General features: G+C 51.5%; 50 protein-coding genes and 1 pseudogene (1 of these 51 cut by a window edge). 18 read left to right on the top strand and 33 right to left on the bottom strand.

Translation table 11 applies throughout. From position 1 onward, the window contains the following. Positions 1 to 156: 156 nt before the first annotated feature. From brnQ to phoB, 3 genes are all read right to left on the bottom strand, one after another. Entirely contained in the window at positions 157 to 1,476 is a 1,320-nt protein-coding gene (gene brnQ, locus ACJHYD_RS15930) for a branched-chain amino acid transporter carrier protein BrnQ (RefSeq protein WP_000149639.1), read from the bottom strand. A gap of 406 nt (positions 1,477 to 1,882) precedes the next feature. Further along, positions 1,883 to 3,178 carry a phosphate regulon sensor histidine kinase PhoR gene (gene phoR, locus ACJHYD_RS15925; protein WP_000893603.1) on the bottom strand — a complete coding sequence of 432 codons (1,296 nt, stop codon included), beginning with the start codon at positions 3,176 to 3,178 and terminating at the stop codon, positions 1,883 to 1,885. 57 nt (positions 3,179 to 3,235) lie between these two features. Next, positions 3,236 to 3,925, bottom strand: a complete 690-nt coding sequence (gene phoB, locus ACJHYD_RS15920; protein WP_000113933.1) for a phosphate response regulator transcription factor PhoB — start codon at positions 3,923 to 3,925, stop codon at positions 3,236 to 3,238. A gap of 189 nt (positions 3,926 to 4,114) precedes the next feature. Here phoB and sbcD point away from each other — a divergent pair, with 189 nt between their 5' ends. The 3 genes from sbcD to araJ all read left to right on the top strand — a co-directional run bounded on the left by sbcD (position 4,115) and on the right by araJ (position 9,767). After that, positions 4,115 to 5,317 carry an exonuclease subunit SbcD gene (sbcD, locus tag ACJHYD_RS15915; protein ID WP_109553735.1) on the top strand — a complete coding sequence of 401 codons (1,203 nt, stop codon included), beginning with the start codon at positions 4,115 to 4,117 and terminating at the stop codon, positions 5,315 to 5,317. Continuing rightward, the gene (gene sbcC, locus ACJHYD_RS15910) at positions 5,314 to 8,457 is read left to right on the top strand and encodes an exonuclease subunit SbcC (RefSeq protein ID WP_001550718.1); all 3,144 of its coding nucleotides are present in this window, start codon (positions 5,314 to 5,316) and stop codon (positions 8,455 to 8,457) included. Before sbcD ends, sbcC begins: the two co-directional genes overlap by 4 nt. 125 nt (positions 8,458 to 8,582) lie before the next feature. Continuing rightward, complete coding sequence (araJ, locus tag ACJHYD_RS15905; RefSeq protein WP_001304835.1) at positions 8,583 to 9,767, top strand: MFS transporter AraJ; 1,185 nt, start codon at positions 8,583 to 8,585, stop codon at positions 9,765 to 9,767. Between the two features lie 142 nt (positions 9,768 to 9,909). Here araJ and mak read toward each other — a convergent pair whose 3' ends face one another. After that, entirely contained in the window at positions 9,910 to 10,818 is a 909-nt protein-coding gene (mak, locus tag ACJHYD_RS15900; RefSeq protein ID WP_001550716.1) for a fructokinase, read from the bottom strand. Between the two features lie 124 nt (positions 10,819 to 10,942). On the opposite strand from mak, the gene rdgC reads away from it, so the two are divergent. After that, positions 10,943 to 11,854 carry a recombination-associated protein RdgC gene (rdgC, locus tag ACJHYD_RS15895; RefSeq protein WP_001366457.1) on the top strand — a complete coding sequence of 304 codons (912 nt, stop codon included), beginning with the start codon at positions 10,943 to 10,945 and terminating at the stop codon, positions 11,852 to 11,854. 77 nt (positions 11,855 to 11,931) lie between these two features. On the opposite strand, the gene ACJHYD_RS15890 is transcribed toward rdgC, so the two are convergent. The 7 genes and pseudogenes from ACJHYD_RS15890 to ACJHYD_RS15860 form a co-directional block, all read right to left on the bottom strand. Beyond that, positions 11,932 to 12,015: a protein YkiD gene (locus tag ACJHYD_RS15890; protein ID WP_120795376.1), complete on the bottom strand. Its 84-nt coding sequence runs from the start codon at positions 12,013 to 12,015 to the stop codon at positions 11,932 to 11,934. Then, positions 12,012 to 12,350: pseudogene (locus tag ACJHYD_RS15885) on the bottom strand (DUF2773 domain-containing protein); the annotation flags it as partial. The gene ACJHYD_RS15890 and the pseudogene ACJHYD_RS15885, both read right to left, overlap by 4 nt. 147 nt (positions 12,351 to 12,497) lie before the next feature. Then, a complete protein-coding gene (gene ppnP, locus ACJHYD_RS15880) occupies positions 12,498 to 12,782 on the bottom strand; it encodes a pyrimidine/purine nucleoside phosphorylase (RefSeq protein ID WP_000941942.1) in 285 nt (94 codons plus the stop codon). A 71-nt stretch (positions 12,783 to 12,853) separates the two neighbouring features. Further along, positions 12,854 to 13,531: an AroM family protein gene (locus ACJHYD_RS15875; protein WP_001276418.1), complete on the bottom strand. Its 678-nt coding sequence runs from the start codon at positions 13,529 to 13,531 to the stop codon at positions 12,854 to 12,856. A 257-nt stretch (positions 13,532 to 13,788) separates the two neighbouring features. Continuing rightward, the gene (gene yaiA, locus ACJHYD_RS15870) at positions 13,789 to 13,980 is read right to left on the bottom strand and encodes a protein YaiA (RefSeq protein ID WP_001142439.1); all 192 of its coding nucleotides are present in this window, start codon (positions 13,978 to 13,980) and stop codon (positions 13,789 to 13,791) included. Positions 13,981 to 14,029: 49 nt separating this feature from the next. Beyond that, entirely contained in the window at positions 14,030 to 14,554 is a 525-nt protein-coding gene (gene aroL / locus ACJHYD_RS15865; protein ID WP_000193393.1) for a shikimate kinase AroL, read from the bottom strand. 182 nt (positions 14,555 to 14,736) lie between these two features. Next, a complete protein-coding gene (locus ACJHYD_RS15860) occupies positions 14,737 to 15,195 on the bottom strand; it encodes a YaiI/YqxD family protein (RefSeq protein WP_000158159.1) in 459 nt (152 codons plus the stop codon). A 119-nt stretch (positions 15,196 to 15,314) separates the two neighbouring features. Between ACJHYD_RS15860 and proC the strand changes: the two genes are divergently transcribed. Then, positions 15,315 to 16,124, top strand: coding sequence for a pyrroline-5-carboxylate reductase (gene proC / locus ACJHYD_RS15855; protein WP_001550713.1), 810 nt, complete (start codon positions 15,315 to 15,317; stop codon positions 16,122 to 16,124). A 16-nt stretch (positions 16,125 to 16,140) separates the two neighbouring features. Here the strand turns inward: proC and adrA are convergent, their stop codons facing one another. The 5 genes from adrA to ACJHYD_RS15830 form a co-directional block, all read right to left on the bottom strand. After that, on the bottom strand, positions 16,141 to 17,256 hold the full coding sequence (gene adrA / locus ACJHYD_RS15850; RefSeq protein WP_000484041.1) for a diguanylate cyclase AdrA: 1,116 nt from the start codon (positions 17,254 to 17,256) through the stop codon (positions 16,141 to 16,143). A 101-nt stretch (positions 17,257 to 17,357) separates the two neighbouring features. Beyond that, the gene (psiF, locus tag ACJHYD_RS15845; RefSeq protein ID WP_001295332.1) at positions 17,358 to 17,678 is read right to left on the bottom strand and encodes a phosphate starvation-inducible protein PsiF; all 321 of its coding nucleotides are present in this window, start codon (positions 17,676 to 17,678) and stop codon (positions 17,358 to 17,360) included. Between the two features lie 118 nt (positions 17,679 to 17,796). Beyond that, complete coding sequence (gene phoA, locus ACJHYD_RS15840; RefSeq protein ID WP_001445682.1) at positions 17,797 to 19,212, bottom strand: alkaline phosphatase; 1,416 nt, start codon at positions 19,210 to 19,212, stop codon at positions 17,797 to 17,799. 100 nt (positions 19,213 to 19,312) lie between these two features. Next, positions 19,313 to 19,573 (bottom strand): anti-adapter protein IraP, encoded by a 261-nt coding sequence (gene iraP / locus ACJHYD_RS15835; RefSeq protein ID WP_000792975.1) that lies wholly within the window; start codon positions 19,571 to 19,573, stop codon positions 19,313 to 19,315. Positions 19,574 to 19,754: 181 nt separating this feature from the next. Next, positions 19,755 to 19,958, bottom strand: coding sequence for a hypothetical protein (locus ACJHYD_RS15830; RefSeq protein ID WP_000942026.1), 204 nt, complete (start codon positions 19,956 to 19,958; stop codon positions 19,755 to 19,757). 77 nt (positions 19,959 to 20,035) lie between these two features. Between ACJHYD_RS15830 and ddlA the strand changes: the two genes are divergently transcribed. Beyond that, positions 20,036 to 21,130 carry a D-alanine--D-alanine ligase gene (gene ddlA / locus ACJHYD_RS15825; RefSeq protein ID WP_000413677.1) on the top strand — a complete coding sequence of 365 codons (1,095 nt, stop codon included), beginning with the start codon at positions 20,036 to 20,038 and terminating at the stop codon, positions 21,128 to 21,130. Positions 21,131 to 21,153: 23 nt separating this feature from the next. Here the strand turns inward: ddlA and ACJHYD_RS15820 are convergent, their stop codons facing one another. Continuing rightward, positions 21,154 to 21,366 carry a DUF2754 domain-containing protein gene (locus ACJHYD_RS15820; RefSeq protein WP_001295334.1) on the bottom strand — a complete coding sequence of 71 codons (213 nt, stop codon included), beginning with the start codon at positions 21,364 to 21,366 and terminating at the stop codon, positions 21,154 to 21,156. A gap of 259 nt (positions 21,367 to 21,625) precedes the next feature. On the opposite strand from ACJHYD_RS15820, the gene ACJHYD_RS15815 reads away from it, so the two are divergent. Further along, on the top strand, positions 21,626 to 21,934 hold the full coding sequence (locus tag ACJHYD_RS15815; protein WP_001550712.1) for a DUF2755 family protein: 309 nt from the start codon (positions 21,626 to 21,628) through the stop codon (positions 21,932 to 21,934). Between the two features lie 57 nt (positions 21,935 to 21,991). Here the strand turns inward: ACJHYD_RS15815 and yaiW are convergent, their stop codons facing one another. Then, a complete protein-coding gene (gene yaiW / locus ACJHYD_RS15810; protein ID WP_000092060.1) occupies positions 21,992 to 23,086 on the bottom strand; it encodes a surface-exposed outer membrane lipoprotein YaiW in 1,095 nt (364 codons plus the stop codon). Between the two features lie 12 nt (positions 23,087 to 23,098). Then, a complete protein-coding gene (sbmA, locus tag ACJHYD_RS15805; protein ID WP_001304845.1) occupies positions 23,099 to 24,319 on the bottom strand; it encodes a peptide antibiotic transporter SbmA in 1,221 nt (406 codons plus the stop codon). Positions 24,320 to 24,670: 351 nt separating this feature from the next. On the opposite strand from sbmA, the gene ampH reads away from it, so the two are divergent. Next, positions 24,671 to 25,828, top strand: coding sequence for a D-alanyl-D-alanine-carboxypeptidase/endopeptidase AmpH (ampH, locus tag ACJHYD_RS15800; protein WP_001550711.1), 1,158 nt, complete (start codon positions 24,671 to 24,673; stop codon positions 25,826 to 25,828). Here ampH and iprA read toward each other — a convergent pair whose 3' ends face one another. Together iprA and ehaB are read right to left on the bottom strand one after the other, a co-directional pair. Then, a complete protein-coding gene (gene iprA / locus ACJHYD_RS15795) occupies positions 25,829 to 26,452 on the bottom strand; it encodes a hydrogen peroxide resistance inhibitor IprA (RefSeq protein ID WP_001295817.1) in 624 nt (207 codons plus the stop codon). An 85-nt stretch (positions 26,453 to 26,537) separates the two neighbouring features. Continuing rightward, positions 26,538 to 29,486, bottom strand: a complete 2,949-nt coding sequence (gene ehaB / locus ACJHYD_RS15790; protein ID WP_001550710.1) for an autotransporter adhesin EhaB — start codon at positions 29,484 to 29,486, stop codon at positions 26,538 to 26,540. A gap of 525 nt (positions 29,487 to 30,011) precedes the next feature. Between ehaB and hemB the strand changes: the two genes are divergently transcribed. Then, complete coding sequence (gene hemB / locus ACJHYD_RS15785) at positions 30,012 to 30,986, top strand: porphobilinogen synthase (protein ID WP_001295337.1); 975 nt, start codon at positions 30,012 to 30,014, stop codon at positions 30,984 to 30,986. 39 nt (positions 30,987 to 31,025) lie between these two features. On the opposite strand, the gene tauD is transcribed toward hemB, so the two are convergent. Genes tauD through tauA form a run of 4 tightly spaced genes read right to left on the bottom strand, consistent with a single transcriptional unit; the run spans position 31,026 to position 34,440 of the window. Beyond that, positions 31,026 to 31,877: a taurine dioxygenase gene (gene tauD / locus ACJHYD_RS15780; protein ID WP_001550709.1), complete on the bottom strand. Its 852-nt coding sequence runs from the start codon at positions 31,875 to 31,877 to the stop codon at positions 31,026 to 31,028. Next, entirely contained in the window at positions 31,874 to 32,701 is an 828-nt protein-coding gene (tauC, locus tag ACJHYD_RS15775) for a taurine ABC transporter permease TauC (RefSeq protein WP_001550708.1), read from the bottom strand. Before tauC ends, tauD begins: the two co-directional genes overlap by 4 nt. After that, positions 32,698 to 33,465, bottom strand: coding sequence for a taurine ABC transporter ATP-binding subunit (gene tauB / locus ACJHYD_RS15770; protein WP_001550706.1), 768 nt, complete (start codon positions 33,463 to 33,465; stop codon positions 32,698 to 32,700). The genes tauC and tauB overlap by 4 nt, the downstream gene beginning before the upstream one ends. 12 nt (positions 33,466 to 33,477) lie before the next feature. Then, complete coding sequence (tauA, locus tag ACJHYD_RS15765) at positions 33,478 to 34,440, bottom strand: taurine ABC transporter substrate-binding protein (RefSeq protein WP_001018416.1); 963 nt, start codon at positions 34,438 to 34,440, stop codon at positions 33,478 to 33,480. A 608-nt stretch (positions 34,441 to 35,048) separates the two neighbouring features. Here tauA and ACJHYD_RS15760 point away from each other — a divergent pair. The 7 genes from ACJHYD_RS15760 to fghA all read left to right on the top strand — a co-directional run bounded on the left by ACJHYD_RS15760 (position 35,049) and on the right by fghA (position 40,793). Next, a complete protein-coding gene (locus ACJHYD_RS15760; protein ID WP_000362012.1) occupies positions 35,049 to 35,720 on the top strand; it encodes a PIG-L deacetylase family protein in 672 nt (223 codons plus the stop codon). A 9-nt stretch (positions 35,721 to 35,729) separates the two neighbouring features. After that, entirely contained in the window at positions 35,730 to 36,926 is a 1,197-nt protein-coding gene (locus ACJHYD_RS15755; RefSeq protein ID WP_001550704.1) for a glycosyltransferase, read from the top strand. Further along, positions 36,904 to 37,485, top strand: coding sequence for an acetyltransferase (locus ACJHYD_RS15750; RefSeq protein ID WP_072134741.1), 582 nt, complete (start codon positions 36,904 to 36,906; stop codon positions 37,483 to 37,485). Before ACJHYD_RS15755 ends, ACJHYD_RS15750 begins: the two co-directional genes overlap by 23 nt. A 1-nt stretch (position 37,486) precedes the next feature. Beyond that, positions 37,487 to 38,260, top strand: a complete 774-nt coding sequence (locus ACJHYD_RS15745) for a YaiO family outer membrane beta-barrel protein (protein WP_000596109.1) — start codon at positions 37,487 to 37,489, stop codon at positions 38,258 to 38,260. 187 nt (positions 38,261 to 38,447) lie between these two features. Continuing rightward, positions 38,448 to 38,723, top strand: coding sequence for a formaldehyde-responsive transcriptional repressor FrmR (gene frmR / locus ACJHYD_RS15740; protein WP_001141271.1), 276 nt, complete (start codon positions 38,448 to 38,450; stop codon positions 38,721 to 38,723). Positions 38,724 to 38,757: 34 nt separating this feature from the next. Continuing rightward, positions 38,758 to 39,867, top strand: coding sequence for an S-(hydroxymethyl)glutathione dehydrogenase (gene frmA, locus ACJHYD_RS15735; protein ID WP_000842102.1), 1,110 nt, complete (start codon positions 38,758 to 38,760; stop codon positions 39,865 to 39,867). A gap of 92 nt (positions 39,868 to 39,959) precedes the next feature. Then, positions 39,960 to 40,793 carry an S-formylglutathione hydrolase gene (gene fghA / locus ACJHYD_RS15730; RefSeq protein WP_001550703.1) on the top strand — a complete coding sequence of 278 codons (834 nt, stop codon included), beginning with the start codon at positions 39,960 to 39,962 and terminating at the stop codon, positions 40,791 to 40,793. Between the two features lie 125 nt (positions 40,794 to 40,918). Here fghA and ACJHYD_RS15725 read toward each other — a convergent pair whose 3' ends face one another. The 8 genes from ACJHYD_RS15725 to ACJHYD_RS15690 all read right to left on the bottom strand — a co-directional run bounded on the left by ACJHYD_RS15725 (position 40,919) and on the right by ACJHYD_RS15690 (position 49,217). Continuing rightward, the gene (locus ACJHYD_RS15725; protein WP_001096705.1) at positions 40,919 to 41,458 is read right to left on the bottom strand and encodes a DUF2058 domain-containing protein; all 540 of its coding nucleotides are present in this window, start codon (positions 41,456 to 41,458) and stop codon (positions 40,919 to 40,921) included. 101 nt (positions 41,459 to 41,559) lie between these two features. Continuing rightward, on the bottom strand, positions 41,560 to 42,771 hold the full coding sequence (gene mhpT, locus ACJHYD_RS15720) for a 3-(3-hydroxy-phenyl)propionate transporter MhpT (RefSeq protein WP_001550702.1): 1,212 nt from the start codon (positions 42,769 to 42,771) through the stop codon (positions 41,560 to 41,562). 175 nt (positions 42,772 to 42,946) lie between these two features. Then, on the bottom strand, positions 42,947 to 43,960 hold the full coding sequence (gene mhpE / locus ACJHYD_RS15715; RefSeq protein ID WP_001550701.1) for a 4-hydroxy-2-oxovalerate aldolase: 1,014 nt from the start codon (positions 43,958 to 43,960) through the stop codon (positions 42,947 to 42,949). After that, complete coding sequence (gene mhpF, locus ACJHYD_RS15710) at positions 43,957 to 44,907, bottom strand: acetaldehyde dehydrogenase (RefSeq protein ID WP_001550700.1); 951 nt, start codon at positions 44,905 to 44,907, stop codon at positions 43,957 to 43,959. Before mhpF ends, mhpE begins: the two co-directional genes overlap by 4 nt. Next, positions 44,904 to 45,713, bottom strand: a complete 810-nt coding sequence (gene mhpD / locus ACJHYD_RS15705) for a 2-keto-4-pentenoate hydratase (RefSeq protein ID WP_000160712.1) — start codon at positions 45,711 to 45,713, stop codon at positions 44,904 to 44,906. Before mhpD ends, mhpF begins: the two co-directional genes overlap by 4 nt. A gap of 9 nt (positions 45,714 to 45,722) precedes the next feature. Beyond that, positions 45,723 to 46,589: a 2-hydroxy-6-oxonona-2,4-dienedioate hydrolase gene (gene mhpC, locus ACJHYD_RS15700; protein ID WP_000121898.1), complete on the bottom strand. Its 867-nt coding sequence runs from the start codon at positions 46,587 to 46,589 to the stop codon at positions 45,723 to 45,725. A 17-nt stretch (positions 46,590 to 46,606) separates the two neighbouring features. Further along, positions 46,607 to 47,551: a 2,3-dihydroxyphenylpropionate/2,3-dihydroxicinnamic acid 1,2-dioxygenase gene (gene mhpB / locus ACJHYD_RS15695; protein ID WP_001550699.1), complete on the bottom strand. Its 945-nt coding sequence runs from the start codon at positions 47,549 to 47,551 to the stop codon at positions 46,607 to 46,609. Between the two features lies 1 nt (position 47,552). After that, entirely contained in the window at positions 47,553 to 49,217 is a 1,665-nt protein-coding gene (locus tag ACJHYD_RS15690; protein WP_001007419.1) for a bifunctional 3-(3-hydroxy-phenyl)propionate/3-hydroxycinnamic acid hydroxylase, read from the bottom strand. Positions 49,218 to 49,407: 190 nt separating this feature from the next. Here ACJHYD_RS15690 and ACJHYD_RS15685 point away from each other — a divergent pair, with 190 nt between their 5' ends. After that, positions 49,408 to 50,241: a DNA-binding transcriptional regulator gene (locus ACJHYD_RS15685; RefSeq protein WP_001550698.1), complete on the top strand. Its 834-nt coding sequence runs from the start codon at positions 49,408 to 49,410 to the stop codon at positions 50,239 to 50,241. Between the two features lie 76 nt (positions 50,242 to 50,317). Further along, positions 50,318 to 50,631, top strand: partial view of a DNA-binding transcriptional repressor LacI gene (lacI, locus tag ACJHYD_RS15680; RefSeq protein WP_019842507.1) — the 5' portion only. It continues 769 nt past the right edge of the window; only the first 314 of its 1,083 coding nucleotides appear in the window; the start codon lies at positions 50,318 to 50,320; its stop codon lies off the right edge, out of view.

Here is a 50,631-nt window from a genome sequence, read left to right as displayed (position 1 = left end):
TGCCAGACCGCAAGGTGTTTTAACAAATCAAAAGGGGTTTTAATAACTGGCTCAAAGCTGAAAGCTTTCCGGAACCCCCAGCCTAGCTGGGGGTTTTCTGTGCACAAAAAACCACGGGGCATCGCAGCCCCGTGGTTAAAACAAATGTTCAGTGATTTAGTGAGCGCTGGAGGTCACCTGACGACCTGCCGCGCGATCCCAGATAATGGCCAGAACCACCATCACCACTGTTGGCATTAACCACGCCAGACCTTGTTCGGCCAGCGGTAAACGCTGCGCCCAGGACGGTAAGATATCGCTGAATGCAGATGCTTTGATCCCGTCGAGAATACCAAAAAGCAGGCTGATAAACATCGGCGGAGCAATCACGCGGGACGAATTATGCCACCATGAGCGTGTAAAACTTAATACAACCAGTGCGATACACGGCGGATAAATGGCGGTCAGCACCGGTACAGAGATCTGAATCAGCTGACTCAAGCCGAGGTTAGACACCACCATCGAGAAGCCGCCGAGGATAAACACCAGCGTACGATAAGAGAGCGGTACGTACTGGGCGAAGAATTCTGCACAAGCACAGGTCAGGCCAACCGCCGTGACCAGGCAGGCGATGAAGATTAACGCCGCCAGCAGGAAGCTACCGCCGCCGCCAAAGGTATGCTGAACGTAAGCATGCAGGATCGCCGCACCGTTTGCAGACTGATCGACCAGCGACGCGCTGTCTGAACCCAGACGGAACAGCGCCAGGTACAGCAGAGTCAGACCAACACCCGCCATCAGGCCAGCCCAGACGGTATAACGGGTCAGCAGACGCGCTTCGGTAACGCCACGAGAACGCGCCGCGTTAACAATAACGATACCAAACACCATTGCGCCCAGCGTATCCATGGTCAGATAGCCGTTAACGAAGCCGTTAGAAAACGCAGCGTTTTGATAAGCCTCAGTCGCCGTGCTGATAGAACCCGCCGGCCAGACAATCGCGGCAACAGACAGGATGACCAGCGCGATAATTTTCAGCGGCGCAAGGAAGTTGCCCACGGTATCCAGCAGTTTGCCCGGATAGAGCGAAACCAGAATAACGATAGCGAAATAAACCAGGCTGTAGATAAACAGCGGCAGTGCGGAATCACCCGTCAGCGGCGCAATGCCCACTTCAAAAGAAACGGTAGCTGTACGCGGCGTAGCGAAAAGCGGCCCCACCGCCAGGTAACACACCGTTGCCAGCAGTACGCCAGCGACTTTACCGATTGGCGTGCTGAGGCTGTCAACACCGCCGCCAACTTTTGCCAGCGCCACTACCGTTAATACCGGCAGGCCAACGGCAGTAATGAGGAAGCCGAATGCCGCAGTCCAGACGTGTTCGCCTGCCTGTAAGCCGACCATTGGAGGGAAAATAATGTTACCTGCGCCGACGAACAACGCAAATGTCATAAAGCCCAGAGCGATGATATCGCGCGATCTTAATTGATGGGTCATAAATCATACTGCCTGTGGATGTGGTGTTGTAACGTTAAATTTTTGTGCCAATCCCTGGGGATGATACAGCGGTATATTTAAACAATTTTAGCGGGAAATACTCCCAACCAGGCGCGGCGAAGAATAGTTTTTCGATTTACCGCGTGAATGCAGTCAGTATGACAGCACCTGAAGCGCAATTTAAACGCTTATAACGTTTTAAAGCAAGAAGGGATCTAAAAACCAGAGGTATATAGCGATAAGAAATCACCAAACAGTATAAAACACTATTTCCGTGAAAAAGACATGGCTAATCATGCGAACAAAAAATCACCAACCGTTGTAAAATCTAACGCCCGTATTTTGACTGCAAAGAAAATAAGCCAGCATCGGCTGGCTTATGGCAATAAAAGATGACAAAGGCGGATTAATCGCTGTTTTTGGCAATTAAACGTTCCGGGATAACAAAACTGAAACGTGTTCCTTTTCCTACTGTACTCTCAATATTCAGGCGACTTTCGTGATGATTCACCGCATGTTTCACGATCGCTAACCCTAATCCGCTACCGCCGGTTTGCCGGGAACGCGCTTTATCAACGCGATAAAAACGCTCGGTCAGGCGCGGAATATGCTCCGGTGCAATGCCCGGTCCGTTATCTTCAACGCTAAATTCGGCACCGTGCGGCACTCGCTGCCAGCGTACGGTGATATGCGTGCCTTCCGGCGTATGATTTACGGCGTTATAGACCAGGTTCGAAATCGCACTGCGTAGCTGATCTTCGTTGCCAGACACCTTGAGGCCGTTATCTATCTCAAAGGTAAATGTCTGTTTTTTCTGACTCAGAGTCTGAGCCTCGCGCTCAACAACGCGCAGCATCATTGGCACATCAACCTTTTCATTGAGCAAATGCGTCGGTGCGGCTTCTATTTTCGACAGCGTCAGCAATTGCTTCACCAGCCCTTCCATCCGCTGGGTCTGCTCGCGCATGGTGTGCAACGCTTTTTCACGTACCGCGCCTTCCAGCGGTTGCTCATCCATCATCTCCAGGTAACCCTGTAACACAGTCAATGGCGTACGTAACTCATGGCTCACGTTGGCAAAAAAGTTACGCCGCGCCCCTTCCAGTTGATGCATTTGCGTGACATCACGCGCCACCATCAGCAACTGTTTGTGGGTATAAGGCATGACGCGAATTTCCAGATGCCGCCCGGTGTTGAGCACCAGATTAAGCGGGCGAGAAAAATCACGCGTTTTCAGATATTGCGTAAACTCCGGGTAACGCAGCAAGTTAAGGATGTTCTGCCCGTTATCTTCCGGCCAGCGCAAGCCAAGAATCTGTTGCGCCAGACCGTTGCACCAGAAAATACCGCCCTCTTCCGTGGTCAGCACCACCGCGTCGGGCAGCGACTCCGCGCCGCTACGAAAGCGTTTAATCAGATTGCCCAGTTCGCGGCGGCGTTTTTTATTTCGCAACTGCATCTGGTGTAATCCGTATAGCAGCGGTTCCCAGCTACCACGTCCCGGTGGCGGGGTCATACTACGATCCACCCACAGCCACCATGAAAGGCGCAATAAATTCCAGAAATGCCAGATAAGCAGTCCTGTTACCGATGCCAGCAAAAACCAGGGCAGGTAACCAAAAAATGCACCCAGGATGAAAGCCGGGAGGCAGCAAAGTAGCAGCTCCAGCACCAGCCTTTTCCACGACAGCCGTTCCAGCACGTAAGATACTCCAGTTAAGAAATCATAAGCCCTGCTCTGCGTCCGATGAGCAAGGCGTTAAAAGCGGGTTGAAAAACGATATCCTGTACCGCGCACGGTCTGCACCATGCGGTCATGCCCGCCGGGCTCCAGTGCTTTACGCAGGCGACGAATGTGGACATCGACCGTACGATCTTCCACATACACGTTGGTTCCCCAGACGTGGTTTAACAGCTGCTCGCGGCTGTACACGCGCTCAGGATGCGTCATAAAAAAGTGCAGCAGTTTAAATTCTGTCGGCCCCATCTCCAGTGGCTCTTCGCCCGCCATCACCCGGTGAGATGTCGGGTCGAGGCTTAGCCCCTGCATCTCGATCACCTCTTCCACCGCCATTGGCGAAATACGGCGCATTACCGCTTTGATTCGCGCCACCAGCTCCTTCGGCGAAAACGGCTTGGTGATATAGTCATCCGCGCCGGTTTCAAGGCCGCGCACGCGATCTTCTTCTTCCCCTCTGGCGGTCAACATCACCACTGGAATATCCCGGGTCATCGACTCGCGCTTGAGGTGTTTGATGAACTGGATACCGGAGCCGCCAGGTAACATCCAGTCAAGGAGAATTAAATCCGGCCAGGGTTCATTCAGTTGATTCACAGCACTGTCATAATCTTCCGCTTCGACCGGCTGAAAGCCATTTTGTTCGAGCACGAAGCAGACCATTTCGCGAATTGGTGCTTCATCTTCTACGACCAGAATACGTCTCGCCATGATTTGCCCTGTTGTAATAAATAGGTTGCGATCATTAATGCGACGTCATTATGCGTCAGATTTATGACAGATTTATGAAAAGCTCGTCGCACATATCTTCAGGTTATTGATTTCCGTGGCGCAGAAAAAAGCAAATGGCACATCTGTTTGGGTATAATCGCGCCCATGCTTTTTCGCCAGGGAACCGTTATGCGCATCCTTCACACCTCAGACTGGCATCTCGGCCAGAACTTCTACAGTAAAAGCCGCGAAGCTGAACATCAGGCTTTTCTTGACTGGCTGCTGGAGACAGCACAAACCCATCAGGTGGATGCGATTATTGTTGCCGGTGATGTTTTCGATACCGGCTCGCCCCCCAGTTACGCCCGCACGTTATACAACCGTTTTGTTGTCAATTTACAGCAAACTGGCTGTCATCTGGTGGTACTGGCAGGAAACCATGACTCGGTCGCCACGCTGAATGAATCGCGCGATATCATGGCGTTCCTCAATACGATCGTGGTCGCCAGCGCCGGACATGCGCCGCAAATCTTGCCTCGTCGCGACGGGACGCCAGGGGCAGTGCTGTGCCCCATTCCGTTTTTACGCCCACGTGACATTATTACCAGCCAGGCGGGGCTTAACGGTATTGAAAAACAGCAGCATTTGCTGGCGGCTATTACTGATTATTATCAACAACACTATGCCGATGCCTGCAAACTGCGCGGCGCTCAGCCTCTGCCCATCATCGCCACGGGACATTTAACAACTGTGGGTGCCAGTAAAAGTGATGCCGTGCGTGACATCTATATTGGCACGCTGGACGCGTTTCCGGCACAAAACTTTCCGCCAGCCGACTACATCGCGCTTGGGCATATTCACCGCGCGCAGATTATTGGCGGCATGGAACATGTTCGCTATTGCGGCTCCCCCATTCCACTGAGTTTTGATGAATGCGGTAAGAGTAAATATGTCCATCTGGTGACATTTTCAAACGGCAAATTAGAGAGCGTGGAAAACCTGAACGTACCGGTAACGCAACCCATGGCGGTGCTGAAAGGCGATCTGGCGTCGATTACTGAACAGCTGGAACAGTGGCGCGATGTATCACAGGAGCCACCGGTCTGGCTGGATATCGAAATCACTACTGATGAGTATCTGCATGATATTCAGCGCAAAATCCAGGCATTAACCGAATCATTGCCTGTCGAAGTATTGCTGGTACGCCGGAGTCGTGAACAGCGCGAGCGAGTGTTAGCCAGCCAACAGCGTGAAACCCTCAGCGAACTCAGCGTCGAAGAGGTGTTCAATCGCCGTCTGGCACTGGAAGAACTGGATGAATCGCAGCAGCAACGTCTGCAGCATCTTTTCACCACGACGTTGCATACCCTCGCCGGAGAACACGAAGCATGAAAATTCTCAGCCTGCGCCTGAAAAACCTGAACTCATTAAAAGGCGAATGGAAGATTGATTTCACCCGCGAGCCGTTCGCCAGCAACGGGCTGTTTGCCATTACCGGCCCAACCGGTGCGGGGAAAACCACCCTGCTGGACGCCATTTGTCTGGCGCTGTATCACGAAACTCCGCGCCTTTCTAACGTTTCACAATCGCAAAATGATCTCATGACCCGCGATACCGCCGAATGTCTGGCGGAGGTGGAGTTTGAAGTGAAAGGTGAAGCGTATCGCGCGTTCTGGAGCCAGAATCGGGCGCGTAACCAGCCGGACGGTAATTTGCAGGTGCCACGCGTAGAGCTGGCGCGCTGCGCCGATGGCAAAATTCTCGCCGACAAAGTGAAAGATAAGCTGGAACTGACGGCGACGTTAACCGGACTGGATTACGGGCGCTTCACCCGTTCGATGCTGCTTTCGCAGGGGCAATTTGCTGCCTTCCTGAATGCCAAACCCAAAGAACGCGCGGAATTGCTCGAGGAGTTAACTGGCACTGAAATCTACGGGCAAATCTCGGCGATGGTTTTTGAGCAGCACAAATCAGCCCGCACAGAGCTGGAGAAGCTGCAAGCGCAGGCCAGCGGCGTCGCGTTGCTCACGCCAGAACAAGTGCAATCGCTGACAGCGAGTTTGCAGGTACTTACTGACGAAGAAAAACAGTTACTTACCGCGCAGCAGCAAGAACAACAATCACTAAACTGGTTAACGCGTCTGGACGAATTGCAGCAAGAAGCCAGCCGCCGTCAACAGGCCTTGCAACAGGCGTTAGCCGTAGAAGAAAAAGCGCAACCTCAACTGGCGGCGCTCAGTCTGGCACAACCGGCACGAAATCTTCGTCCGCACTGGGAACGCATCGCAGAACACAGCGCGGCGCTGGCGCATACTCGCCAGCAGATTGAAGAAGTAAATACTCGCTTACAGAGCACAATGGCGCTTCGCGCGAGCATTCGCCACCACGCGGCGAAGCAGTCAGCAGAATTACAGCAGCAGCAACAAAGTCTGAATGCCTGGTTACAGGAACACGACCGCTTCCGTCAGTGGAACAACGAACTGGCGGGTTGGCGTGCGCAGTTCTCCCAACAAACCAGCGATCGCGAGCATCTGCGGCAATGGCAGCAACAGTTAACCCATGCAGAGCAAAAACTTAATGCGCTTGCGGCGATCACGTTGACGTTAACCGCCGATGAAGTTGCTAGCGCCCTGGCGCAACATGCTGAGCAACGCCCACTGCGTCAGCGCCTGGTCGCGCTGCATGGACAGATTGTTCCCCAACAAAAACGCCTGGCGCAATTACAGGTCGCTATCCAGAATGTCACGCAAGAACAGACGCAACGTAACGCCGCACTTAACGAAATGCGCCAGCGTTATAAAGAAAAGACGCAGCAACTTGCCGATGTGAAAACCATTTGCGAGCAGGAAGCGCGCATCAAAACGCTGGAAGCTCAACGTGCACAGTTACAGGCGGGTCAGCCTTGTCCACTTTGTGGTTCCACCAGCCACCCGGCGGTCGAGGCGTATCAGGCGCTGGAGCCTGGCGTTAATCAGTCTCGATTACTGGCGCTGGAAAACGAAGTTAAAAAGCTCGGTGAAGAAGGTGCGACGCTACGTGGGCAACTGGACGCCTTAACAAAGCAACTTCAGCGTGATGAAAACGAAGCGCAAAGCCTCCGACAAGATGAGCAAGCACTTACTCAACAATGGCAAGCCGTCACGGCCAGCCTCAATATCACCTTGCAGCCACAGGACGATATTCAACCGTGGCTGGATGCACAAGATGAGCACGAACGCCAGCTGCGGTTACTCAGCCAACGGCATGAATTACAAGGGCAGATTGCCGCGCATAATCAGCAAATTATCCATTATCAACAGCAAATTGAACAACGCCAGCAGCAGCTCTTAACGGCATTGGCGGGTTATGCACTGACATTGCCACAGGAAGATGAAGAAGAGAGCTGGTTGGCGACGCGTCAGCAAGAAGCGCAGAGCTGGCAGCAACGCCAGAACGAATTAACCGCGCTGCAAAACCGTATGCAGCAACTGACGCCGATTCTGGAAACGTTGCCGCAAAGTGATGAACTCCCGCACAGCGAAGAAACTGTAGCGCTGGAAAACTGGCGGCAAGTTCACGAACAATGCCTCGCGTTGCAAAGCCAGCAGCAAACGTTGCAGCAACAGGAGGCTCTGGCAGCGCAAAGTCTGCAAAAAGCCCAGGCGCAGTTTGACACCGCGCTACAGGACAGCATTTTTGACGATCAGCAGGCATTTCTTGCGGCGTTAATGGATGAGCAGACGCTAACGCAGCTGGAACAGCTGAAACAGAATCTGGAAAACCAGCGCCGTCAGGCGCAAACGCTGGTCACTCAGACAGCTGAAACGCTGGCACAGCATCAGCAACACCGACCTGACGGGTTGGCTCTCACTGTGACGGTGGAGCAGATTCAGCAAGAGTTAGCGCAAACTCAGCAAAAGTTGCGTGAAAACACCACCAGTCAGGGCGAGATTCGCCAGCAGCTGAAGCAGGATGCAGACAACCGTCAGCAACAACAAACCTTAATGCAGCAAATTGCTCAAATGACGCAGCAGGTTGAGGACTGGGGATATCTGAATTCGCTAATAGGTTCCAAAGAGGGCGATAAATTCCGCAAGTTTGCCCAGGGGCTGACGCTGGATAATTTAGTCCATCTCGCTAATCAGCAACTTACCCGGCTGCACGGGCGCTATCTGTTACAGCGCAAAGCCAGCGAGGCGCTGGAAGTCGAGGTTGTTGATACCTGGCAGGCAGATGCGGTACGCGACACCCGTACCCTTTCTGGCGGCGAAAGTTTCCTCGTCAGTCTGGCGCTGGCACTGGCGCTTTCAGATCTGGTCAGCCATAAAACGCGTATTGACTCGCTGTTCCTTGATGAAGGTTTTGGCACGCTGGATAGCGAAACGCTGGATACCGCCCTTGATGCGCTGGATGCCCTGAACGCCAGCGGCAAAACCATCGGTGTGATTAGCCACGTAGAAGCGATGAAAGAGCGTATTCCGGTGCAGATCAAAGTGAAAAAGATCAACGGCCTGGGCTACAGCAAACTGGAAAGTATGTTTGCAGTGAAATAACTATTCAGCAGGATAATGAATACAGAGGGGCGAATTATCTCTTGGCCTTGCTGGTCGTTATCCTGCAAGCTATCACTTTATTGGCTACGGTGATTGGTAGCCGTTCTGGTGGTTGTGATGGTGGTATGAAAAAAGTCATTTTATCTTTGGCTCTGGGCACGTTTGGTTTGGGGATGGCCGAATTTGGCATTATGGGCGTGCTCACGGAGCTGGCGCATAACGTAGGAATTTCGATTCCTGCTGCCGGGCATATGATCTCGTATTATGCGCTGGGGGTGGTGGTCGGTGCGCCAATCATCGCACTCTTTTCCAGCCGCTACTCACTCAAACATATCTTATTGTTTCTGGTGGCGTTGTGCGTCATTGGCAACGCCATGTTCACGCTCTCTTCGTCTTACCTGATGCTCGCCATTGGTCGACTGGTATCCGGCTTTCCGCATGGCGCATTTTTTGGCGTCGGCGCGATCGTGTTATCAAAAATTATCAAACCCGGCAAAGTCACCGCCGCCGTGGCGGGGATGGTTTCCGGGATGACAGTCGCCAATTTGCTGGGCATTCCGCTGGGAACGTATTTAAGTCAGGAATTTAGCTGGCGTTACACCTTTTTATTGATCGCTGTTTTTAATATTGCGGTGATGGCATCGGTCTATTTTTGGGTGCCGGATATTCGCGACGAGGCGAAAGGGAAGCTACGCGAACAATTTCACTTTTTGCGCAGCCCGGCCCCGTGGTTAATTTTCGCCGCCACCATGTTTGGCAACGCAGGTGTATTTGCCTGGTTCAGCTACGTAAAGCCATACATGATGTTTATTTCCGGTTTTTCGGAAACGGCGATGACTTTTATTATGATGTTAGTTGGGCTAGGGATGGTGCTGGGGAATGTGCTAAGTGGCCGGATTTCAGGACGTTATTCACCACTGCGCATTGCGGCAGTAACTGACTTTATTATTGTGCTGGCACTGCTGATGCTCTTTTTCTTCGGCGGCATGAAAACAACGTCGCTTATTTTTGCATTTATTTGTTGCGCGGGATTATTTGCCCTTTCAGCACCACTGCAAATATTGTTACTGCAAAATGCCAAAGGCGGAGAGTTATTAGGTGCCGCAGGTGGGCAAATAGCGTTTAACCTCGGTAGCGCCGTCGGCGCATATTGCGGTGGTATGATGCTGACGCTGGGGCTGGCATATAATTACGTGGCGCTACCTGCCGCCCTGCTTTCGTTTGCTGCGATGTCGTCGTTGCTGCTGTATGGTCGCTATAAGCGCCAGCAAGCGGCGGATAGTCCGGTGCTGGCGAAACCAGTGGGGTAGATTGCAGTCACGGAGCACGTTGCTTATTGCCGGATGCGGCGTGAACGCCTTATCCGCCCTACGCGGTTCTGGCACATTTTGCAGGCCTGATAAGACGCGGCAAGCGTCGCATCAGGCATGATGAGCCAATTGCCTGGTTTTTTTACTCTTGTGGCCATAACCATGCAGCGCCGCGTACGCCGCTGGAATCACCGTGCTTCGCCTTACGCACCGGCGTTTCACATTCGCCGCCGAAGACAAATTGTTTAATCAACTGCGGAACCGTTTGATATAAACGGTCTACATTGCTCATCCCGCCCCCCAGGACAATCACATCCGGATCGAGAATATTCACGACATGTGCCAGCGATTTTGCCAGCCGCAGCTCGTAGCGACGCAATGCCAGTTCCGCTACCGGATCGCTTTCTTCAACCAGGCGGATAATTTCACTGCCTTTCAGCGCATGTCCGCTCAAACGATGATAATCCGTCGCGAATCCCGTGCCCGAAATAAAGGTTTCAATACAACCTTGTTTACCGCAATAACAAGGGACTTCCTCGCGATAACGCAGTTCGTCTTCGTCCATCCACGGTAGCGGATTGTGTCCCCACTCACCTGCCGTGCCATTGCCGCCGATATGCGCCCGCCCATTGAATGCCACGCCCGCGCCGCATCCCGTGCCGATAATCACGGCAAATACCGTCTGCGCTCCCGCTGCCGCGCCATCTACTGCTTCTGAAACCGCCAGACAGTTGGCGTCATTTGCCAGCCGCACTTCCCGCTGCAACCGCGCGCTTAAGTCTTTATCGAATGGCTGACCGTTGAGCCAGGTTGAATTGGCATTCTTCACCACGCCGGTGTAAGGCGAAATTGAGCCAGGAATGCCCATACCTACCGTTCCGCGCAGCCCTGTCGCCTGCTCCGCCATATCAACCAACGTGGCGATCGTTTCAATAGTCTGCCGGTAATCATCACGCGGCGTGGGCAGACGATGGCGGTACAACTGCTCCCCTGCATCGCCCAGTGCAATCACTTCAGTTTTGGTGCCGCCTAAATCGATACCTATACGCACGGTACTCTCCTTATTTTTTTCAATATCAATAGCGTAGAGACGGACAACCGGATTGGCAATGCAAGCCCGCCGACAATTCGTTATCATGCCCGCTAAATTTAACGACAAGGCCGTGGAAATTATCATGCTGTGGTTCAAAAATTTAATGGTTTACCGTCTTAGCCGCGAGATTTCGCTGCGTGCAGAAGAGATGGAAAAACAGCTAGCCTCGATGGCATTTACCCCATGCGGCAGCCAGGACATGGCAAAGATGGGCTGGGTTCCTCCGATGGGATCGCACAGCGATGCGTTAACGCACGTTGCCAATGGTCAAATTGTTATCTGCGCGCGCAAAGAAGAAAAAATCCTCCCGTCTCCGGTGATTAAACAGGCGCTGGAAGCGAAAATCGCCAAACTGGAAGCGGAACAGGCGCGTAAGCTGAAGAAAACCGAAAAAGATTCGCTGAAAGACGAAGTGCTGCATTCTCTGCTGCCGCGTGCTTTCAGCCGTTTTAGCCAGACAATGATGTGGATCGACACGGTTAACGGTTTGATTATGGTGGACTGCGCCAGTGCCAAAAAAGCGGAAGATACGCTGGCATTACTGCGTAAAAGCCTGGGGTCGTTACCGGTTGTACCATTGAGCATGGAAAATCCGATTGAACTGACGCTGACCGAATGGGTACGCTCCGGCAGCACAGCACAGGGCTTCCAGCTGCTTGATGAAGCCGAGCTGAAATCACTGCTGGAAGATGGCGGCGTGATCCGCGCGAAGAAACAAGATCTGACCAGCGAAGAGATCACCAACCACATTGAAGCCGGAAAAGTGGTGACTAAACTGGCGCTCGACTGGCAGCAGCGCATTCAGTTTGTGATGTGCGACGATGGTTCGCTCAAGCGTCTGAAGTTCTGCGACGAGCTGCGCGATCAAAACGAAGATATCGACCGTGAAGATTTCGCCCAGCGTTTTGATGCCGATTTCATCCTGATGACTGGTGAACTGGCAGCGTTAATTCAAAACCTGATTGAAGGATTAGGTGGCGAAGCACAACGTTAATTGCTGATTTACCTTTAATGCCGGATGCGACGCCTGCCGCGTCTTATCCGGCGTACGAAGCTACACCAGGCATATAATTATTCGCTACGGCGGGCAATAATTTTTAGCGCAGCAATATTATGCGTTTTACGCTGTAACTTGCTCCAGGGGCGTTGTGTCATTGTTTTTCCTCAAGCCGGTGACGCGCTTCACTACGAATTTTCCGCGTTGCCCCGGTTTTCACTAAATCCCGTAACTGCGAAAGAGCGGGTTGATCGACAAATAAAAGTAATGATGGCTCCTCTTTTAGCCACACCGTTTTCACATCGGCAGCCAGCTGTGGATTATTAATAGCCAGCGACCGATCCTGAGACTCCGTCAATGTCGTTAACAACATCGGGGTATGTGCGTTGCGCAATGCCGTTTGGCGCAAATGATCATTGCGACTTTGCAGCAATGCACGCCACCATTCATCATCTGATTTATCTTTTATCGTCGCCAGTTCCGCAACAATATCTGGAGATCTTCGCTGATATTTATATCAACCTTGATGAATTATGAATATATCGGAAATCGAAAAAATCCCAGCAAAGGAAATATTATTATGGGTTAAAGAGAGGACATTTCAGATAAATGCCCTCCCGTTCAAGGGGAAGGCGAGGAATTACAGATAGCGGCACAGATAAGAGGTGGGTTCGGCAACTTGCAGATGAAACTCGCTGTGACCGGGAACATTAAACACCGAACCGGCTTCATACACTTGCCAGTCGGTCGCGTCAGGCAGTAACACATTCAGCGCGCCACTGATTACCGTCATCTCTTCAGGCTCAGCGGTGCTGAAGGTGTATTCACCTTCAACCATAACACCCACGCTGGCGCGACCAGTGCTGCTGCTGGAAAAGCCGATCGATTTCACTTTGCCGGAAAAGTACTCATTACTTTGAAGCATAAACTGGCCCTGTCTGGTAGTTGAACATCTACTTCACTATAGGGGCCAGAGGCGCTGGCTGTCACGCAAAATTACATCAGTAATTCCGCAGCCAGCCGTGCAATCAATACGTTAGAGAGCAAAACAGGAACATCGAGCTGTTTTTGCAGTAAATCGCGATGACGCTGGTTAAATCCCAAACAATCCAGCATGATGACATCTGCACCTTTTTCCAGTAATTCTTTTCCGGCATCAATGATTTTTTGTTCCGAATCATGAATGGGGTTACCCAATGAAAATACTGGCGGTTTCTGCAAAATTTGCCATTTTTGCGCCTGAACGGTCAGCAACTCCTCAACCGGAACGATAACCCCCACCTGATGATCTTCAACAATAGAAGAAACCAGCGGAGGCAATATTCGCGACGGCTCAAGAAAGATCGTATTACGCGCAGTCATACTACTAATGTTTGCTGTACTCATTAATAAAATGACGTCATAACCCTGATTATCGAGCACTTCAACCACACCTTGCAGGTCACGCTCCACTTTGCGACGCGAAACATGGGCCAGCTGGTTGTCATTTAATAATGTGAGAATTGTGTCTTCGCCTGCTTCTGGCGCGTACTCCGCCATCACTTCTTCGCGGCTTAACTTCCCCAGCAGGCTATGATGGGAAATATTATCTTCGTCAATGTATTCTGTCAGGAGCGGCAAAACTTCCTGCATAGGTACAATGCCGATGGTCAGGATCGCCAACGACGCACTCATTGTTCTTCCACCTTACTTTTATTTCGTCGTTAATTACCGGGCAAGCGCTAAGCACCACTGCTGACACTTACCTGTGCTACAAATGACAAAAAGCGTAGCAGCAGACCTGCACGGCATAATGTAAAGATTCCAAATGATTCCAGTAATGGATTGTTATTGTTTAATATTCTAATTATTTGAAAAACATGAATTGTGAAAAATGTGACGCAGATCCCTTGTGGCGGCACTCAGAATCCCTTCCGAGCAGTCTGATGCGGTCACTCTTTGTCAGGGTCCTCATAGCGTTTTTTCGCATCCATCGCTTCCTGAGCGGTCGGATGTTCACTGATCAACGAGTCTGGTTTAGGATGATCGGCTCTGAGTTGGTACCAGGTTACCGTCTGTCCTGGTTTTCCTTTTTCAATCGTCACTATATATGCTTCACGAGGATAAGGCGGTTTCGTTGGCATCGTTCTTCCTTATTTCACGGGATGAACGTTAAGTATAGGCGCTCGAAAATCAACAATTGATCGTCTGTGCCAGGGCACTGCGAATTTCAGAAATCACCTGGCTGGGTTCGTTTGTTGCGTCGATGATAATATGCGCAACTTCGCGATAAAGCGCATCGCGTTCTTCCAGCACTTCCTGAACTTCTTCGCTCAGCGGTTTCCCCGTTAAGGTTGGCCGTAAATCTTCTTCCGGTGCAGCTTGCAGTCGGTTAACCAGGACTGATACTGGCGCACACAAATAAACCACGATCCCGTTATTTTGCATAAAGTGACGATTAAATTCCGTCAGGATAATGCCGCCGCCCGTGGCGATAACGGTGGATGGCGCAGTTACCGCTTCCAGCGCCGCCGTTTCTCTGGCGCGGAATCCCGCCCACTCTTCCCTTTCGACGATCTCCGCGACCGTCATATTGAGCTGTGATTGCAACCACTGGTCGGTATCGACAAATCGACGGTTAAGCGAATCGGCAAGGGCCATTCCGACCGTTGTTTTACCACAGCCCCGAGGCCCGATCAGAAAAAGAGGTTGTGTCATCGTGGGTTTTCCCCAATAGGTCGCAATGCGGCGAAAGCCGGTGTCATGAGAATAGCGATCATACCATCAAACTAGTACAATTTCGATTGTAAAGAAAAAATTCCACTTAAAGTGAAAATTTTAATACATCCCTTACTATACCAATAAATTTTCAAGAATGAAGTGTAAATAATATATTACATTCAGCCACGACTACGTTGCACTTCCAGCCACCACTTCTCCAGCTCCGCGGCAAAGGCCTGGCGGTCACGTTGTGAAAGGCTATCTGGTCCGCCGGTCTGGATCCCACTGGCACGTAAGGTATCCATAAAATCGCGCATCGTCAGGCGCTCACGAATGGTCGCTGGCGTGTAACGTTCGCCGCGCGGATTAAGCGCCGCAGCGCCTTTCTCGATGGCTTCAGCAGCCAAAGGTATATCTGCGGTGATCACCAAATCGCCCGCTTCACACTGCCGGACAATTTCGTTATCGGCAACGTCGAAACCTGCCGCGACGCGCAGCGTACGAATAAATCGCGATGGCGGCACGCGTAAACTCTGATTTGCTACCAGTACCAGCGGCATCTGCATACGTTCCGCCGCGCGATACAAAATCTCTTTAATTACATTGGGACACGCGTCGGCATCCACCCAAATTGTCATAAAGTCATCCTTTGTTGGGTAATCCTCTATTGTGTCGCGCTTTTGCCTTCCGGCATAGTTCTGTTTATGCTTCTGCCAGCGATTATCAAAACAATGAATTTCACGGCAGGAGTGAGGCAATGGAAAAGAAAATCGGTTTTATTGGCTGCGGCAATATGGGAAAAGCCATTCTCGGCGGTCTGATTGCCAGCGGTCAGGTGCTTCCAGGGCAAATCTGGGTATATACCCCCTCCCCGGATAAAGTCGCCGCCCTGCATGACCAGTTCGGCATCAACGCCGCAGAATCGGCGCAAGAAGTGGCGCAAATCGCCGACATCATTTTTGCCGCCGTTAAACCAGGCGTCATGATTAAAGTGCTTAGCGAAATCACCTCCAGCCTGAATAAAGACTCTCTGGTCGTTTCTATTGCAGCAGGTGTCACGCTCGACCAGCTTGCCCGTGCGCTGGGCCATGACCGGAAAATTATCCGCGCCATGCCGAACACTCCCGCGCTGGTTAATGCCGGGATGACCTCCGTAACGCCAAACGCGCTGGTAACCCCAGAAGATACCGCTGATGTGCTGAATATTTTCCGCTGCTTTGGCGAAGCGGAAGTAATTGCTGAGCCGATGATCCACCCGGTGGTCGGTGTGAGCGGTTCTTCGCCAGCCTACGTCTTTATGTTTATCGAAGCGATGGCCGACGCCGCCGTGCTGGGCGGGATGCCTCGCGCCCAGGCGTATAAATTTGCCGCTCAGGCGGTAATGGGTTCCGCAAAAATGGTGCTGGAAACGGGAGAACATCCGGGGGCACTGAAAGATATGGTCTGCTCACCGGGAGGCACCACCATTGAGGCGGTACGCGTACTGGAAGAGAAAGGCTTCCGTGCCGCAGTGATCGAAGCGATGACGAAGTGTATGGAAAAATCAGAAAAACTCAGTAAATCCTGATGACTTTTGCCGGACGTCAGGCCGCCACTTCGGTGCGGTTACGTCCGGCTTTCTTTGCTTTGTAGAGCGCCAAATCTGCCGATTTCAACCACTCGCGATAGTGACTCATTTGTGGGTTCAGCGGCGCAACCCCCACACTAATCCGTAACATCACCTGCGGCGTATTCGGCAGGCGTAACGTATTTAATCCTTCATGCACTCGTAACATGGCGGTAATGGCGCTCTCAGCTGGCGTACCGGACATGATTACCGCAAACTCATCGCCGCCAAACCGACCAATCACATCGCTACCGCGCAGGGTTATTTGTAATTGTCGGGTAAGCGCCACAATCGCTTCATCGCCCACATCATGGCCCCAGGTATCGTTGATGCTCTTGAAATGGTCGATATCGATAATCAGTAATGTCGCATCGCGGTTATGCCGCCGACAGTTATCAAATTCATTGCGTAACATAGTTTCCCAATGACGTCGGTTATACACGCCCGTCATACCGTCGCGGGTACTCATGACCTGCAACCTGCGTTTATGTTCCGCCAGTTTAGTCGCCGTCTGGTAGCTGACCCAGCCAAACAGCAGAGGATAAATGACGATAATGGGAAGGGAGAGCCACCATTCCAGCGGCGCACTATTGAACGACACGGTGATGCCCGTCAGTTCAAGGGTGACAAGACAGGAAACCACCATCAATACCAGACCCGCGACAAACAGACGGGGGCCGCCTGCCCCCATCAAATTCAGACACATAATCATCAACATCGCGGTGGAAGGCAGCACGTTTACGCCCATTACGCCTACCCACATTCCCGCTAATACTGCATCGGTTTTTAAGTTGTAAATTTCCCGGCTAAGCGGATCGACGGCCCTGCTCGCTATCTGCCAGGCTAAATGCGGCCAGACGAACGCCCAGCCGACCAACACCAGCCACCACCAGCCCGGCGGCGGGTGCGAAACCAGCGTTGAAGCAATCGGTAAGAACATGCCAGCCAGGCCAACCGCGCGGGGTAGTCTGACGCGACGGGCGAAGCGCAGCCCGGATCGCTGATGTTCGTTTTGAGGAGTTAAAGGAGGTTCCTCCCCATGCGCCGCCGCTTTTTTGAAAAAGTTTTCATCATTCATTATTTTTGGGAACATTCAGAAACAATTTTCCCAAATTATAGAGACGGGGCTAAAGGCAGAAGTATGAAATTTCGGGTGAGCCATTTTCGTAGCTCACCCGTTAGCACTATCAGGTATCAGGCGGCTTTCTTGAGGCAGGCGCTCATAAACTTATTACGATCATCACCTTTCAGAGATTGTTGCGTTGCTTGATTATTACATTCGCGCATCTTTTGCTGCTGTGGCGTCAAACTTTTTTCACCAGGCGCAGACTTGCTGTTCTTCAGGCAATCACTCATGTAGGTCTTACGAGCATCCCCTTTCAACGCCTGCGCCGTCGCCTGCTGATTACAGGAGGTCATACGCTGTTGTTGCGGGGTTAAGGTTCTCTCGGCAGCGCCGACGGTGGTTAAAAAAACCAGACCGAAAAGCAAGGTAACCAGTAATGTTATTTTCATAGCACCATCCCTCTTCATGTTTTAACCATGAGCGTATGCGCCCGTGATCTGCCATTAAGTCTGGTTGCTAACAGCAAAAAAACCACCCGGCAGCGAAAATTCACTGCCGGGCGCGGTTTTATTTCAGCCCCAGGGCGGCTTTCATGGTGTAGAAGAGATCGGTCTGGTCGGTTAGTCCAACAACATTGGCGGCATGCGGGCCATACGCCGCAATACGCAACTGACTGCCGGTATGTTCTTGTGAATCCTCTTCGGAGTTCCCGTAACTCATCACCATCACTGCGCCATCTTTGGTATTTAGTGCCTGGGTGAGGCCCGGCGCTTTGGTGTCCGGCGCGACAATCTGGCTGGCGTGGGCGTGATCAGCGGTGACTATGACCAGCGTGTTGCCATCCTTTTTAGCGAATTCCAGCGCACGTTGTACGGCTTCATCGAGATCGACCGTCTCGCCAATTTGCCCACAAGGATTCGCAGCGTGATCCTGTTTATCGATGGATGCACCTTCAACTTGCAGGAAAAAGCCTTTCTCATTTTTACTCAACAATTCAATGGCTTTGTCGGTCATCTGCGCCAGGGTCGGTACGCTGTCATTACGTTGCGGATTAGGCGTACAGGTAACTGCGGGCTTGTCGATATTGCCGTGGTACGTTGCTTTCGGTCCTAGCCAGCGCACTGGCATATTGCCGTCAGCAAACAGGCCAAGCAGGGGTTTTTGCTGATTCGCTTCCGTCACCGCATTTAGCGATGCAGCATCACTCACCAGCTGATAACCACGCGCCTGTGCCTGTTCACGCAGCGTTTTTCCCTGCCATTCGCCAGCGGTTGCCGTTTCAGCAAAGGTTTTTGCGCCGCCGCCAAGCGTAACATCGGCACGGGCGTTAAGCAGCTGTTCGGTAATCGATCCTCTCCCGCCTTTTTCCAGAGCGTTATCCGGACATTTTTCACTGGTCGCGCTCGGACCGTAGCATTTGCGCGAGGTCACATGCGCCACCAGCGCGGCGGGCGTGGCATCCTGCAACTCTGCGGTAGAAACGTTACCGGTCGCCAGACCTGCGGCTTTTGCCATTTCCAGAATCGTTGGGTGATCTTTTTCGTGAATATCGACGCCCAGCGCACCGTTATAGGTTTTGACACCAGTTGACCAGGCGGTTGCTGATGCAGCCGAGTCGGTAACGTAGTCCGGTTTGCCGGTTTTTTTATTCAGCGCATAGTGTGTGTATTGTCCGGTAAGCGGTAAGGCATCGATACCTTTAAAAAAGCCGCCCGCACCTTCGGCATAATTGCGTGCAGCAGTAATTTCCGAGTCCCCCATCCCATCGCCAATCAGCAAAATAATATTTTTGGCAGGTTTATCGCTAAGAGAATCACGCAGAGCGGCGGTCTGATCACCCGTTAAGCGGCGAGCACCGCCGGGTGCAGTAATATCTCCCTGAGCAGCCCGGTTTTCCAGAACAGGCATTTCTGGTGTCCGGGCTTTTGTCACAGGGGTAAACAGTAACGGTAAGAGTGCCAGTGCAATAGTGCTTTGTTTCACTTTATTTTCTCCATGTACAAATACATTAAAAAATAAAAACAAAGCGACTATAAGTCTCGGCCGTGACAGCTTTATGACAGCTGTTGAAAAGATTAACTTTTTACTGACGAGGATGCTTCAATAACTTCTTTACATAATTGCGCAGCAGCTCCGTATCGTCGTCAGGAATGCTGGCATCGGGCTTTACCTCGTACAGCGCCCCCTCTACCTGATCAATCAACCTTTGTTGGTCATTTTGCGCCATATTGCGAAGCATTGCAGTGACGATAATCTCCAAAGCTTCTACCTGCGCGCACAGTTCTTTCGACTCTTCTTCTTTTTGGGCAAGCTTAAATAACAACTCAGCAATGAGATTTTTCATGTCTGTATTTCCTTATCCAAAGTATGGAGAAGTTAACATTATGTTTCACAACTTCATAGTGTCTGGAAGTATTATTTTTATGACAAAGGAAATACTTTGCGCAAATATTTTTTGTTTGATTACCAGCGAAACGTTTCTCTTATTTTAATAATTACCCACACAAAATATAGGCTTTTAATTATCAACCTTTATTATAAATAAAAGTTATGAAATATATTCTCTTCGTAAACTTATAATTAAGAGAAAAAAACTCACTGCATGGCCATACAAGCCAGGAATAAATTAGCTTCCCGTTCATCATTTTTGTGATCTTGCGCACATCATTGAGATAACGCGCTTTCTTCACCAGTACGTTGCACGCTTTGTCAGCAGAAGATTGCAACATTCTGTCAGAAGGCCGCGAATCCCCCGTTTTGTCGTGGTAATGTATGCACTTTGTGTTAGACGGGATAGGTTTTTAAGATGGAAAAACTGCGGGTAGGAATCGTTTTTGGTGGTAAATCAGCGGAACATGAAGTGTCTCTGCAATCGGCAAAAAACATTGTCGATGCCATTGATAAAAGTCGCTTCGACGTTGTGCTGCTGGGCATTGATAAACAAGGGCAATGGCACGTCAGCGATGCCAGCAATTATCTGCTAAATGCAGACGATCCTGCCCATATTGCGTTGCGCCCTTCGGCGACCAGCCTTGCGCAGGTGCCTGGTAAACATGAACATCAGCTTATCGACGCGCAAAACGGTCAGCCGTTGCCGACGGTGGATGTCATTTTCCCGATTGTCCACGGTACGCTGGGCGAAGATGGTTCCTTGCAGGGAATGCTGCGGGTCGCCAATTTACCGTTTGTAGGTTCTGATGTTCTGGCTTCAGCGGCCTGTATGGATAAAGATGTCACCAAACGTCTGCTGCGCGATGCCGGGCTGAACATTGCGCCATTTATTACCCTGACGCGCGCTAATCGTCACAACATCAGTTTTGCCGAAGTGGAGTCTAAACTGGGGTTACCGCTGTTTGTAAAACCGGCTAATCAGGGCTCTTCTGTTGGTGTCAGCAAAGTAACCAGTGAAGAACAGTACGCAATTGCCGTCGATCTGGCGTTCGAGTTCGACCATAAAGTGATCGTTGAGCAAGGGATCAAAGGTCGTGAGATCGAATGCGCAGTTCTGGGCAACGACAATCCGCAAGCCAGCACCTGTGGCGAGATCGTACTCACCAGCGATTTTTATGCCTACGACACCAAGTACATTGACGAAGATGGCGCGAAAGTGGTAGTTCCGGCAGCCATTGCGCCAGAAATCAACGATAAGATCCGGGCGATTGCCGTTCAGGCTTATCAGACGTTGGGATGCGCAGGCATGGCGCGTGTAGACGTGTTTTTAACCCCAGAGAACGAAGTGGTGATCAACGAGATCAACACACTGCCTGGCTTCACCAACATCAGTATGTATCCGAAGCTGTGGCAAGCCAGCGGTCTGGGTTACACCGACCTGATCACCCGTTTGATTGAGCTGGCGCTGGAGCGTCACGCTGCGGATAACGCATTGAAAACCACAATGTAATATTTAAACGCCCGATAATATTCTTATTGGGCGTTTTCAGTTTCTTCATCGCGACGACGAATAATCAGCCCCGCCAGCCAGAAACTAATCACCCACGTCACCAGACCGACGGCATAGGTCTGCCAACCTTTTGCTTCAAATCCCAGTAACCCCACCACGCCATTAAGAATGAATATAAGGCCAATGGCGAACGCATAGTAGTGCCAGTCACGGCGGATTTTTACAGGCAAGTTCATGGCAGCTCCGTTAACGAAAAACAACATCCTTGCATATTCTGCAACATCCGTCTGTGGCGTAGACAACATTTCCGTAATTGTTAATAAATTTAACTTAAGGTTGTCATTTTGTGACTTACGACGAAGATTCACGCTTCGGGAATATTCCCAACATCAATTTACCATGATTCTGATATTGACAATCTTAATGACCTGTCAGACTTGCCATAAGCCGCTGGTATCACACCAGAAGAGAAGCAGATGACTTCCGGAGGTTTTTATGGCTGATTTCACCCTGTCAAAATCGCTGTTTAGCGGAAAATATCGCAATGCCTCTTCAACGCCTGGCAACATTGCCTATGCGTTGTTTGTGCTGTTTTGCTTTTGGGCTGGGGCGCAATTGCTGAACCTGCTAGTGCATGTGCCCGGCGTCTATGAGCGTTTAATGCAGGTCCAGGAAACAGGTCGCCCACGGGTGGAAATTGGTTTAGGTGTCGGCACCATTTTCGGGCTGATCCCGTTTTTAGTTGGCTGCCTCATTTTTGCAGTAGTGGCGCTATGGCTGCACTGGCGACATCGCCGCCAGTAAGATTTACTTGCCAGATAGGACCTAAAACGCTTTATCTGGCATGACATTCCTGTTTGATCACTGTTTCATACAACGCGCCCGCCGTTCGTCTACGCGCTTCGCAAACCAGGCCGTAGTCAGGTTGCGGGTGATTTTCGGGCTTTCCAGTTGAATGCCAGGCAACATTTCGCGGGGTAGTGATTTACCCGTTTTAGCTTCGGCAAGTTGATAAACTTTCTTGTACAGCGCCGTCTCCTCAAAAGAGAAGCTGTCACCTTTCTCTAACTGACGGCGAATTTCGCTGTCGCTCATCCCCAGTTTTCCCGCCAGTTTGCGCGTTGCCAGTTCGGTTTTCCCGGGTTCTTTACTGTCGTAACGAATTAAATCACCGTCCAGTGCCAGCTTCACGCCGCTGGCCTTACTGACTGCGTTCTGAAACGCGGCATTACGGCTGGCGTACCAGCCAGCGTTAAAATCAGCAAAACGGTATATCGGCGCGCTATAGCTGGCGGGATAATTCAGTAAATGGTAAGTACCAAACCACAACCCGCCGCGACGACTGAAGACTTCCTGACGGACTGTACCGTCCATTTTCCACGGATACCCTTTGGTATGCTGTTCGGCAAAGGCAATGCTGACCTGCATCGGCCCACCGGTGCGCACCGGATTAAGCGAACCAAACAACGTCTGCCCCATTGGCACCATGCTGATCAGATCGTCAAAAATCGCGCTCAATTGCTTTTCTGTACGCACCGAATCTAACCGTTCGCTATAGCTTTTGCCGTTTGGCGATTTGATTTTTAGCGCGGTATGCACCAGAAAAGCAGGAATGTGCATCCGTTCAGCACGACGGTCAATCTCTTGCCAGGCGATCTTGCTTAAGCCCGGAACGGCCGGATCTGCCTGATAATTTGACTCCTGCTGCGCCACCGCCAGCACCGAGCAGACGTTTTCCAGCGTCGGTGCCAGCCCCTGACTTTCAAACGTGGTGGCGAGATCTTTCGCCCAGGCATCGCGGTCTTTCACGCTCGCAGGCATCTTCTGCCGCACGACGCTCGCCACATCTATCGCTTTTTCGCCCTTTTTCAACGGTTGCGGAGCCTGACTACTACACCCCACTAAAACCAGAACCGCCAACAATGACAGCGAAGATAGATGATTGACGCGCGACATTACTTCTCCTTTTTAGCTCAAGGTATGGGTTACTTCCTGAATTTTGTCACCATCCAGCTCATGTTCAAAGCTGCGCAGACGTTTGTAGATAGACATCAACTCAACCAGTGTGGTCCATGAGTTAATCAGGTACTGGAAAGCTCCACGAACCTGACCAAAAACGTTGGTAATCTGCGTCATCAGGCCGAGCGTAATCGTACCGGCGACAATTGACGGAAACAGCAAGAACAAACCGAAAACGTTATCGACCTGCAAATAGAGAATGCGGGCGATGTTGAAATACATATAGTGAAAATAGAGGCGGAAATAGTTTTTCCGTACGGCGCTAAACAGCTCGCGTACCGTAGGCGGCGTCGCGCGCGTGGCATCGTCTTCACCATAAACCAGCTCTTTACGGTAGGCAGCCTCTACACGCTGGTTTTTAAACTCCAGCCCCGGCAGTTTGATCCCTACCACTGCCAGTAATCCGGTCCCCATCAGCGACCAGACGATAGCGGCAATCACCAGACCATACGGAATGTGCCCGACAATTGGCAGCTCCGGCACATGCGCGGAGAGCGTTACCAGCACCGGCAGGAAGGCGATCAACGTCATGATGGCGTTGATAAAACTGACGCCCATATTCTCCAGCGTTGAAGCAAAACGCATGGTGTCTTCCTGCACACGCTGTGCGGCACCTTCGATATGACGCAGTTGTTGCCAGTTCGCCATGTAATATTCGTTCATCGCTGTACGCCAGCGGAACACGTAGTGACTGACAAAGAAGTTGTTCAGCACACTGATCACCACAGCGATCAGCGCAATCCCCAGAAAGACGCCCACTTCGCGGTAAAATTGTTCGATGGTGACTTTATGCGGCGAACTTAGCGCGGTTTGAATCAGATCATAGAACGGCGCATACCAGGCGTTGACGGCGACCCCGACTTCCACCAAAAACCAGGTGACGAAGATGATCAGTGCAGTACCGAGTATTGACCAGTATTGCCAACGATGCGGGCTGTAGATAAACCAGAACAATGCAAAGAGTCCTACACAAACAATGTAGTAAGCGTAAAAAATCAGGAAATCCAACGACCAGAAACGCGCGGCGCTAATCGGGATTTGCCCGGAAGCTCCGGTGATACGCGCCACCCAATCACCCCCACCTGCTTGCCAGAAGATAACGGCAATCAATGCCCAAACAAAGGCCGAGAGAAAAAACGTTCCCGGCTTTGGGAAAAAAGACTTAAACATATGCACTCCTGCTAACTTCTTATCGTTTTAACAACTGCTGTGTATTAACCGCATGACCGCTACAAAGCGACAGCCAAATGAAACCGCCCATTGTGACCCATAGCAAGGCGCTTAGTTCGCCAGCCTGAGCATAAGAATTGTTTCGACGGATTTCACAAACCAAAGATTGTTTACATAAGCGGATTAACACGCGCAGGATCACAAATGCAGGCATTGGTGAGCAGGAAAAAGATCGTGTTTACGCGCCGTTACGTTTTTAACACTATTATTGCACTAATTCGCCCTTTGCAATCCATCAATGAGTAGTATAAATACGCTCAGTTACCTTCATTCAATCTATGGACACCACCGTTGAAACGTTGTCTGCTTTTTTCTGCCGTGCTGTGTGCGGCGTCATTGACCTCCGTCCATGCGGCGCAGCCGATCACTGAACCGGAGTTCGCCTCTGATATTGTCGATCGTTATGCCGATCATATTTTTTACGGCAGCGGTGCCACGGGGATGGCGCTGGTTGTTATCGACGGTAACCAGCGCGTCTTTCGCAGTTATGGCGAAACGCGACCTGGTAATAACATTCGCCCGCAGCTGGATTCGGTCATACGTATTGCTTCCCTCACCAAGCTAATGACCAGTGAGATGCTGGTGAAATTGCTCGACCAGGGGACCGTGAAGTTAAACGATCCGCTAAGTAAATATGCTCCGCCAGGCGCACGCGTACCGACCTACAACGGGACGCCCATTACGCTGGTGAATCTGGCAACCCATACCAGCGCCCTGCCCCGTGAACAGCCCGGTGGCGCGGCACATCGTCCGGTATTTGTCTGGCCAACGCGCGAGCAACGCTGGAAATACCTTTCCACTGCCAAACTAAAAGCCGCGCCGGGCAGCCAGGCCGCGTACTCCAACCTCGCATTCGATCTGCTGGCAGATGCACTGGCGAATGCGTCCGGCAAGCCTTATACCCAGTTGTTTGAAGAGCAGATTACCCGTCCATTGGGGATGAAAGACACCACCTACACCCCCTCGCCGGATCAGTGCCGCCGTTTAATGGTTGCTGAGCGCGGTGCCAGTCCGTGCAATAACACGCTGGCGGCAATTGGCAGCGGCGGAGTCTATTCCACGCCTGGCGATATGATGCGCTGGATGCAGCAGTATTTGTCATCTGATTTTTATCAGCGCAGTAACCAGGCAGATCGCATGCAGACGTTGATTTATCAGCGAGCGCAGTTTACAAAAGTGATTGGCATGGATGTCCCCGGCAAAGCGGATGCGCTTGGTTTAGGCTGGGTATATATGGCCCCGAAAGAGGGTCGTCCAGGGATTATTCAGAAGACAGGTGGTGGTGGCGGTTTCATTACCTATATGGCGATGATCCCGCAGAAGAACATTGGCGCATTTGTGGTGGTCACTCGTTCGCCATTGACGCGCTTTAAAAATATGAGCGATGGCATCAATGACCTGGTGACCGAACTGAGCGGGAATAAACCGTTGGTCATCCCCGCGTCCTGATTAATACTCTGAAGGCAAACGGTTGATAGCGACCAGTTTGCCTTTATTCATTTCGATATAGCCGCCTTTACGTAAAGCAGCGAGAACTTCTGCGACGACAGAACGCGATATGCGTGTACGTTGATGAATATAATTCATCACACCAATACGTGAGCGTAATTCTTCATTCCAGTCAATCATTGATAATAACGTTGCGCGGATTTGTTCGTAGGAATTATGCCCAATGAGCTGTACGTCACGTAATTCCAGAATTCTATTTTGCCAGGCTAACCAGTAAAAAGCATCTCGCCAGAGTTGATTTTGTTCAATAAGGGTAATGGTTTGTTTGGCTGGTAGATGATATCCCGTACAATTTCCTTCTGATATTAATTTGTATGGTATATCGTTTTTCATTAAACCATCAGCCAGTCCCATAATATAAGGAGCCTGGGTAATACCGATAAGTACGTTTTCTTCTCTACGCAGAGAGATAACGCCCTCTAAAATAACGAAAGTATCTTCGCTATTGACATCACTTGAAAATATAACTTGCTTTTCATTATTAAACTCGAAGCGCGTGCCATATCTGGACAAACATTTATCGAGCTTACCAAATTCCTGAAGAGGTTTAACTACAGATAACATTTGCGCGTCCTTTGCAGTAATGCCCGTCAAATCCTTGACGGGCATTATTTAGATTAAATAATCTATTTCTTCAGAGTGAAGAATATTACCAGGTATATTTAACACCCACGTTCGCGGACCAGTCTTGATCTACGTCACCACCACCGAGGTAGTTAGCATCGGTATAGGCGCTGAAGTTCTTGGTGAAGCTGAACTGAGTACCCAGACCAACACGTACCGCAGACCCTTCAGTACCGTTATTGATGGAATCACCGTTCACATCGTTATCGTTGTTAGAGTCGTCGTAGACGTAAGCCAGTTTGAAGTACGGAGTCAGAGCCTGGTCTTCGCTGTAGGTGAAGGTATAACCTGCATCTACACCCAGTTCATAACGCATGCTGTCGTAAGACTGACCGTCAACTTTCATGTCGTTGCTCAGCTGGTAGTCATCACCAGACTGGAACAGACCAGAAACGCTGCCGTAAGGAGTCACGTAACCAGCATCACCCAGTTTGAAGTCGTAACCGGCTTTCAAACCGAAGCCCCAAGCGTCGGAGTTGGTGCTACCGTCAACGTAAGTACCGTTGCTCATGGTTGCAGACAGGTCGTTGTTGAAGTGAGAGTAGCTTAAGCTACCATCAACAAAGACGTTGTTCGCGAAGTGAGCAGAAGAGTAGATGTAGGCAGTCTGGCTGTCTTGATCCACCTGACCAGTACGGTCATTCATGTCACCTTTCGCGAAGCCAGCAGCCGCACCGACGATCCACTTAGCGTTGTTACCGTCAATTTTGGTATCAACACCGACCATGATGCCGTTAACATCCTGATCATAGTTGATGGTGCCGTTGTCGCCGTTGAAGTTACCACCGAAGTAGCTTACCCATGCGCCGCCGTTATCAGCCAGGCCATGACGAGAGTTGGTCAGACGAGTACCAACGGTGTCTTGTTCCAGGTTCCAGATATTGGTGTTCGCAGACGGGATGCTCAGCGCCATGTTAGCGTAGTCGGTCAGCTCCATCTGTTGCAGAACAACGGTGTTACCACGCTGTTCAGCCTGATAGGTGTATGCACCCAGGTCAGCTTTGTTAGCAGCAGAGAAGGTCGCGTTGCTGTTTTTGTCGTTAACGTAGATCAGCTCGTTGCCGTTGTAGTCAGCGATAGAACCAGCACCTGTAGCGTTGTCGATACGAACTTTGTAGTTACCGGTTGCAGCTGCAACATGGTCACCGTTGTTATCAACTTCGTTCTGACCAGCTTCGATAGAAGCAGTGTTGTCGTTATCGCCGTTACCGTTAATGGTCAGGTGACCATCAGAGTTCATTGCGATTAAGCCATAACCGTAGTTTGACTTGGTAGTATCGTTGGTACGGTCGTTGGTCAGGTCGGCATCAAGTACGAAGCGGTTGCTTTCGATGTTGAACACACCAGCGTGAATGTTACCACTAGTATCAGTAGTGCTGGTCAGGTTCAGAGTATCAACCTGCAGAGCATTCGCCGCAGTGTTACCGACATTCAGAATACCGTCGTTAGTCACTTTGATGTTGTTGGCATACAGAGCAGCATCACCTACAGCCCAACCAGCAGAAACTTCATCAGAAATGGTTACGGTACTGTTGTCGACAGTCAGTGAATCAGTTGCAACATGACCATCTTCGTTGATGTTCAGCGCAGAAAGACCTGTCAGAGAGATAGAGTCAGAAATCAGCGTTGAATCAGCAACATTAACCGTTGAACCACTGTTGATGCTCAGAGTATCAATCAGAGAAGTTTTGGTGGTATCCCACTGTGAACCGGTGTTCAGGGTTACATTGAACAGACCGCTCTGGTAAACTTCGTTACCGATGATGTGATCAAATTCGCTATATTCAGAGTCGCTGTTTTCTACACCAACAGTTGATGAAGGCCACAGGCTGTTAGCTGCGATGTCGATCAGAGTTGCAGTGGCTTCAGTATTGATTCCATATGTATAGGAGTCATTTACACCATCGTCATCAGTATCAACACCAATCTGATGCGCAGACATTGCCGCACCGACCCACTTGCTGCCATTGTTCAGGGTCAGATCCAGGCGATCAGTACCATCCCAACCGTTAGTATCTACATCACCGTCAGCATCACGATAGCTATCACGACCATGCGGGAAGAAGTTCTCATCAAAGTTACTTGAGAAGAATACATCGCCCATCAGTGTGGAATTATCGAATGTTGCAGTGGTTTGCATGGCGTTATCAGCAGCAGGATGTGCAATAACAGCTAATGCGATATCGTCAGCATTCCAACCTTTACCATTGTAATCGCTGGCATTACCTGTATTACCGAACCAACCAGTTGTACCTTCATCAGTCCATGAACCAGAGGTCACGGTTGAATCTTTAACAGTGATGGTGTTATTAAACACTTCGCTGCTGTTTACACCAGTGCTGACAGTGTTGTCGTCGATATCTTCCCACTCATAACCCTGAGTCAGCGTAATACCTGCTACATGAGAGTTATTAGAGATGGACAGATCAACTTCCTGATCCAGAGTGATGGCAGTACCAATGTTAAATACATTTACAACATGAGTGTCAGCGGCATTATTGTAGGTGCCGTTATATGTGTAGTGTTCGTAGTTGTCATCGATCGTTGAATTATCAACGGTCAGCGCCAGACGATCATGGTAGTAGTCATCCGCACGATCAGCACAATCAGTTGTCATGCACTCGGAATAAATCATGCCGTGAATAGTGCTGTTTTTGATTGTCAGGCTATTGGCGTTGGTATTAGTAGAAATACCGTCATCCAGATAGTAGGTAGAAATCACGCCGTTAACGGTAGCGTTATTAATGACCGGATAGATATCGCCGTTGTAATAACTATCAGCGGCATAGTTATTCCAGCCTACATAACCATCATAGTAAACGTCATCAGCATAGGTGGCGTCGTTGTAGTGATGGAAAGTATTGTAAGTTTGACCAGAAATATCGTTGGTCGCTGCATTAGCCTGAGAGGTGATAGCCAGAGTGCAAGCCAATGCTAATTGTGATACTACAAGTTTCTTTTTCCAGGAGTGCATTTGTCATCCCTCCTCAGGGACGTAATAAGTTGATCCATCAATTATCAATGCATAGAAAACATATTATGTTTCGCGTTGACGATTATGCGGCGTTATAGAGGAATGGTTCAATTATTCTTTCCCCTAAGTCCGATTGCGGACATATATAAAGCACGTGAACACACACACAGAAAGAAATAACAAAAACACAATATTTCAATACGTTAATGAAAGCGTTAATTTTAAAACATAGACCATGAAAATATAAAACAACCAAAACAGACAAATAATGTATCAATAAGCAATGAACTTTAAGTTATTCACTTTTTGAAAATGTCACCAAATCCCCAAAAACAATAATCTATGGATATAAATAAAAATTAAAAATATTTTCAGTGAATATAAAATTATTGCTATTTCTATTACAAAGATGTCCTGGCCTCTCTTCCATTCTCTTCTTGTCAACATCGCGACAACTTTCGTAAAACATCCCCACCCTGCTTCAGGTATACTATGCCCCTCGATTCCACAAACATCAGGCAGACCATGACAGACTTAATCCAACGCCCTCGTCGCCTGCGCAAATCTCCTGCGCTGCGCGCTATGTTTGAAGAGACAACACTTAGCCTTAACGACCTGGTGTTGCCGATCTTTGTTGAAGAAGAAATTGACGACTACAAAGCCGTTGAAGCCATGCCAGGCGTGATGCGCATTCCAGAGAAACATCTGGCACGCGAAATTGAACGCATCGCCAACGCCGGTATTCGTTCCGTGATGACTTTCGGCATCTCTCACCATACCGATGAAACCGGCAGCGACGCCTGGCGGGAAGATGGACTGGTGGCGCGTATGTCGCGCATCTGCAAGCAGACTGTGCCAGAAATGATCGTCATGTCAGACACTTGTTTCTGTGAATACACTTCTCACGGTCACTGCGGTGTGCTGTGCGAGCATGGCGTCGACAACGACGCGACTCTGGAAAATTTAGGCAAGCAAGCCGTGGTTGCAGCTGCTGCAGGTGCAGACTTCATCGCCCCTTCCGCCGCGATGGACGGCCAGGTACAGGCAATTCGCCAGGCGCTGGACGCTGCGGGCTTTAAAGACACGGCGATTATGTCGTATTCGACCAAGTTCGCCTCCTCCTTTTATGGCCCGTTCCGTGAAGCTGCCGGCAGCGCATTAAAAGGCGACCGCAAAAGCTATCAGATGAACCCAATGAACCGTCGTGAGGCGATTCGTGAGTCACTGCTGGATGAAGCCCAGGGCGCAGACTGCCTGATGGTTAAACCTGCTGGAGCGTACCTCGACATCGTGCGTGAGCTGCGTGAACGTACTGAATTGCCGATTGGCGCGTATCAGGTGAGCGGTGAGTACGCGATGATTAAGTTCGCCGCGCTGGCGGGTGCTATAGATGAAGAGAAAGTCGTGCTCGAAAGCTTAGGTTCGATTAAGCGTGCGGGTGCGGATCTGATTTTCAGCTACTTTGCACTGGATTTGGCTGAGAAGAAGATTCTGCGTTAATGTTCATTATGCCGGGTTATCCAACCCGGCATTTCCCCCTTACCCCGCCCGATAAAACGGTTTATCCCCAAGGATCGTCGCCCGATGCATAATCCGCCGCTGTGGCAGGTAATCCGCATTGGCATAGTGCTGAGTCACGCGATTATCCCAAATCGCAATATCATTCGGTTGCCAGCGCCAGCGCACCTGAAACTCCGGTTTGGTGATATGGGCAAACAAAAAACTTAACAAGGCTTCGCTCTCTTTCTCGCTGACATCAACAATTCGCGTAGTAAAGCCTTCATTCACAAACAGCGCCTGTTTACCGCTCACCGGATGCGTTCGCACCACCGGATGTAGCAACGGCGGGTTTTTCGCGACCGCCTCGCGCCAGCGTTGATGCTCCTCCTCGGTTTTGCGGTATTTGTATTCCGGGAACGATTTACGGAAATCATGCTCCGCACGCAGCCCGCTCAGCAGTTGGCGGAAGGGAACAGAGAGCGCCTCATAGGCCGCAATACCGCTGCTCCAGAGCGTATCGCCGCCGGTCGAGGGTAACTCTTTTGCCGCCAGAATCGCCCCTGCGGGTGGCGTTTCAATAAATGTCACATCGGTATGCCAGTTGTCGTTATCCGGCGGATTATCGTTATGAGTATCCAGCACGATGATCTCGTCAACCCCTTCGGCATGAGGGTAAACAGGGTGAATATGCAGTTCGCCAAAACGCTGGGCCAGCGCGCGTTGCTGCTGCGGCGTAATAGCTTGAGCGCGCAGAAACACCACCTGATGGCGCAGCACCGCATGGTAAAGCTGTTCAAACTGATTATCGCTTAACGGGCGCGTCAGGTCGGCACCCGAAATTTGTGCGCCAATATACGGCCCCAGCGGGGTAATGCTCAGACGTTCACTCATTGTACTTCTCCATGCCAGGGCGTCAGGCGGCGCTGTAACGCGCGCAAACCCAGTTCTAAAAGAAAAGCGATAATCGCAATCACCGCGATCCCCGCCAGCACCACGTCAGTCGCGAGAAATTCACCCGCTGACTGAACCATAAATCCTAAACCGCGCGTCGCGGCAATCAGCTCCGCCGCTACCAGCGTAGACCAGCCCACACCCAGACCAATGCGTAATCCGGTGAGGATTTCCGGCAGCGCGCCGGGCAAAATGACAAACCACAGCACCTGCGCACGACTGGCACCCAGCGACTGGGCGGCACGAATGCGAACCTGCTGCGCGCTTTTCACCCCCGCCAGCGCCGACATCGCCACCGGTGCAAAAATCGCTAAATAGATCAGTAAGATCTTCGAGGTTTCACCAATACCAAACCAGATCACCATCAGCGGCAAATACGCCAGCGGCGGCACCGGACGATAAAGCTCGATTATCGGATCCAGAATGCCGCGCACCGTCGGGCTTAGTCCCATGGCGATCCCGACCGGAATGCCGATCAACACCGCCGCAAGTAGCGCCAGCACAATGCGCGTCAGGCTGGCTGCAAGATGCTGCCACAGGGTGGCGTCCATAAATCCCTGCGGCCCGGCAATGGTGAGCAGTTTTGCCAGTACCTGTTGCGGTGGCGGCAAAAACAGCGGGCTAATCAGGTGCAGCGCCGCCACTGCCCACCATACAGTGAGTAAAATCGCTAACGTGCCAATGCTTAAGGTCACCTGACGCGAGAGCGGCCAGCGCCATTTCAGCCGATGCGAATGCAGTTTTTCATTAATGAGCACACTCATGAGAACGCCTCCCGTTGCTCAAATACGCGGCTTAAAACATATTCGCGCATGGTGATGAATTGTGGATCGGACTTGATGCTGCGGCTCGACTCTCCCGCAACAAAGCGGCGAGCAAAGTTGAGCGGCAGCCGCTCCAGCACGCGGCCAGGGCCGGGTGAAAGCAGAACCAGTTCAGTCGCCATAAACACCGCTTCTTCTATATCGTGGGTAATCAACAGCACCTGCTTGCCCGTCTCCTGCCAGAGTTTCAGCAGCAGAGTTTGCATCTGATCGCGGGTGAAGGCGTCCAGCGCGCCAAACGGTTCGTCGAGTAATAACAGCTGGGGATTCGCCGCCAGCGCGCGGGCAATCCCTACCCGCTGACGTTGACCGCCGGAAAGCTGCCAGATATAGCGTTTTTCTGCGCCTTCCAGCCCCACTTTTTTCAGCATCTGGTGCGCGATTTCCAGGCGCTGTACTTTCTCTACACCTGCCAGTTGCAGGCCGAACGCCACGTTGTCTACCACATTACGCCACGGCAACAGCCCTTCATTCTGAAAAACCACGCCCCGCTCTGCGCCCGGTCCCTCAATGCACTTACCCGCCAGTTGAATGCTGCCATGCTGATAAGGCACAAAACCGGCAATCAGATTCAGCAAGGTGGTTTTGCCGCAGCCGGACGGCCCCAGCACCACCAGTAGCTCACAGCTTTCCAGCGTCAGGTTGATATCTTCCAGTGCCGGTTTGCCGCCATAATCGGCGTAAAGATGAGAGATTTGCAGCATCTGCGCCTCCTTTTATTGCACGAAGCGCGAGGTCACGTACTGGCTGTAATCATTCGCTACAGCCGGGACTTTGCCCTGCTCTTTCAAAAACTGCGCGGTGTCGATGATCGCTTTGTTCACCGGTCCGGTCAGTTCTGCCGTTTGCTGCTGCGGCGTCAGATAGGTATTCCCCTTCACCAGCCCCGGAACGTCACCTTCAGGTACGCCGCTTAAACGTGCCAGTTTGCTGATGTTTTCCGGCTGTTTCAGCCACGCGTCTGGATTAGCAATGTACGGTTGTTGAGCATCGATGGCGCTTTTAGCGAACGCTTTCACGACCTCAGGATGTTTCTCGGCAAAATCTTTGCGCACTACCCAGACATCCAGCGTCGGCGCGCCCCACTGCCCGACCTGTTCAGAATCGGTCAGCACCTTGCCGTCTTTTTCCAGGGCGTTAACCGCCGGTGCCCAGACATAAGCACCATCAATGTCTCCCCGTTGCCATGCGGCGATAATCGCGGGTGGCTGCAGGTTCACTATCTCCACTTGTCCGGGTTTTATACCCCAGTGTTTCAGCGCCGCCAGCAGGCTGTAGTGGGTGGTGGAGATAAACGGTACGGCGATGCGTTTGCCAATGAGATCTTCCGGTTTGCTGATAGTTTTCTTTACCACCAGCGCTTCGGAGTTACCCAGTTTTGACGCCAGTAAGAAGACTTCAATCGGCACCTGTTGGCTGGCTGCCACCGCTAATGGGCTGGAACCGAGGTTACCGATTTGGACATCGCCTGAAGCCAGCGCCCGCACGATGCTGGCTCCGCTGTCAAACTTACGCCAGTCCACCGTCGCCCCGCTCTCTTTAGCAAAGGTGTTATCAGCCTGAGCCACTTTCGCCGGTTCGGCGGAGGTTTGATACGCCACGGTGACGTTCACCGCCTGTGCCTGAAAAGCGATGAATGCCAGTGCGGCAAGAAGTGTGTTACGCGATGAAATTGCCATGATTGTCTGCTCCCCTGTCTTGTTATAGGAGCAGTATTCAGGAATAAAAACATTCATTAAAAGAATTAGTCGTTATCGCACAGATGATTTTATTCTTAGCAAAAAAGCGGCAAAGGAAAGATTAAATATGCAATTACACCCACTCTGAAAATTCATTAAGTTACTGCACTTCATTTTTATTAATGCATAAACAAGCAGAACATAATGTCTTTTATTTTATTAACAGCAATACATATAATGAAATCATTATATTCACATTGCATATATAACTGTATCATTCTCAATCAACCACATAATACATTCACATAATGTATATAATCCATATTTGTGCCTAGAACATATTTTTAATATGTAATTAATTGACAAACTAAATCACATCTAAATACAATATATAAAACAAAATAACTATACAAACCAAACACACAAACACTTAACATATGAACTACATAAAAGATTACGCAGCCGTATCCCCGTACCTGAAAGCCCCTTATTTTTCAGCTATCAGTAATTTTTAACACTTAAAAATTAGCATCTGTCTGTGCCAGAGATTACGTCTCTGCGGGCATCGTTGTGCTTGTAGTATAATAAATAAAATGGAGTGTCATTAAGTGGATAAGGTTTTAGATTCAGCCATCCTTTCTTCGGCAAATAAAAGAAAGGGTATCCTTGCTATTGGCGCACATCCTGATGATATAGAATTGGGCTGTGGCGCGTCGCTTGCTCGTCTTGCGCAAAAAGGAATTTATATCGCAGCCGTGGTGATGACTACCGGCAACTCTGGCACAGATGGAATAATCGATCGCCATGAAGAATCGCGCAACGCCCTAAAGATATTAGGGTGCCACCAAACTATTCATCTTAATTTTGCTGACACCCGCGCGCATTTACAGCTCAATGATATGATTTCCGCCCTGGAAGATATCATTAAAAATCAAATTCCTTCTGATGTTGAAATCATGCGGGTATATACCATGCATGATGCCGACCGCCATCAGGATCATCTCGCTGTTTATCAAGCTTCAATGGTTGCCTGCCGCACTATTCCACAAATTCTCGGCTACGAAACCCCGAGTACCTGGCTTTCATTTATGCCTCAGGTTTTTGAATCCGTTAAAGAAGAATATTTCACAGTCAAACTTGCTGCATTAAAAAAACATAAAAGCCAGGAACGACGCGATTATATGCGTCATGATCGCCTGCGTGCAGTTGCACAATTTCGCGGGCAACAGGTCAATAGCGATCTGGGTGAAGGCTTTGTAATTCATAAAATGATTCTTTGAGCAAATTGCATGAAAACCTGGATATTTATATGTATGGCCGTAGCAATATTGCTATGGTTCCTGAGTACGTTAAGGCGTAAGCCCAGCCAAAAAAAAGGTTGTATTGACGCCATTATACCTGCGTATAACGAAGGCCCGTGTCTGGCACAGTCACTGGATAATCTACTGCGTAACCCTTATTTTTGCCGGGTAATTTGCGTTAACGACGGCTCCACGGACAATACCGAAGCGGTCATGGCGGAAGTCAAACGCAAATGGGGCGACCGCTTTATTGCCGTCACGCAAAAAAATACCGGTAAAGGTGGTGCGCTGATGAATGGCCTCAATTACGCCACCTGCGACCAGGTTTTTTTAAGTGATGCCGACACCTATGTTCCGCCCGATCAAGACGGAATGGGCTATATGCTTGCAGAAATAGAGCGCGGTGCTGATGCCGTAGGCGGCATTCCCTCTACTGCGTTGAAAGGCGCGGGTCTGTTACCGCACATCCGCGCGACCGTAAAGTTGCCGATGATTGTTATGAAGCGCACGCTACAGCAGCTCCTGGGCGGCGCACCGTTTATTATCAGCGGTGCCTGCGGGATGTTCCGTACTGATGTATTGCGTAAGTTCGGTTTCTCTGATCGTACTAAAGTCGAAGACCTTGATCTCACCTGGACATTGGTGGCAAACGGCTATCGTATTCGGCAGGCGAATCGCTGCATCGTATACCCACAGGAATGCAACAGCCCGCGTGAGGAATGGCGTCGCTGGCGGCGTTGGATTGTGGGCTACGCGGTCTGTATGCGCCTGCATAAAAGACTTTTATTTAGCCGCTTCGGTATCTTCAGTATATTTCCTATGCTGTTGGTTGTGCTTTATGGCGTTGGGATTTATCTCACTACCTGGTTTAATGAATTCATCACCACCGGGCCGCATGGTGTGGTGTTGGCAATGTTTCCGCTTATCTGGGTCGGCGTAGTTTGTGTTATTGGTGCTTTTAGCGCCTGGTTTCATCGTTGCTGGTTGTTGGTGCCTTTAGCGCCGCTTTCCGTTGTGTATGTATTATTAGCTTATGCCATCTGGATTATTTATGGACTTATTGCCTTTTTTACTGGACGCGAACCTCAGCGCGACAAACCCACCCGCTATTCCGCACTGGTGGAAGCGTCAACCGCTTATTCCCAACCTTCTGCTACAGGAACTGAAAAACTATCTGAAGCTTAATGTTAAAGAGAAAAATATTCAGATTGCAGACCAGGTAATTATTGATGAAACTGCAGGTGAAGTTGTTATCGGCGCGAATACCCGTATTTGTCACGGTGCCGTTATTCAGGGTCCGGTAGTGATTGGCGCAAACTGCCTGATAGGTAATTATGCGTTTATTCGTCCTGGCACAATAATCAGCAATGGCGTAAAAATTGGTTTTGCCACCGAAATTAAAAATGCGGTTATTGAAGCGGAAGCAACGATTGGTCCGCAATGCTTTATCGCCGACTCGGTAGTTGCAAACCAGACATATTTGGGCGCACAAGTACGTACCAGTAATCATCGTCTGGATCAACAGCCCGTATCTGTTCGAACTCCAGAGGGAATTATCGCTACCGAATGCGATAAATTAGGTTGTTATATCGGGCAGCGTTCACGCCTTGGCGTACAAGTTATTATTTTGCCTGGGCGAATTATTTCCCCGAACACGCAACTTGGCCCGCGCGTGATTGTAGAACGTAATTTACCTACCGGAACTTATTCACTCCGACAAGAACTTATCCGTACAGGAGATTAAAATGATAAAACGGACGTTATTAGCGGCAGCAATTTTTAGCACATTGCCCGCTTATGCCGGGTTAACTTCCATTACCGCGGGCTACGATTTTACCGATTATTCTGGCGATCATGGCAACCGTAATTTAGCGTATGCTGAACTGGTGGCGAAAGTTGAAAACGCAACGCTGCTTTTTAATCTTTCCCAGGGGCGTCGTGATTATGAAACTGAACATTTCAATGCCACTCGCGGTCAGGGTGCGGTCTGGTATAAATGGAATAACTGGCTGACAACCCGAACGGGTATTGCCTTTGCGGATAATACGCCGGTCTTTGCCCGCCAGGATTTTCGTCAGGATATTAACCTGGCACTGTTGCCAAAAACGCTTTTCACGACCGGTTATCGCTACACGAAATATTACGATGATGTCGAAGTCGATGCCTGGCAAGGCGGCGTATCACTCTATACTGGCCCGGTGATCACCAGCTATCGCTATACCCATTATGACTCCAGCGATGCAGGTGGTAGTTACAGCAATATGATTTCCGTGCGTCTGAATGACCCGCGCGGCACTGGTTATACGCAACTATGGCTAAGCCGCGGAACAGGTGCTTACACCTATGACTGGACGCCAGAAACACGCTACGGCAGCATGAAGAGCGTCAGTTTGCAACGTATTCAACCGCTGACTGAGCAACTTAATCTCGGGCTGACGGCAGGTAAAGTGTGGTACGACACCCCAACCGATGATTATAACGGTCTGCAACTTGCAGCCCATCTGACCTGGAAATTCTGATTCCTTCTGCCGCCCGCTATCCGGGGCGGCCTTCCCTGCCGATTAGCCCCACCCCCTTTCCTCTTTGTTTTCCGACCACATTCACCGGATAAATTTTATTCTCCAGTGTTATATACTATAGGGGGGTATGCATTGACATATAGAATACCCCCCTATAGTATATTGCATGCAGATGATGAGGTGCGAAATGCCCAGTACTCCGGAAGAGAAGAAAAAGGTCCTTACTCGAGTTCGTCGTATTCGGGGGCAGATTGATGCTCTGGAACGGTCGCTGGAGGGTGATGCCGAATGCCGTGCCATACTCCAACAGATCGCTGCCGTTCGGGGCGCGGCTAACGGGCTGATGGCAGAAGTGCTTGAAAGCCATATCCGGGAAACGTTTGACCGAAATGACTGCTACAGCCGCGAAGTCAGCCAATCCGTTGACGACACTATTGAACTGGTTCGTGCCTATCTTAAATAGCTGAATCTATTACCATATTGAGGAAGAGCGAGAGATGAAATCACGTGCTGCCGTTGCATTTGCTCCCGGTAAACCGCTGGAAATCGTTGAAATTGACGTTGCACCACCGAAAAAAGGTGAAGTGCTGATTAAAGTCACCCATACCGGCGTTTGCCATACCGACGCATTTACCCTCTCCGGCGATGACCCGGAAGGTGTATTCCCGGTAGTTCTCGGTCACGAAGGGGCCGGCGTTGTGGTTGAAGTCGGTGAAGGCGTAACCAGCGTCAAACCTGGCGACCATGTGATCCCGCTTTACACCGCAGAGTGCGGCGAGTGTGAGTTCTGTCGTTCCGGCAAAACCAACCTCTGTGTTGCGGTTCGCGAAACCCAGGGTAAAGGCCTGATGCCAGACGGCACCACCCGTTTTTCTTACAACGGGCAGCCGCTTTATCACTACATGGGATGCTCTACATTCAGTGAATACACCGTGGTCGCGGAAGTGTCTCTGGCCAAAATTAATCCAGAAGCAAACCACGAACACGTCTGCCTGCTGGGCTGTGGCGTGACGACCGGTATTGGCGCGGTACACAACACGGCTAAAGTCCAGCCAGGTGATTCTGTTGCCGTATTTGGTCTTGGCGCGATTGGTCTGGCAGTTGTTCAGGGCGCGCGTCAGGCGAAAGCGGGACGGATTATCGCTATTGATACGAACCCGAAGAAATTCGATCTGGCGCGTCGCTTCGGTGCTACCGACTGTATTAACCCGAATGACTACGACAAACCGATTAAAGATGTCCTGCTGGATATCAACAAATGGGGTATCGACCATACCTTTGAATGCATCGGTAACGTCAACGTGATGCGTGCGGCGCTGGAAAGTGCGCACCGCGGCTGGGGTCAGTCGGTGATCATCGGGGTCGCGGGTTCCGGTCAGGAAATCTCCACCCGTCCATTCCAGTTGGTCACTGGTCGCGTATGGAAAGGTTCCGCGTTTGGCGGCGTGAAAGGTCGTTCCCAGTTACCGGGTATGGTTGAAGATGCGATGAAAGGTGATATCGATCTGGAACCGTTTGTCACGCATACCATGAGCCTGGATGAAATTAATGACGCCTTCGACCTGATGCATGAAGGCAAATCCATTCGAACCGTAATTCGTTACTGATTGCCCGCAGGTTTACCCCGTCCAGTTCAGGCGGGGTTCTTAATACTCTCCCCGGGCAGCCGTCCGGGGGATTAACCGTGAGATAATGACTGATGGAACTCATTGAAAAACATGCCAGCTTTGGCGGCTGGCAAAATGTGTATCGGCATTATTCCCCATCACTGAAATGTGAAATGAATGTCGGCGTCTATCTCCCACCAAAAGCCGCAAGTGAAAAATTGCCGGTGTTGTACTGGCTTTCAGGGCTGACTTGCAACGAGCAGAATTTCATTACTAAATCGGGGATGCAGCGTTACGCGGCGGAGCACAACATTATTGTTGTTGCGCCAGACACCAGTCCGCGAGGCAGTCATGTCGCAGATGCTGACCGTTACGATCTCGGGCAAGGTGCCGGGTTTTACCTGAACGCAACGCAAGCGCCGTGGAATGAACATTACAAAATGTATGACTATATCCGCAACGAGCTGCCGGATTTAGTGATGCAACATTTTCCGGCAACGGCCAGAAAGTCTATCTCAGGTCATTCTATGGGCGGGCTGGGTGCACTGGTGCTGGCGTTACGTAATCCAGATGAATATGTCAGCGTCTCGGCGTTTTCGCCCATTGTCTCCCCATCGCAAGTACCGTGGGGACAGCAAGCCTTTGCCGCATATCTTGGTGAAAATAAAGAGGCCTGGTTGGATTACGATCCGGTGAGCCTTATTTCACAAGGTCAACGTGTTGCGGAAATCATGGTTGATCAGGGGTTGAGTGATGATTTTTACGCAGAACAGCTGCGGACTCCAAATCTTGAAAAGATCTGCCAGGAGATGAATATCAAAACGTTAATCCGTTATCACGAGGGTTATGATCACAGCTATTATTTTGTCTCCAGTTTTATTGGCGAGCATATTGCCTACCACGCCAATAAACTGAATATGCGTTAATAATAGTGCACGACTGCCGGATGCGGCGTGAACGCCTTATCCGGCCTCCGGATGGCGCGGGAATTTGTAGGCATGATAAGACGCGGCAGCGTCGCATCAGGCATCTGCGCACGACTTATCTATGTTTACCACATCAAATCATCAGGCACTTTGAAGTCGGCATACGGATCGTCTTCATCCTGCTCTTCGGCGCTGAGCGCGCTGTGCAACACAATACTGCTGGCATCACGCTGAGCAATTTTATCGGCAACGCTGGCGGGAATAATGGCGTATTCACCTTCGCTATTGTTATCGACCAACAAGCGGGCAATCGCCAGACGACCATTAATCAACTGCGCTTGCGTGAGCTTATCGACAAAGATTTTCTTAATCAGATTACCGTCAGTGAAGTTAAAACCAATATCGCCATTGGCAATGGTGATTCGGTTCATTTCGATAAGCTGCTTCACCTGAGCTTTATATTCTTTCGCCAACGCCGCTTGTTTTTGCTGCTCGCTAAGCTGTTTATCACGCTCAAGCTGTGCCTTTTTGTTTTCTTCTACCGCCGCCCGAGCTTCACGCGCCTGAACACGCGATTTTTTCGCCGTTCTCTCGACCTTCGCCGCTTTTTTGCTGGTGACTAATCCTGCTTTGAGCAATTGCTCTTGTAAGGTAAGTTTTGCCATCTTTGTTTCCAAACCCGCTGAATAATTTTTAGCGAGTATACCTGTAAACGCCGTAGGTGTATTGGGGGCAAGTCCCTTTCGCCCCTACTTAATAAGGCGCGTCAGGCATCGGCGCACGGCTGCATTCGTGATCTCCGGCTCATCAAAATAAACACTGCCAGGCCAGCAACAAGAATACCCGGCGCAGAAGCGGCCATTACGCCAACCGTGCCAGTGCCTAATGCCAGCATTTTCCCGGCCAGTAACGGACCGCTCATAGCCCCCAGACGCCCTACCGCCACGGCTGTTCCCACACCTGTTGCGCGGATCTGCGAACTGTAAAACAACGGTGCCAGGGCATACAAAACGCTTTGCCCACCTGTCGCAAACAACCCCGCGACGAATCCCGCCAGCAGCATACCGTTAAATGACGACACCGTTCCCAGCGCCAGCAGCGAAGCTAACATGCCGCTATAAATCAGTAGCGACATGGTTACTGGACGCAGCTTATCCATCAATGCGCCCAACATTAACGTCCCGCTTGCCGCCCCCATTTGCAGTGCAAACATCACCCCTGCCGCCTGCGATGGCTGGAATCCTTGCTCCACCAAAAGCAGCGGTAGCCAGTTGATCAACATGTAGACCACCAGCAGAGTGAAGAAATAACACAACCACAGCAGCAGCGTCGCGGTTGCCGTTTCTGGCGCAAATAACGCACGCAGTGGTGGCGCAGCCTGTTTTTCGCCAGCGAAAACCGCCGACTCCGGCAGCCAGCGCATTAATAGTGGCACCAGAATCAACGGCACTACACCACCGACCCAAAACACCGTTTGCCAGGCTAAGTTTGCCCCCGCGAAACCCAGTGTCGCCGCCAGCGCCGCGCCAATGGGGACACCGCAATACATCAGGCTCACTGCCGTCCCACGAAAACGTGGACCCGCGGCTTCAGACGTCAGGGCGATCAGATTCGGCAACGCCGCCCCCAGCCCGACACCGGTCATCAGTCGCGCAAAGACCAGTGAGGGGAAATCCCAGGCAATCGCCGTTGCCAGTGAGAACAAACCAAACAGCGCAACTGAGCTAATTAAAATACGCTTACGACCATAACGGTCCGCCAGCATTCCGCCAACCAGCGCGCCGGGTAGCAAACCGAGTATTCCGGCGCTGAATATCCAGCCCATTTGCATTTTATCGAGTGCGAAAGCCTGGGCGATGCCACCCGCCGCAATGCCAGCCGCCTGAAGATCCAGTCCTTCCATCAGAGCGACCAAAAAACAAAGCCCGATAGTCAGCATCAGGCGGGTTGAAGATGATGAAGGGGTACGAGTCGACATAAGATGAACCTCGTTGCGAGTGCAGGTGAATCGCGGCTGATACATTGTCAGCCGCGTAATCAGAACCATTTAATGACTGCCTACGGGCGAAATATAGGCCGGATAAGGCGTTTACGCCGCATCCGGCAGTCGTGCTGGGATGGGCATACAAAATGCACGTTCTCGGCAGTCATCATTATTTGTTGTTGCGCAGATCCAGCGCCACGTCGACGATCATATCCTCCTGGCCGCCAACCATCCGGCGCTTGCCCAGCTCAACGAGAATATCCACCGCGCTTAAGCCATAACGCGCCGCCGCCGTTTCACAGTGACGCAGGAAGCTGGAGTAAACACCGGCATATCCCAGCGCCAGCGTTTCGCGATCGACTCGTACCGGACGATCCTGCAACGGACGCACCAGGTCGTCAGCGGCATCCATTAACGCATAGAGATCGGTCCCATGCTGCCAACCCAGTTTATCCGCGGCGGCAATAAACACTTCCAGCGGCGCGTTACCTGCGCCCGCCCCCATTCCCGCGAGACTGGCATCGATTCGGTCGCAGCCCTCTTCCACCGCCGCGATAGAGTTCGCCACGCCAAGACTCAGGTTATGGTGAGCGTGCATGCCGGTTTGCGTTTCTGGTTTCAGCACTGCTTTCAGGGCGCGGAAACGGTCACGGATATCGCTCATGTTCATCGCACCGCCAGAATCCACCACATAAATACAGGTCGCACCGTAGCCTTCCATCAGCTTTGCCTGCTTTGCGAGATTCTCCGGCGTGGTCATATGGCTCATCATCAGAAAACCAACGGTGTCCATTCCGAGCTCGCGGGCATACTGAATATGCTGGGCGGAAACATCGGCTTCGGTACAGTGCGTTGCCACACGAACCACCCGCGCGCCAGCCTGCCAGGCATTTTTCAAATCGTGAATAGTGCCGATTCCAGGCAGCAACAACGTCGCGATTTTGGCGTGCTTCACCACATCCGCCGCCGCTTCAATCCATTCAAGGTCGCTATGTGTGCCGAAACCATAGTTAAAGCTGGACCCCTGCAAACCGTCGCCATGGGCCACTTCAATCGAATCCACGCGGGCATCGTCCAGTGCTTTGGCAATCTGGCGGACATTTTCCAGCGAATACTGATGACGAATGGCGTGCATACCGTCACGCAACGTGACGTCCGAGATATAAAGTTTTTTACCGTTCATGCCGCTTCTCCTGCCTTGCGCGCCAGTGACTGGGCCATTTTTTCCGCTGTCGCCAGCGCACTGGAAGTCATAATGTCGAGGTTGCCCGCATAGGCAGGCAGATAATGCGCTGCGCCTTCGACTTCCAGCCAGACCGCCGTTTTCAGCCCGGAGAACTGCCCCACGCCTGGTAAATTGACCGGTTTATCCTGCGGGATGACTTCAAACTGCACGCGCTGTTTCAGGCGATAACCCGGTACGTAAGCCTGCACCGCCTCAGCCATTTCATTGATTGAGGCTTCGATATCATCTTGTGAAGCTTCATCGCTCAATACATACACCGTGTCACGCATCATCAACGGTGGCTCTGCTGGGTTAAGCACAATAATCGCCTTCCCTTTTGCCGCGCCACCCACCACTTCAATGGCGCGCGAAGTGGTTTCCGTAAATTCATCGATATTGGCACGCGTGCCAGGTCCGGCAGATTTACTGGCAATAGAAGCGATAATTTCGGCGTATTGAACACGCGCCACGCGTGAAACTGCCGCCACCATTGGAATGGTGGCCTGGCCGCCGCAGGTGACCATGTTGACGTTCAGTTGATCGACATTCGCCTCGAGATTAACGACCGGCACGCAGTAGGGGCCGATGGCAGCAGGCGTCAGGTCAATTAAGCGAATATCCGGTTTCGCTTCGCGCAAAGCGGCATCGTTTTTCACATGCGCACCCGCGCTGGTCGCATCAAATACAATGTCGATATCAGCAAATTCAGGCATGTTCATCAGCCCGATCACCCCTTCATGGGTGGTGGCGACGCCCATACGTCTGGCACGCGCCAGACCGTCGGACTGAGGATCAATGCCGACCATCACCGCCATCTCCAGATGCTGACCGTGACGCAAAATTTTAATCATCAGATCGGTGCCAATGTTGCCAGAACCGATAATGGCGACTTTACGCTTACTCATGACAGACTTCCTTTTGGGGCTGCGCTTGAAAATGTCGCAGCAACTGAACCTATGCCTTCGATATGGGCTTCAAAACGATCGCCCGCATTCACCGCCACCATCGGACCTAATGCCCCGGTAAGAATGATATCTCCGGCGCGCAGCGGTTCACCCAGGCTGGCCATTTTGCGTGCCAGCCAGACGGCGGCATTAAGCGGATGTCCCAGGCATTCGCTGCCGCGCCCGCTGGAAACCTCTTCGTTATTACGCGTCATCTTCATGGCGCAGTTTTTCAGGTCTAACCCCGCCGGACGTTGCGCCGGACCGCCGATGACATACACTCCACAGGAGGCGTTATCTGCCACGGTATCGACAAACTGAATCGACCAGTCGCGAATGCGGCTCCCCACCACTTCCAGCGCCGGAAGTACCCATTCAATGGCGTTATACAATTCGTCGAAGGTGATATCGGTTGCGGGTAGATCGCGGTTCAACACCAGTGCAATCTCCGCTTCAATGCGGGGTTGCAGAACACGGGAAAAAGGAATGGTTTCGTTATCGCCATAACACATGTCGGCAAATAATGTCCCGAAATCCGGTTGATCAACGCCCAGTTGTTGCTGCACTTTCGGATGCGTCAGCCCCACTTTGCGCCCCACCACTCGCCGTCCCTGAGCGACGTCATGTTGCACATTGATGTGCTGAATGGCGTAGGCCGCTTCAGCGTTATCGATACCAATCAGATCGCGCAGCGGCGCAATCGCTTCGCCCTGCTCTGCGGCGCGGCGTAAATCCGCCGCCAGTTGCTCAAGAGTATGCTTCGTCATGACCGTTCCTTAAGGGCGTGCGAGGAAATTCAGCACCAGTTGATTGAAAGCGTCGGCATGTTCCCACTGCGCCCAGTGACCACAGTCGCGGAAGATATGCAGTTCAGAACCGGCAATGCCGGACAGCAGACGCAGACCCGCATCCATCGGCACAAAGCGGTCGTTGCGCCCCCAGACAATCAGGGTTTGCGCTTTGATTTCCGCCAGACGTGGGCCAAAATCCGGGAACTGTTTCGGATTGGCTTCCAGGCTCTTAACGAAGTTTTCCAGGTGATCGCGGCGCGACAGCATATTATTCAGGCGCGCTTCAAACAGGGCGTCGGTCAAATCGCTGGTATCAAAAACGAAGATATCCATCATCAGCTTCAGGTTTTCGATAGTCGGCTGACGATAAAGCTGATTCAGTCGCTTAATACCTTCGGTTGGCATCGGCGTAAACAAACTCATGCCGCCCGTACCGCCGCCCATCAGCACCAGTTTGCCGACGCGCTCCGGCCAGTTAAGAGTGAACGCCACAGAACTGTGGCCGCCCATCGAGTTGCCCAGCAGGTGGATTTTGGCGATATCCAGTTGATCCACCACGCTTTTCAGGATTCGCGCATTAAGATCCGATCGCGAACCACTATTAACGATCGAATCGCTCTTACCCCAACCCGGACAATCCAGCAGGATCACCCGATAGCCCGCCTCTACCAGCGGATCGATATTGCGGCTGAAGTTCGCCCAGCCAGTAGCACCCGGGCCGGAACCATGCAGCAGGACAACAGTTTCGTCGCCTTGTCCGCAGTCATTAAAATGGATGCGCAGCGTTTTACCCGCTTCTTCTACATTCAGAAAACGGCTGGTGGCGGCTTCGGTTTGTGGCTGATAACTCATCATCTTCTCCTGCATATTCAGTTCTCTGTTCTGGCGCTTAACGAGCCAAATCCGGCAATCCACTCCGGGATTGGGCGGTAATAACGCCCTTCGCTACGCCAGTTGCCAAACGCAGAAATAGCGGCAAAAGCGGCGACCCAGGTTTTGATTTCATGTGTCGACTTTCCGGCAATGGCGGAAAGCTCTTCGTTACTGACGGCATCCAGTTCCTGTATGCGTCCCTGCTCCAGCAAAGTCATGAACTGGTTATCCCAAATCGGGTTGAGCGGATGCAGAGTTCTCTGATCCTCAACAAACTTCTCAGCGGCGCTAATCACCCGCTGCTGACGCAATTCACGCTCAGTGGCGGGTAAATCTTTCCCGCTCCCCAACAGACGGTCGCGCATATGGGCATCGGCTTTCGCCAGTTCTGGCACCGGCGGCTGATGGGAAAGCCCACCGGACCCAAGGAACAGCACGCGTTTATTGAGAGTGCTGGTGAAACGTCCAATGGCTTCCCCCAACATGCGGGTACGCTGGAAACCGGGCAGCGGTGTGGCGACACCGTTGATGAACACAGGCAGAACCGGCACCTTATCCAGCCCACCGAGCAGGAACTCCAGCGGCTGGGCGAACCCGTGGTCCACCTGCATACAGTAAGAAACGGCAAGATCGATCCCGCTCTTCATGACGGCATGCGCACAGGCCTCCGCCAGCTCCACAGGCACGGGCAGCTCTCCTGCCGCACTGCCGAAATCACCAATTGCCGTCGCTCCAACGCCTAAACAGAACGGTGGCATCACGTCATAGAAAAAGCCGTTGTAGTGATCTGGCGCAAACAGCACCACCAGTTCAGGGGAGAAAGCCGCAATACGCTCGCGGGCGCTGGCAATCACGCCATTGACCTCATCGAGCACCTCTTGCGCCGGGTCGACATACCCCACCAGCGGCGAGTGGGAAAGACAGTGAAGATAAGCGTACATATCAGGCTACCTTTTCGACAGAAACGTCGGCATCAGGGCGGGTCAGCGTCATCACCGACGCCAGTTTATTCAGGGTCTTGCCCAGGGTTTGCGGAATGGCGGTGGCGGCAACAAAGCGATCCGGGCGCATCACCACCAGCGAAGCATTGTGTTGCGCGAACCAGCTACGCAGGCGACCTTGCGTATCGCCCACGCGTAGTACGCCGTCGTGGTTATCCTGTGCGGTATGAATTTGCACTTCCGGCACCACCTGAATGAAGCGTGTGCCCAACGCGCGCCACTGCTGGATTTGCTCGTCGCTCATCCCCCACAGTGGATTGCATCCCCAGCCAATTACCGCGAAGTTCGCGCCGATCGCGTTATCGAGCAGCGTCACGTCGCCGTTTTCCAGCGTGACTTTCGGCTGAATAAACATCTTGCCGACCGGAGAGTGCTTCGCTTCGCCCTCACGCACCAGCGCACCGCCGTAATATTGCGGCATCGGCTTGAAGCGCATTTCGAGGAAGTAGCGTTTTACTGGCGGCAGATAATTCAACAGCCAGGAAACGCCGTCACGTAACGTACCCTGCCAGCGTTTCGGTGGAGCCAGCACGTTGCCCGCCGTCACGGACAGGTCAATCATCGCTTTGGCGTGATCGCGACGTTCTTGTTGATAGGTATCGAGCAGCGCATCGCGGGCTTTCCCCTGGATAACCAACGCCAGTTTCCATGCGAGGTTAAAGGCGTCGCGCATACCACTGTTATAGCCCTGCCCCTGCCACACCGGCATGATGTGCGCGGCATCGCCCGCCAGCAGTACGCGATCAATACGAAAACGTTGCGCCAGTCGCGCGTTGTGGGTGTAGACACGCTGGCGAATCAATTCAACATTGTCCGGATTAGGCAGCACTTTGCTTAACAGCTTGCGCATATTTTGCGGCTCACGCAGCTGTTCTTCGGTTTCTCCCGGCATCACCATAAATTCAAAGCGACGTACCGCATGAGGCAGCGCGGCAGAAACATACGGGCGCACCGGATCACAACACAAATAGATATGCGGCGTACTTAACGGATCGTTGGCGATATCTACCACAATCCACTGATTTGGCGCAGTTTTACCTTCAAACGGCACATTCAGGGTGCGACGGACAAAACTTGCCCCACCATCACAGGCCACCAGCCACTGGGCTTTGACCGTTTCCCGCTGCCCTTCTGCCGTTTTCAGGTGCAAGGTCACTTCGTCATCTTGCTGGCTGAAGGCCTCCAGCTCGCGGGAAAACAGGCAGCGCACATTCGGAAAACGCGACAATCCTTCCAGCATCACCGCATCGACCTGAGGCTGAATAAAGGCGTTACGGCGCGGCCAGCCAAATTCATCGGTCATTGGCTGAATATCAGCAAAACAGCGACCTTTTGGGGTGAGAAAACGCATCGCGTGCCACGGCGTAGTGTGCGGCAGAACATTATCGACCAGGCCAACCGACTGCATGGTGCGCAGCGCCTCGTCATCAATACCAATCGCACGCGGGTAGTCGATCAACTTATCGAGTTTCTCCACCACCAGCACGTCAATGCCCATCTGGCCGAGATAGTTCGCCATCATCAGCCCGACCGGACCGGCACCAGCGATCGCCACCTGAACGCTATGGTTAACAGCAGGCTGGATGTCAGGGTGTTGTATTGCCATTTCAGTACCTCACGACTCGGACAAAATGCCGTTGCGCGCACAGTACAGCGCAACTTATTTTGTTAAAAACATGTAAATGATTTTTTATTGTGCGCTCAGTATAGGAAGGGTGTTTTCGGCTACAATCAAAACATGCCCGAATGTGCACCAGGTGCACCACGTTGTTTTAAATATATAAATGTCAATTAATATGCAGAACAATGAGCAGACGGAATACAAAACCGTGCGCGGCTTAACCCGCGGTCTAATGTTATTAAATATGTTAAATAAACTTGATGGCGGTGCCAGCGTCGGGCTGCTGGCGGAACTCAGCGGCCTGCATCGCACCACTGTGCGGCGACTGCTGGAGACGCTGCAGGAAGAGGGATATGTCCGGCGTAGTCCCTCCGATGATAGTTTTCGTTTGACCATCAAAGTGCGGCAATTAAGCGAAGGATTTCGTGACGAACAGTGGATTTCTGCACTGGCGGCCCCGCTGCTGGGCGATCTGTTGCGCGAAGTGGTTTGGCCAACAGATGTGTCCACCCTGGATGTTGATGCAATGGTGGTACGCGAAACTACCCACCGTTTCAGCCGCTTATCCTTTCACCGGGCAATGGTCGGGCGACGGTTACCGCTTCTGAAAACCGCCTCGGGCCTGACCTGGCTGGCCTTTTGCCCGGAACAAGAACGCAAGGAATTAATCGAAATGTTAGCCTCCCGCCCCGGTGATGACTATCAACTGGCACGGGAACCGTTAAAGCTGGAAGCCATTCTGGCGCGCGCGCGCAAAGAGGGTTACGGACAGAACTACCGCGGCTGGGATCAGGAGGAGAAGATCGCCTCTATTGCCGTACCGCTGCACAGTGAACAACGGGTGATTGGCTGTCTGAATCTGGTGTATATGGCGAGCGCAATGACCATTGAACAGGCAGCGGAAAAGCATCTTCCGGCGCTGCAACGGGTGGCAAAACAGATCGAAGAAGGGGTTGAATCGCAGGCTATTCTGGTGGCCGGACGGCGAAGCGGCGTGCATTTACGTTGACACCATCGAATGGCGCAAAACCTTTCGTGGTATGGCATGATAGCGCCCGGAAGAGAGTCAATTCAGGGTGGTGAATGTGAAACCAGTAACGCTATACGATGTCGCAGAGTATGCCGGTGTCTCTTATCAGACCGTTTCCCGCGTGGTGAACCAGGCCAGCCACGTTTCTGCGAAAACGCGGGAAAAAGTAGAAGCGGCGATGGCGGAGCTGAATTACATTCCCAACCGCGTGGCACAACAACTGGCGGGCAAGCAGTCGTTGCTGATTGGCGTTGCCACCTCCAGTCTGGCCCTGCACGCGCCGTCGCAAATTGTCGCGGCGATTAAATCTCGCGCCGATCAACTGGGTGCCAGCGTGGTGGTGTCGATGGTAGAACGAAGCGGCGTCGA

The organism is Escherichia sp. WS1368 (genome assembly GCF_046487485.1).
GTDB lineage: Bacteria > Pseudomonadota > Gammaproteobacteria > Enterobacterales > Enterobacteriaceae > Escherichia > Escherichia coli.
The sequence above is the reverse complement of the archived record's forward strand: the minus strand, read 5'-3'. Positions and strand labels throughout refer to the sequence as shown.

Bases quoted from the DNA above. Each gene is read 5' to 3' on its own strand.
- iraP (WP_000792975.1), bottom strand. From the start codon at position 19,573: ATGAAAAATCTCATTGCTGAGTTGTTATTTAAGCTTGCCCAAAAAGAA.
- sbcC (WP_001550718.1), top strand. From the start codon at position 5,314: ATGAAAATTCTCAGCCTGCGCCTGAAAAACCTGAACTCATTAAAAGGC.
- rdgC (WP_001366457.1), top strand. From the start codon at position 10,943: ATGCTGTGGTTCAAAAATTTAATGGTTTACCGTCTTAGCCGCGAGATT.
- mhpD (WP_000160712.1), bottom strand. From the start codon at position 45,713: ATGACGAAGCATACTCTTGAGCAACTGGCGGCGGATTTACGCCGCGCC.
- adrA (WP_000484041.1), bottom strand. From the start codon at position 17,256: ATGTTCCCAAAAATAATGAATGATGAAAACTTTTTCAAAAAAGCGGCG.
- aroL (WP_000193393.1), bottom strand. From the start codon at position 14,554: ATGACACAACCTCTTTTTCTGATCGGGCCTCGGGGCTGTGGTAAAACA.
- tauC (WP_001550708.1), bottom strand. From the start codon at position 32,701: ATGAGTGTGCTCATTAATGAAAAACTGCATTCGCATCGGCTGAAATGG.
- ACJHYD_RS15725 (WP_001096705.1), bottom strand. From the start codon at position 41,458: ATGGCAAAACTTACCTTACAAGAGCAATTGCTCAAAGCAGGATTAGTC.
- iprA (WP_001295817.1), bottom strand. From the start codon at position 26,452: ATGTTATCTGTAGTTAAACCTCTTCAGGAATTTGGTAAGCTCGATAAA.
- sbcD (WP_109553735.1), top strand. From the start codon at position 4,115: ATGCGCATCCTTCACACCTCAGACTGGCATCTCGGCCAGAACTTCTAC.
- mhpT (WP_001550702.1), bottom strand. From the start codon at position 42,771: ATGTCGACTCGTACCCCTTCATCATCTTCAACCCGCCTGATGCTGACT.
- ACJHYD_RS15685 (WP_001550698.1), top strand. From the start codon at position 49,408: ATGCAGAACAATGAGCAGACGGAATACAAAACCGTGCGCGGCTTAACC.
- sbmA (WP_001304845.1), bottom strand. From the start codon at position 24,319: ATGTTTAAGTCTTTTTTCCCAAAGCCGGGAACGTTTTTTCTCTCGGCC.
- ACJHYD_RS15830 (WP_000942026.1), bottom strand. From the start codon at position 19,958: ATGTTGCAATCTTCTGCTGACAAAGCGTGCAACGTACTGGTGAAGAAA.
- mhpE (WP_001550701.1), bottom strand. From the start codon at position 43,960: ATGAACGGTAAAAAACTTTATATCTCGGACGTCACGTTGCGTGACGGT.
- tauA (WP_001018416.1), bottom strand. From the start codon at position 34,440: ATGGCAATTTCATCGCGTAACACACTTCTTGCCGCACTGGCATTCATC.
- ACJHYD_RS15890 (WP_120795376.1), bottom strand. From the start codon at position 12,015: ATGACACAACGCCCCTGGAGCAAGTTACAGCGTAAAACGCATAATATT.
- ACJHYD_RS15875 (WP_001276418.1), bottom strand. From the start codon at position 13,531: ATGAGTGCGTCGTTGGCGATCCTGACCATCGGCATTGTACCTATGCAG.
- ACJHYD_RS15745 (WP_000596109.1), top strand. From the start codon at position 37,487: ATGATAAAACGGACGTTATTAGCGGCAGCAATTTTTAGCACATTGCCC.
- mhpC (WP_000121898.1), bottom strand. From the start codon at position 46,589: ATGAGTTATCAGCCACAAACCGAAGCCGCCACCAGCCGTTTTCTGAAT.
- psiF (WP_001295332.1), bottom strand. From the start codon at position 17,678: ATGAAAATAACATTACTGGTTACCTTGCTTTTCGGTCTGGTTTTTTTA.
- hemB (WP_001295337.1), top strand. From the start codon at position 30,012: ATGACAGACTTAATCCAACGCCCTCGTCGCCTGCGCAAATCTCCTGCG.
- yaiW (WP_000092060.1), bottom strand. From the start codon at position 23,086: ATGTCGCGCGTCAATCATCTATCTTCGCTGTCATTGTTGGCGGTTCTG.
- ACJHYD_RS15815 (WP_001550712.1), top strand. From the start codon at position 21,626: ATGGCTGATTTCACCCTGTCAAAATCGCTGTTTAGCGGAAAATATCGC.
- ddlA (WP_000413677.1), top strand. From the start codon at position 20,036: ATGGAAAAACTGCGGGTAGGAATCGTTTTTGGTGGTAAATCAGCGGAA.
- proC (WP_001550713.1), top strand. From the start codon at position 15,315: ATGGAAAAGAAAATCGGTTTTATTGGCTGCGGCAATATGGGAAAAGCC.
- ACJHYD_RS15820 (WP_001295334.1), bottom strand. From the start codon at position 21,366: ATGAACTTGCCTGTAAAAATCCGCCGTGACTGGCACTACTATGCGTTC.
- tauD (WP_001550709.1), bottom strand. From the start codon at position 31,877: ATGAGTGAACGTCTGAGCATTACCCCGCTGGGGCCGTATATTGGCGCA.
- brnQ (WP_000149639.1), bottom strand. From the start codon at position 1,476: ATGACCCATCAATTAAGATCGCGCGATATCATCGCTCTGGGCTTTATG.
- mhpF (WP_001550700.1), bottom strand. From the start codon at position 44,907: ATGAGTAAGCGTAAAGTCGCCATTATCGGTTCTGGCAACATTGGCACC.
- ppnP (WP_000941942.1), bottom strand. From the start codon at position 12,782: ATGCTTCAAAGTAATGAGTACTTTTCCGGCAAAGTGAAATCGATCGGC.
- ACJHYD_RS15755 (WP_001550704.1), top strand. From the start codon at position 35,730: ATGAAAACCTGGATATTTATATGTATGGCCGTAGCAATATTGCTATGG.
- ACJHYD_RS15860 (WP_000158159.1), bottom strand. From the start codon at position 15,195: ATGACAATTTGGGTGGATGCCGACGCGTGTCCCAATGTAATTAAAGAG.
- phoB (WP_000113933.1), bottom strand. From the start codon at position 3,925: ATGGCGAGACGTATTCTGGTCGTAGAAGATGAAGCACCAATTCGCGAA.
- fghA (WP_001550703.1), top strand. From the start codon at position 39,960: ATGGAACTCATTGAAAAACATGCCAGCTTTGGCGGCTGGCAAAATGTG.
- ehaB (WP_001550710.1), bottom strand. From the start codon at position 29,486: ATGCACTCCTGGAAAAAGAAACTTGTAGTATCACAATTAGCATTGGCT.
- araJ (WP_001304835.1), top strand. From the start codon at position 8,583: ATGAAAAAAGTCATTTTATCTTTGGCTCTGGGCACGTTTGGTTTGGGG.
- ACJHYD_RS15690 (WP_001007419.1), bottom strand. From the start codon at position 49,217: ATGGCAATACAACACCCTGACATCCAGCCTGCTGTTAACCATAGCGTT.
- mhpB (WP_001550699.1), bottom strand. From the start codon at position 47,551: ATGTACGCTTATCTTCACTGTCTTTCCCACTCGCCGCTGGTGGGGTAT.
- yaiA (WP_001142439.1), bottom strand. From the start codon at position 13,980: ATGCCAACGAAACCGCCTTATCCTCGTGAAGCATATATAGTGACGATT.
- tauB (WP_001550706.1), bottom strand. From the start codon at position 33,465: ATGCTGCAAATCTCTCATCTTTACGCCGATTATGGCGGCAAACCGGCA.
- frmA (WP_000842102.1), top strand. From the start codon at position 38,758: ATGAAATCACGTGCTGCCGTTGCATTTGCTCCCGGTAAACCGCTGGAA.
- frmR (WP_001141271.1), top strand. From the start codon at position 38,448: ATGCCCAGTACTCCGGAAGAGAAGAAAAAGGTCCTTACTCGAGTTCGT.